The sequence below is a fragment of the Micromonospora sp. DT41 genome (genome assembly GCF_049841715.1).
Taxonomy (GTDB): Bacteria; Actinomycetota; Actinomycetes; order Mycobacteriales; family Micromonosporaceae; genus Micromonospora; species Micromonospora profundi.
In genome coordinates, this window is sequence record NZ_JBNCKU010000001.1 from 315,683 (window position 1) to 372,787 (window position 57,105).

At 71.5% G+C, this 57,105-nt stretch carries 52 protein-coding genes, 1 tRNA gene and 1 pseudogene (1 of these 54 running past the window's edge); 18 read left to right on the forward strand and 36 right to left on the reverse strand.

Features of this window, described 5'->3' with window-relative positions:
* Window positions 1-125: 125 nt before the first annotated feature.
* Window positions 126-1,349 carry a multidrug effflux MFS transporter gene (locus ACLQ23_RS01390; RefSeq protein ID WP_425880334.1) on the reverse strand — a complete coding sequence of 408 codons (1,224 nt, stop codon included), beginning with the start codon at window positions 1,347-1,349 and terminating at the stop codon, window positions 126-128.
* Between the two features lie 275 nt (window positions 1,350-1,624).
* Here ACLQ23_RS01390 and ACLQ23_RS01395 point away from each other — a divergent pair, with 275 nt between their 5' ends.
* The gene (locus tag ACLQ23_RS01395) at window positions 1,625-3,337 is read left to right on the forward strand and encodes an ATP-binding protein (RefSeq protein WP_425880247.1); all 1,713 of its coding nucleotides are present in this window, start codon (window positions 1,625-1,627) and stop codon (window positions 3,335-3,337) included.
* 15 nt (window positions 3,338-3,352) lie between these two features.
* Here the strand turns inward: ACLQ23_RS01395 and ACLQ23_RS01400 are convergent, their stop codons facing one another.
* Window positions 3,353-4,516, reverse strand: coding sequence for an acyl-CoA dehydrogenase family protein (locus ACLQ23_RS01400; RefSeq protein ID WP_355596917.1), 1,164 nt, complete (start codon window positions 4,514-4,516; stop codon window positions 3,353-3,355).
* Window positions 4,517-4,761: 245 nt separating this feature from the next.
* On the opposite strand from ACLQ23_RS01400, the gene ACLQ23_RS01405 reads away from it, so the two are divergent.
* Both ACLQ23_RS01405 and ACLQ23_RS01410 read left to right on the forward strand, forming a co-directional pair.
* Window positions 4,762-6,189 (forward strand): UDP-glucose dehydrogenase family protein, encoded by a 1,428-nt coding sequence (locus ACLQ23_RS01405; RefSeq protein ID WP_425880248.1) that lies wholly within the window; start codon window positions 4,762-4,764, stop codon window positions 6,187-6,189.
* A gap of 150 nt (window positions 6,190-6,339) precedes the next feature.
* A complete protein-coding gene (locus tag ACLQ23_RS01410) occupies window positions 6,340-11,232 on the forward strand; it encodes an SCO7613 C-terminal domain-containing membrane protein (RefSeq protein ID WP_425880249.1) in 4,893 nt (1,630 codons plus the stop codon).
* 133 nt (window positions 11,233-11,365) lie between these two features.
* Here the strand turns inward: ACLQ23_RS01410 and purE are convergent, their stop codons facing one another.
* The 6 genes from purE to mca all read right to left on the reverse strand — a co-directional run bounded on the left by purE (window position 11,366) and on the right by mca (window position 19,201).
* Window positions 11,366-11,857, reverse strand: a complete 492-nt coding sequence (purE, locus tag ACLQ23_RS01415) for a 5-(carboxyamino)imidazole ribonucleotide mutase (protein ID WP_425734770.1) — start codon at window positions 11,855-11,857, stop codon at window positions 11,366-11,368.
* A 17-nt stretch (window positions 11,858-11,874) separates the two neighbouring features.
* Window positions 11,875-13,050 carry a 5-(carboxyamino)imidazole ribonucleotide synthase gene (locus ACLQ23_RS01420; RefSeq protein ID WP_425734721.1) on the reverse strand — a complete coding sequence of 392 codons (1,176 nt, stop codon included), beginning with the start codon at window positions 13,048-13,050 and terminating at the stop codon, window positions 11,875-11,877.
* A 132-nt stretch (window positions 13,051-13,182) separates the two neighbouring features.
* On the reverse strand, window positions 13,183-15,219 hold the full coding sequence (locus tag ACLQ23_RS01425; protein WP_355596909.1) for a thioredoxin domain-containing protein: 2,037 nt from the start codon (window positions 15,217-15,219) through the stop codon (window positions 13,183-13,185).
* 47 nt (window positions 15,220-15,266) lie between these two features.
* Window positions 15,267-17,747, reverse strand: coding sequence for a putative bifunctional diguanylate cyclase/phosphodiesterase (locus ACLQ23_RS01430; protein WP_425880335.1), 2,481 nt, complete (start codon window positions 17,745-17,747; stop codon window positions 15,267-15,269).
* 230 nt (window positions 17,748-17,977) lie between these two features.
* Window positions 17,978-18,271, reverse strand: a complete 294-nt coding sequence (locus ACLQ23_RS01435; protein ID WP_355596907.1) for a hypothetical protein — start codon at window positions 18,269-18,271, stop codon at window positions 17,978-17,980.
* A gap of 48 nt (window positions 18,272-18,319) precedes the next feature.
* The gene (gene mca, locus ACLQ23_RS01440) at window positions 18,320-19,201 is read right to left on the reverse strand and encodes a mycothiol conjugate amidase Mca (protein ID WP_053655281.1); all 882 of its coding nucleotides are present in this window, start codon (window positions 19,199-19,201) and stop codon (window positions 18,320-18,322) included.
* Window positions 19,202-19,401: 200 nt separating this feature from the next.
* Between mca and ACLQ23_RS01445 the strand changes: the two genes are divergently transcribed.
* Window positions 19,402-19,842 carry a DUF4307 domain-containing protein gene (locus tag ACLQ23_RS01445; RefSeq protein WP_355596931.1) on the forward strand — a complete coding sequence of 147 codons (441 nt, stop codon included), beginning with the start codon at window positions 19,402-19,404 and terminating at the stop codon, window positions 19,840-19,842.
* A gap of 157 nt (window positions 19,843-19,999) precedes the next feature.
* The gene (gene greA / locus ACLQ23_RS01450; protein WP_053655285.1) at window positions 20,000-20,497 is read left to right on the forward strand and encodes a transcription elongation factor GreA; all 498 of its coding nucleotides are present in this window, start codon (window positions 20,000-20,002) and stop codon (window positions 20,495-20,497) included.
* Window positions 20,498-20,559: 62 nt separating this feature from the next.
* Here greA and ilvA read toward each other — a convergent pair whose 3' ends face one another.
* From ilvA to ACLQ23_RS01475, 5 genes are all read right to left on the reverse strand, one after another.
* The gene (ilvA, locus tag ACLQ23_RS01455) at window positions 20,560-21,780 is read right to left on the reverse strand and encodes a threonine ammonia-lyase (RefSeq protein WP_355596904.1); all 1,221 of its coding nucleotides are present in this window, start codon (window positions 21,778-21,780) and stop codon (window positions 20,560-20,562) included.
* 69 nt (window positions 21,781-21,849) lie between these two features.
* Entirely contained in the window at window positions 21,850-22,650 is an 801-nt protein-coding gene (locus ACLQ23_RS01460) for a DUF4328 domain-containing protein (RefSeq protein ID WP_425880250.1), read from the reverse strand.
* Window positions 22,651-22,693: 43 nt separating this feature from the next.
* Window positions 22,694-24,103 (reverse strand): amidase, encoded by a 1,410-nt coding sequence (locus ACLQ23_RS01465; RefSeq protein WP_355596901.1) that lies wholly within the window; start codon window positions 24,101-24,103, stop codon window positions 22,694-22,696.
* A 12-nt stretch (window positions 24,104-24,115) separates the two neighbouring features.
* Window positions 24,116-25,258, reverse strand: coding sequence for a cystathionine gamma-synthase (locus ACLQ23_RS01470; protein ID WP_355629362.1), 1,143 nt, complete (start codon window positions 25,256-25,258; stop codon window positions 24,116-24,118).
* A 109-nt stretch (window positions 25,259-25,367) separates the two neighbouring features.
* Window positions 25,368-26,414, reverse strand: coding sequence for a YncE family protein (locus ACLQ23_RS01475; RefSeq protein ID WP_425734719.1), 1,047 nt, complete (start codon window positions 26,412-26,414; stop codon window positions 25,368-25,370).
* 105 nt (window positions 26,415-26,519) lie between these two features.
* On the opposite strand from ACLQ23_RS01475, the gene ACLQ23_RS01480 reads away from it, so the two are divergent.
* From ACLQ23_RS01480 to ACLQ23_RS01510, 7 genes and pseudogenes are all read left to right on the forward strand, one after another.
* Complete coding sequence (locus ACLQ23_RS01480; RefSeq protein WP_425734718.1) at window positions 26,520-26,930, forward strand: HIT family protein; 411 nt, start codon at window positions 26,520-26,522, stop codon at window positions 26,928-26,930.
* A 111-nt stretch (window positions 26,931-27,041) separates the two neighbouring features.
* The gene (gene msrA / locus ACLQ23_RS01485; protein ID WP_355596894.1) at window positions 27,042-27,701 is read left to right on the forward strand and encodes a peptide-methionine (S)-S-oxide reductase MsrA; all 660 of its coding nucleotides are present in this window, start codon (window positions 27,042-27,044) and stop codon (window positions 27,699-27,701) included.
* A gap of 87 nt (window positions 27,702-27,788) precedes the next feature.
* Window positions 27,789-28,073 (forward strand): type II toxin-antitoxin system Phd/YefM family antitoxin, encoded by a 285-nt coding sequence (locus tag ACLQ23_RS01490; protein ID WP_355596892.1) that lies wholly within the window; start codon window positions 27,789-27,791, stop codon window positions 28,071-28,073.
* Window positions 28,070-28,360, forward strand: a complete 291-nt coding sequence (locus ACLQ23_RS01495; protein WP_425880251.1) for a type II toxin-antitoxin system RelE family toxin — start codon at window positions 28,070-28,072, stop codon at window positions 28,358-28,360. The genes ACLQ23_RS01490 and ACLQ23_RS01495 overlap by 4 nt, the downstream gene beginning before the upstream one ends.
* Before the next feature lie 38 nt (window positions 28,361-28,398).
* A pseudogene (locus ACLQ23_RS01500) lies at window positions 28,399-28,479 on the forward strand (peptide-methionine (S)-S-oxide reductase MsrA); the annotation flags it as partial.
* A gap of 370 nt (window positions 28,480-28,849) precedes the next feature.
* On the forward strand, window positions 28,850-29,779 hold the full coding sequence (locus ACLQ23_RS01505) for a ribonuclease Z (RefSeq protein WP_355596888.1): 930 nt from the start codon (window positions 28,850-28,852) through the stop codon (window positions 29,777-29,779).
* Complete coding sequence (locus ACLQ23_RS01510) at window positions 29,776-30,291, forward strand: GNAT family N-acetyltransferase (RefSeq protein ID WP_425880252.1); 516 nt, start codon at window positions 29,776-29,778, stop codon at window positions 30,289-30,291. Before ACLQ23_RS01505 ends, ACLQ23_RS01510 begins: the two co-directional genes overlap by 4 nt.
* 185 nt (window positions 30,292-30,476) lie before the next feature.
* Here ACLQ23_RS01510 and ACLQ23_RS01515 read toward each other — a convergent pair whose 3' ends face one another.
* Window positions 30,477-31,847: a cystathionine beta-synthase gene (locus tag ACLQ23_RS01515; RefSeq protein ID WP_053655303.1), complete on the reverse strand. Its 1,371-nt coding sequence runs from the start codon at window positions 31,845-31,847 to the stop codon at window positions 30,477-30,479.
* Window positions 31,848-31,919: 72 nt separating this feature from the next.
* Window positions 31,920-32,276, reverse strand: a complete 357-nt coding sequence (locus ACLQ23_RS01520; RefSeq protein ID WP_053655305.1) for a YkvA family protein — start codon at window positions 32,274-32,276, stop codon at window positions 31,920-31,922.
* A gap of 151 nt (window positions 32,277-32,427) precedes the next feature.
* On the opposite strand from ACLQ23_RS01520, the gene ACLQ23_RS01525 reads away from it, so the two are divergent.
* The 3 genes from ACLQ23_RS01525 (at window position 32,428) to ACLQ23_RS01535 (ending at window position 35,630) form a co-directional block, all read left to right on the forward strand.
* The gene (locus ACLQ23_RS01525) at window positions 32,428-33,480 is read left to right on the forward strand and encodes an SGNH/GDSL hydrolase family protein (RefSeq protein WP_425880253.1); all 1,053 of its coding nucleotides are present in this window, start codon (window positions 32,428-32,430) and stop codon (window positions 33,478-33,480) included.
* Complete coding sequence (locus ACLQ23_RS01530; RefSeq protein WP_355596882.1) at window positions 33,477-34,289, forward strand: SGNH/GDSL hydrolase family protein; 813 nt, start codon at window positions 33,477-33,479, stop codon at window positions 34,287-34,289. The genes ACLQ23_RS01525 and ACLQ23_RS01530 overlap by 4 nt, the downstream gene beginning before the upstream one ends.
* 78 nt (window positions 34,290-34,367) lie before the next feature.
* Window positions 34,368-35,630: an acetyl-CoA C-acetyltransferase gene (locus ACLQ23_RS01535; RefSeq protein WP_425880254.1), complete on the forward strand. Its 1,263-nt coding sequence runs from the start codon at window positions 34,368-34,370 to the stop codon at window positions 35,628-35,630.
* A 2-nt stretch (window positions 35,631-35,632) separates the two neighbouring features.
* Here the strand turns inward: ACLQ23_RS01535 and ACLQ23_RS01540 are convergent, their stop codons facing one another.
* The 4 genes from ACLQ23_RS01540 to ACLQ23_RS01555 all read right to left on the reverse strand — a co-directional run bounded on the left by ACLQ23_RS01540 (window position 35,633) and on the right by ACLQ23_RS01555 (window position 37,902).
* Window positions 35,633-35,953: a hypothetical protein gene (locus tag ACLQ23_RS01540; RefSeq protein ID WP_355596879.1), complete on the reverse strand. Its 321-nt coding sequence runs from the start codon at window positions 35,951-35,953 to the stop codon at window positions 35,633-35,635.
* Window positions 35,954-36,000: 47 nt separating this feature from the next.
* Complete coding sequence (locus ACLQ23_RS01545) at window positions 36,001-36,759, reverse strand: Bax inhibitor-1/YccA family protein (protein ID WP_355596877.1); 759 nt, start codon at window positions 36,757-36,759, stop codon at window positions 36,001-36,003.
* 137 nt (window positions 36,760-36,896) lie between these two features.
* Window positions 36,897-37,712 (reverse strand): Bax inhibitor-1/YccA family protein, encoded by an 816-nt coding sequence (locus ACLQ23_RS01550; protein ID WP_355596875.1) that lies wholly within the window; start codon window positions 37,710-37,712, stop codon window positions 36,897-36,899.
* A gap of 106 nt (window positions 37,713-37,818) precedes the next feature.
* Window positions 37,819-37,902 (reverse strand) — tRNA-Leu (locus ACLQ23_RS01555).
* Window positions 37,903-38,004: 102 nt separating this feature from the next.
* Here ACLQ23_RS01555 and ACLQ23_RS01560 point away from each other — a divergent pair.
* Window positions 38,005-39,861 (forward strand): hypothetical protein, encoded by a 1,857-nt coding sequence (locus ACLQ23_RS01560; protein ID WP_355629370.1) that lies wholly within the window; start codon window positions 38,005-38,007, stop codon window positions 39,859-39,861.
* Between the two features lie 92 nt (window positions 39,862-39,953).
* Here the strand turns inward: ACLQ23_RS01560 and ACLQ23_RS01565 are convergent, their stop codons facing one another.
* The 16 genes from ACLQ23_RS01565 to eno all read right to left on the reverse strand — a co-directional run bounded on the left by ACLQ23_RS01565 (window position 39,954) and on the right by eno (window position 53,773).
* Window positions 39,954-41,285, reverse strand: coding sequence for an NAD(P)/FAD-dependent oxidoreductase (locus ACLQ23_RS01565; protein WP_355596871.1), 1,332 nt, complete (start codon window positions 41,283-41,285; stop codon window positions 39,954-39,956).
* A 90-nt stretch (window positions 41,286-41,375) separates the two neighbouring features.
* Window positions 41,376-41,936 carry an LPXTG cell wall anchor domain-containing protein gene (locus tag ACLQ23_RS01570; RefSeq protein WP_425734769.1) on the reverse strand — a complete coding sequence of 187 codons (561 nt, stop codon included), beginning with the start codon at window positions 41,934-41,936 and terminating at the stop codon, window positions 41,376-41,378.
* A gap of 214 nt (window positions 41,937-42,150) precedes the next feature.
* Complete coding sequence (locus tag ACLQ23_RS01575) at window positions 42,151-43,587, reverse strand: DUF58 domain-containing protein (RefSeq protein WP_425734716.1); 1,437 nt, start codon at window positions 43,585-43,587, stop codon at window positions 42,151-42,153.
* On the reverse strand, window positions 43,587-44,594 hold the full coding sequence (locus ACLQ23_RS01580) for an AAA family ATPase (protein ID WP_425734715.1): 1,008 nt from the start codon (window positions 44,592-44,594) through the stop codon (window positions 43,587-43,589). The genes ACLQ23_RS01575 and ACLQ23_RS01580 overlap by 1 nt, the downstream gene beginning before the upstream one ends.
* A complete protein-coding gene (locus ACLQ23_RS01585) occupies window positions 44,594-45,178 on the reverse strand; it encodes a hypothetical protein (RefSeq protein WP_355596863.1) in 585 nt (194 codons plus the stop codon). The genes ACLQ23_RS01580 and ACLQ23_RS01585 overlap by 1 nt, the downstream gene beginning before the upstream one ends.
* A complete protein-coding gene (locus ACLQ23_RS01590; protein ID WP_425880255.1) occupies window positions 45,175-45,978 on the reverse strand; it encodes a DUF4129 domain-containing protein in 804 nt (267 codons plus the stop codon). Before ACLQ23_RS01590 ends, ACLQ23_RS01585 begins: the two co-directional genes overlap by 4 nt.
* Window positions 45,979-45,999: 21 nt before the next feature.
* Complete coding sequence (locus ACLQ23_RS01595; protein WP_425880256.1) at window positions 46,000-46,740, reverse strand: uracil-DNA glycosylase; 741 nt, start codon at window positions 46,738-46,740, stop codon at window positions 46,000-46,002.
* A complete protein-coding gene (locus tag ACLQ23_RS01600; protein WP_355596857.1) occupies window positions 46,733-47,419 on the reverse strand; it encodes a dienelactone hydrolase family protein in 687 nt (228 codons plus the stop codon). The genes ACLQ23_RS01595 and ACLQ23_RS01600 overlap by 8 nt, the downstream gene beginning before the upstream one ends.
* 215 nt (window positions 47,420-47,634) lie before the next feature.
* A complete protein-coding gene (locus tag ACLQ23_RS01605; protein WP_355596855.1) occupies window positions 47,635-48,105 on the reverse strand; it encodes an LppU/SCO3897 family protein in 471 nt (156 codons plus the stop codon).
* A gap of 130 nt (window positions 48,106-48,235) precedes the next feature.
* The gene (locus ACLQ23_RS01610; protein WP_425880257.1) at window positions 48,236-49,258 is read right to left on the reverse strand and encodes an HAAS signaling domain-containing protein; all 1,023 of its coding nucleotides are present in this window, start codon (window positions 49,256-49,258) and stop codon (window positions 48,236-48,238) included.
* Window positions 49,255-49,587: a PadR family transcriptional regulator gene (locus tag ACLQ23_RS01615; protein WP_355596851.1), complete on the reverse strand. Its 333-nt coding sequence runs from the start codon at window positions 49,585-49,587 to the stop codon at window positions 49,255-49,257. Before ACLQ23_RS01615 ends, ACLQ23_RS01610 begins: the two co-directional genes overlap by 4 nt.
* Before the next feature lie 107 nt (window positions 49,588-49,694).
* Complete coding sequence (locus ACLQ23_RS01620; protein WP_425880336.1) at window positions 49,695-50,636, reverse strand: exopolyphosphatase; 942 nt, start codon at window positions 50,634-50,636, stop codon at window positions 49,695-49,697.
* Between the two features lie 53 nt (window positions 50,637-50,689).
* Window positions 50,690-51,226: an amino-acid N-acetyltransferase gene (locus ACLQ23_RS01625; protein WP_355596849.1), complete on the reverse strand. Its 537-nt coding sequence runs from the start codon at window positions 51,224-51,226 to the stop codon at window positions 50,690-50,692.
* Window positions 51,223-51,780, reverse strand: a complete 558-nt coding sequence (locus ACLQ23_RS01630; protein WP_355596847.1) for a DUF501 domain-containing protein — start codon at window positions 51,778-51,780, stop codon at window positions 51,223-51,225. Before ACLQ23_RS01630 ends, ACLQ23_RS01625 begins: the two co-directional genes overlap by 4 nt.
* A 34-nt stretch (window positions 51,781-51,814) precedes the next feature.
* Window positions 51,815-52,456 carry an FtsB family cell division protein gene (locus tag ACLQ23_RS01635; RefSeq protein ID WP_355596927.1) on the reverse strand — a complete coding sequence of 214 codons (642 nt, stop codon included), beginning with the start codon at window positions 52,454-52,456 and terminating at the stop codon, window positions 51,815-51,817.
* A gap of 33 nt (window positions 52,457-52,489) precedes the next feature.
* Entirely contained in the window at window positions 52,490-53,773 is a 1,284-nt protein-coding gene (gene eno, locus ACLQ23_RS01640; RefSeq protein ID WP_053655345.1) for a phosphopyruvate hydratase, read from the reverse strand.
* Window positions 53,774-53,986: 213 nt separating this feature from the next.
* Between eno and ACLQ23_RS01645 the strand changes: the two genes are divergently transcribed.
* Window positions 53,987-54,679 (forward strand): hypothetical protein, encoded by a 693-nt coding sequence (locus ACLQ23_RS01645; RefSeq protein ID WP_355596845.1) that lies wholly within the window; start codon window positions 53,987-53,989, stop codon window positions 54,677-54,679.
* Window positions 54,676-55,533, forward strand: coding sequence for an NAD(+) diphosphatase (nudC, locus tag ACLQ23_RS01650; protein ID WP_425880258.1), 858 nt, complete (start codon window positions 54,676-54,678; stop codon window positions 55,531-55,533). The genes ACLQ23_RS01645 and nudC overlap by 4 nt, the downstream gene beginning before the upstream one ends.
* Before the next feature lie 25 nt (window positions 55,534-55,558).
* Here the strand turns inward: nudC and ACLQ23_RS01655 are convergent, their stop codons facing one another.
* Window positions 55,559-57,105, reverse strand: partial view of a DUF885 domain-containing protein gene (locus tag ACLQ23_RS01655; protein ID WP_425880259.1) — the 3' portion only. It continues 73 nt past the right edge of the window; 1,547 of the gene's 1,620 nt are visible here — the last part of the coding sequence; its start codon lies off the right edge, out of view — the gene reads right to left on this strand; it ends in the stop codon at window positions 55,559-55,561.

Sequence of the window (57,105 nt, forward strand, 5' to 3'; positions counted from 1 at the left end):
GGGGGGCTTGTCGCGGTGGTCGCCCCCCCCGCCCCCACACCCCCCCCCCTTTCACACCACCTTTACCCGTTTTTGGCGGGGGGGCCCGTAAACCCCCCCCCCCCGACCAACCCGCTGGGGCGCCGTCAGTGCAGGCCGACGGCCAGGTCCGGGTCGATGGTGTCGCTGAGAACGGCGCGGGGCACGACCAGGAGCATGACCGCCAGCGCCGCAGCCATACCGCCCGCGATGACGATCGCCATCGGTACGGCTCCGGTGCCGAACAGGCCAGCCAGGGGCGCCGAGAACGCGCCGATGCCGAACTGCACGGCACCGAGCAGCGCCGCGGCGGTCCCGGCGGCCTCGCTGTGCCGGTTCATCGCCAGCGCGGGCGCGTTGGGCATGGCCAGGCCCGTGGCGGCCAGCACCAGCCACAGGATCACGAGCAGGGCGCCCAGGCCACCGAAGCCTGTCGCGGCGACCACGATCAGCAGTACGCCGAACGCCGTTCCGGCGATCAGGGCGCTGATGAGGATCTGCTGCGGCGTGAACCGGCGCAGCAGCCGTACGTTGAACTGGGTGGCCGCGATCAGGCCCACCGCGCCCGCGCCGAAGGCCAGCCCGAACTCCTGCTCGTCGAGGCCGTACTGCTGCTGCAACACGAACGACGACCCCGAGACGTACGCGAACAGGGCGGCCATCGCCAGCCCCGCGACCAGCACCAGACCGACGAAGGCCCGGTCGTTGAGCAGCCCTCGGTAGTCGCGGAGGGTCGCTGCCACGCCGCCGTGACGGCGACGGGCCGCGGGAAGGGTCTCCGGCAGCCGCAGCGCGGCGATGACGATCAGCAGCACGCCGAGCACCGCCAGCGCCGCGAAGACGCCCCGCCAGTCGGTCCGGCTCAGCAGGGCGCTGCCAAGCGTCGGCGCGAGGATCGGCGCCATTCCCATCACCAGCATCAGCCGGGAGAAGATCCGGGCGAAGGCGGAGCCGCTGAACAGGTCGCGCACGATGGCCGTGGCGACCACGGCGGAGGCGGCGACGCCGAGCCCCTGCAGGACGCGCAGCACGCCGAGCACGGCGATGTCGGGGGCGAACACGCACAGCACGGAGGCCACGATGTGCACGGCCAACCCGGCCAGCAGGGGCTTGCGCCGGCCGATCGCGTCCGAGAGCGGCCCGAGCAGCAACTGGCCCAGCGCGAGGCCGACAAGCGTGCCGGTAAGCGTCAACTGGACGGCGGTCTCGGTGGTCTCCAGGCCGGACGTGATGGCGGGCAGCGCCGGCAGGTACATGTCGATGGTCAGCGGGCCGATCGCGATCAACGCGCCGAGCACCAGGACGAGCTGCGCGCGCTGGCGGTTGGTCATCAGGTCACCCGGCAGCACCTCGGGCTCGGCGGTTTTCTCCACCAACTGCTTCATGATCTCGATCTTTCTGCGGGGTCCAGGTACGTCGCGGGTCGTGCCCGACGTTGGGCAGCGAGCAGGTGGTGGTGGGGGGCCGGTCCGGTGATTCTCTCTCTCGGTCAACGTCCCAGCCCCGTACGGCATCGCCACTGTGTGAGGACTCACGTACACACAGACTTAACACCTACTTCGCACGCCTACTTGCCAAGTGCGAAGATGGGTGATGTCATCAATCTGTGATTGCTGACGATGTGATCGAGATTCTCGCCACCTTGCGCCGGATAGGCGGTGAGCCGTCAGGTGTCGAAGCAAAGCGGGCCGCCGAAGGACTGCCGAAATCTCTTCGCGAGACGCTCTCCGCCTTCGCGAACACCGACGGCGGGACGGTTTTGCTCGGCGTCGACGAAGAACGTGGATTCAGCGTTATCGAGCTGACGGACCCCACGGCGCTGCGGAACGCTCTGGTACAGATGTCGCGCGACGACCTCACACCTCCGCTACGGATCAGCACCGAGATCATCGAGGTCGAGGGCAACCGACTGGTGGTGGCGGAGGTGCCGCCCGCGCCAGCCGACCAGCGTCCGGTCTACGTCACCGCACAAGGTATTTCCGGGGGATCGTACCTACGCGGGGGCGACGGCGACCGTCACATGACCCAGGCAGAAATCGCGATGGTCACGGCCGCCCGGACCCAACCTGTATACGACCGCGAACCCGTTGACGGGACATCGGCGGACGACCTGGACGACGAGGCCGTACGCCGAACGCTGCGGAGGATACGGACCGGGTACCCCAAACTCGCGCGGTCCGACGACGCCACGGTCCGCTACCGACTCGGCATCACGGCCGGACCCGCAACCGATGCCCCGCTGACGCTCGCCGGGCTCCTTGCCTATGGGCAATTCCCGCAGCAGCACTTCCCTCAGCTGATGGTCTCGGTAGTCGTGCACGGCCCGGACCCGGCCTCCGGCACCAGGTTCCTCGACAACCAGACGGTCCGGGGTTCCATCCCCGAAATGGTCGAGACCACCCTCGGTGTACTCCGTCGCAGCCTCGCAGTCCGCGCAGTCATCACCGATCACGGCGGACGGATGGACGAGGTCGAGTACCCGCTCGAGGCCGTCCGCGAGGCGGTCGTCAACGCTCTGCTGCACCGCGACTACAGCCCTGTGACAAGAGGCACCCAGGTGCAGGTTGAGCTATTCACCGACCGCCTCGTCGTTCGCAGCCCAGGCGGCCTTTACGGAGGCGTGATCGTGGACGAACTCGGCGAGGAAGGCATCTCGTCGTCGCGCAATGCAATACTGGCTAGCCTTCTCGCAGACACCTACCTCCCGTCTTCGAACGAACTCGTCGCCGAAAACAGGTCTTCGGGCATCCCCGCGATGCTCGCCGTAGCGCGGCGCCGGGGCCTGCCACGGCCACAATTCCGGAGTTCCATCTCCAGTTTTGTGGTCACCATGGCCCGTTCCAAACTCCTCAGCCCTGAGGTACGCCACTGGATCGCCGGGCTGCGGGCACACTTGCCCACACCCGCGCATGAGATCGCTTTAGCAATGCTGCGCGAGAACTACCTGACCAACGAAATGCTGCGGCAATGGGGCGTGGACCGCATCACCGCCGGCCAGGTCTTGCGGGATCTCGTCGCCCGAGGGCTGGCCGTCAAGGAGGGCGGGCGGCGCTACGCGCAGTACGTACTCGATCCCGCAGCCTCGGGCCGGAGCAAGGAACCCGACCTCTTCACCAACCTCCTGCCGGACGTCAGCGAGGCGCTCAAAAGCCGGGGAGAAGCGACAGCCGGTGAGCTCGCCGAACTCACCGGACTGTCCCGTACTGCCGTCCTCAACCATCTACGCGCACTGGTCGAGGCCGACACCGTCATTGCCATCGGAGCAGCACGAAGCCCCAAGCGCCGGTACCGGTGGGTTGCCTCCACGCCCAGCTATTGAGCCGAGCCCGGCTTCTCAGCCGTTGAGCAACTGCCTCGCCATGACGATGCGCTGGACCTGGTTGGTGCCCTCGTAGATCTGGGTGATCTTGGCGTCCCGCATCATCCGCTCGACCGGGTAGTCGCGGGTGTAGCCGTAGCCGCCGAGCAACTGCACCGCGTCGGTGGTGATCTCCATGGCGGCGTCGGAGGCGAAGCACTTGGCCGCCGCGCCGAAGTAGGTCAGGTCGGCGTCGCCCCGCTCGGACCGGCCCGCCGCGGCGTACGTCAACTGCCGGGCCGCCTCCAGCTTCATGCCCATGTCGGCGAGCATGAACTGGATGCCCTGGAACTCGGCGATCGCCTTGCCGAACTGCCGGCGCTCGGCCACGTACCCCTTGGCGTAGTCGAGCGCGCCCTGCGCGATTCCGACGGCCTGTGCGGCGATGGTGACCCGGGTGTGGTCCAGGGTCTTCATGGCGGTGGCGAAGCCGGTGCCCTCGGCGCCGATCATCCGGTCGGCGGGGATCCGCACGTTGTCCAGGTAGACCTCGCGGGTGGGCGAGCCCTTGATGCCGAGCTTCTTCTCCGGCGCGCCGAAGGTCACCCCGGCGTCGGACTTTTCGACAACGAAGGCCGAGATGCCCCGGGAACGGGCTGCCGGGTCGGTGACGGCGAAGACTGTGTAGAACTCGGACACGCCGGCGTTGGTGATCCAGCGCTTGACGCCGTTGAGCACCCAGTGATCCCCGTCACGCACCGCGCGGGTCGTCATCGATGCCGCGTCGCTGCCCGCCTCCGGCTCGGAGAGGCAGTACGAGAACATCGCGTCGCCGGACGCGACAGGGGTCAGGTAGCGGCGCTTGAGGTCCTCGGAACCGGACAGCAGCAGCGGCATCGTGCCGAGCTTGTTGACCGCCGGGATGAGCGAGGAGGACGCGCAGGCGCGGGCCACCTCTTCGATCACGATCGCGGTGGCCAGGGCATCCGCGCCCGCTCCGCCGTACTCCTCCGGGATGTGCGGCGCGTGGAAGTCGGCGGCCCGCAGCGCGTCGTAGGACGCCTTCGGGAACTCCCCGGTCTCGTCCGCCTCCGCGGCGTGCGGAGCTACCTTTGCGGCGCAGACCTCACGGACCGCCTCCCGGATCGCCTCGTGCTCATCGGGCAACCGGTATACGTCGAACGACTCCCCTGCGGCCATGTCGGCCCTCCCCTTCACCGCTATCATGCGCAGTCTGTGGCCTTCCCTGACCGCCAACCGCGCAGACTGAAGGATAGCGACTGCAGTTCAGGTGATGTTACCGGCGCGTAGGTACAGGGCATGACGGAGCACCCACGCCGCTGGGCAATGATGGACACAAACAGAGTCATACCTCCGGTGCCCGCCAGGCGCCGCAGCAGAATGCGACGCGACGAGCGCCGCCAGTGCGAGCGGAGAAGACAGGCGTGACGATCCCCTACCCCACCATCCAGCCGAGCCCCGCTATCGCCGCGGTGACCCCGCCGTCGGGCGCACCTCGGCCGCGGGTGACCTTCCTGGGGACCGGCTACCTCGGTGCGACGTACGCCATCTGCTACGCGGAGCTCGGGTACGAGGTGCTCGGTTTCGACGTCGACACCGACAAGATCGCGATGCTGAACGCTGGCCAGGTTCCCATCCACGAGCCCGGCCTGGACGAGCTGCTCAAGCGCAACCTGGCCGCCGGCCGGCTCCGGTTCAGCACCGACATCGCCGAGACCGCCGAGTTCGGCGACGTGCACTTCATCTGCGTCGGCACCCCGCAGCGGGCCGACGGGATGGGCGCCGACCTGTCGTACGTCGAGGCGTCGGTGACAAGCCTGGCGCAGCACCTGACCCGCAAGGCGCTCATCGTCGGCAAGTCCACCGTGCCGGTGGGCACCGCCGAGTGGGTGGAGCAGCTCGTCGGCAAGCACACCCCCGACAACCTGGGTGTCGAGGTGGCGTGGAGCCCCGAGTTCCTCCAGGAGGGCTTCGCCGTCGACGACGTGCTCCGCCCCAACCGGATCGTGGTCGGCGTCAAGAGCGAGTGGGCAAACGGCATGCTCTACGCCGCGCACAAGGGCGTCTTCGACCTGGCCGCCACCGAGGACCGCGAGGTGCCCCTGGTGGTAACCGACTTCGCGACCGCCGAGCTGGTGAAGGTCGCGGCGAACGCCTTCCTCGCCACCAAGATCTCCTTCATCAACGCGATGGCCGAGGTCTGCGAGGCCTCCGGCGGGGACGTGACCCAACTGGCCCGGGCGATCGGGTACGACCCCCGCATCGGCAACCGGTTCCTCCAGTCGGGCCTCGGCTTTGGCGGCGCCTGCCTGCCCAAGGACATCCGCGCCTTCCAGGCCCGCGCGCAGGAGTTGGGTGCCGGTGAGGCCCTGCGCTTCCTGCACGAGGTCGACCTGATCAACCTGCGCCGCCGGGCCCGGGTGCTCCAGCTCGCGGCGGACCTGCTGGGCCGCCGCTCCGGCCCGGCCGGCCCGGACTTCTCCGGCACCCGGATCGCCGTGCTGGGAGCCACATTCAAACCCAACACCGACGACGTCCGCGACGCCCCGGCGCTCGCTGTCGCCGCGCTGCTGCACAAGGCCGGCGCCGACGTGCACGTGTACGACCCGCAGGGCACCGAGAACGCCCGCCGCGCGGTTCCCGAGCTGACCTACGAGGCCGGCATCAACGAGGCGGTCACCGGCGCCGACCTGGTCTGCGTCCTCACCGAGTGGGCGGACTTCCGCAACGCCGACCCGGTCGCCCTGGGCGAACTGGTCGCCGGCCGCAAGGTCGTCGACGGGCGCAACTGCCTCGACTCGGCACTGTGGACGCAGGCCGGCTGGGAGTACCGGGGCATGGGCCGCCCCTGACGTTTCTCCACCCACCGGCCGGCCGCGGAGCACCACTGGCGGCCGGCCGGTGATGTTGTTTGCCCCGGACCCGCCGACAAGAGTCGAAATCCACGCCGGCATTGGGCATGCTGCGACAGTGGGAGTCCACAGTGCGGGTGGAGGGGTGTCGTGGCGACCTTTCAATGCTCCTCGTGCGGCCGGGAGATCAAGCCGGCCGTCCGCTGTCCGCACTGCGGGTCTGACCAGCCGCAGTGGGTCGAGCATCTGGCAAACGTCGAGCGTTCGATAGCGGAGATGAAGGCGCGCGACGCCGCCATCGCCCGCGAGCAGCGGCAGATCGCCGCCAAGATGCAGGCAGCGCTCTTCCAACGGGACATCCTCGCCCACGCCGGGGAGGAACGCCTCAAGCAGGCGACCCGCCCCCGGCGGGTGCTGCGCCGCCGTCCCGGTCGCCGCCCACCGACGGCCACCACCGGCGCCCCGCCCCGGGTGCCCCGCCAGGGCACGCCGACAGCTCCGGAGGACCCACCACCACCGCCGCCACCGCCGTCCTGGCTGGACGCCGACGACCCGGAGCACCCCCCGGAGGCCTCCTCCCGGGAGGTGCAGAACATCCCCCTCGGCCTGGGTGCGCTGCTGCTCGGCGTGGCCGCCGTGGTCTTCGCCGCGGTGGCGACCAGCTCGATGGACGCCCTGGCCCGCCTCGGTGTCCTGCTCATCGCCACAGTGCTGATGCTGCTCGCCCCACCGGTGCTGGCCCGGCGCGGCCTCACCTCGACGGCCGAGACGATCGCCGCTGTGGGTCTGCTGCTCGTGCCGCTCGCCGGGTACGCCCTCTGGGCCGTCGACCGGATCGGCGACGGCGGCACCTCCGGTGCGATCTTCGCTGGCCTGATCTTCGCGGGGACCGTCGCCGTGTCGGTCGGGTACGCCACGTGGACAGGTCTGCGCGCACCCCGCTTCGCTGCCGTACTCGCCGCACAACCGGTGCTGCCGCTGCTCACGTTCGACCGCATCACCGGGCCGGGTGGCTGGGCGCTGGTGCTGACAGTGGTCGCCCTCCTCAACCTCTGGCTGGTCCGCTCCGGGCTGATGGTGGAACGCCCCGTCCGGCAGGACCTGCCGGAGGCGAGCACGCCCGCTGCGCCCCGGCAGCGTGACGCCGAGGGCAGGCCGGAGGGCGCCCCGGAAGAGGCCGGCGAGGTGATCGACGCCGGCGTGGGGACCGCCCAGCCGCCGGCCCGTCCGGTGCCCGGGGTCCGCGAGCTGACCTGGTCGCTGCACGCGGTGGCGGTCGCCGTCGCCCTGGCGTACGCCGTCACCGCCCTGCTGCGGGCACAGACCGTGCCCACGGCGACAAGCGCCGGGCTGGTGCTGCTACTGGCCGCAGCGGTCGGGTTGGCCGGCGCGCTGGTGCTGCGCCGCCCACCGCTGCCCGACGTCGGGGCCGGCATCCTCACCCTTGCCGTGATCGGTGCCTTCGGCCGGATCGCCTCCGTGGCCCTGCCCGGCCAGTCGCTGCTACTGATCGCCGCCGTCATCACGGCGACCGGCCTGGCGGTACGCGCGGTCCCCGAGGCCGCCCGACGCGGACCGCAGATCGCCTCGGCGGTGGCGCTCACCGTCAGCGGGTTGGTGGTCGCCGGTGGCGCGCTGCGTGCCGGCGTCGCAACGGTACGCGCGGCGCTGCCCGCGTGGGGCGCCGACCTCGACGGGTACGCCGCCGAACTGGCCGCCGCTGTCGGCCCGAACACGTGGCAGCTCGCCGCCGCCGCGTTCCTGCTCACCATCGCCGCGGTGCTCGCCCTGCCAGCTGACATCCGCCGCGAGTTCGCCGTGGCGGGAGCCGCGCTCACCGCGCTCGCCGTACCGGCCTCGTTCGGTCTCGGCTGGGTGTCGGCGCCCTGGCCGATGGTGCTCACCGCGATCGGCGTCGGCGTGACCGGCCTCTCGGCGCGGACCACCCGGGCCGCGCTGGCGCATTCCGTCGCCGCTGCCGTGGTGGGCATGTTCGGCGTCGGTGCCGGCCTGTCCCGGCCGGGGCTCACGGCCGCCGTCCTGCTCACCATCTTCGCGGCAGCCGCGCTGGTCGCGCTGGCCCCCCGGGTACGGATCGCGTCCGCAGCCGCCGACACGGTCACGGACTGGGCCTCCGGCGGCGCCGCCTTCGCCCTGCCCGGCGCGGTGGCGGCGTTCGTGGCCGCAACAGCGACCGTCGACCCGACCCCCACCCCGGCCAGCCTCCGCGAGGTGACGGTGCCGGTGCTGGCGGCGAGCTTCCTGGCGGTCTGCGTGACCCTCGGGTACGCGGCCATGGTGCAGGTCTCCCAGCGGCGCATCCCGGCACCCCTGTCGGTCGGCACGGGGCTGGGCGCACTCGTGGTCACCGCCGCCGCCTTCGGCGCCCCAGGGGCGACCGTCGCCGACGCCTGGGTCGGCGCGCTCCTGCTTGTCGCGGCGGTGCTGCTCTACCTGGCACCCTCGATCGACGCCGGCCGCCGCTCCGACCTCACACTTGACGGCTCCGACCTGGCCGCCGCGGCGGTCACCACCGCGCTGATCGCCACGATGGTGCGCATCGGCGCGGTCATCGCCCCCGGCGGGCAACTCGCCGTGGCCGCCGCCCTCGTGCTGGTGGTCGCCGTCGGCGCCCGTGCCATGCCCGAGGAATGGCGGCGCGGGCCGACCCTCGGCATCACCGTCGGCGGCGTACTCATCGGTGTGCTCGCCGGTTGGATGGCCCTGCGCGGCGGGGTGGGGGTGCTGGCCACACCCGGCCCGATCTGGGACGGCGACCTGAGCAACTGGCCGGCCTCGCCGACCGGCGGCTCGACCTGGCAGGCCCCGATCGCGCTGCTGCTGCTTGCCGTCACCGCCGGCATCCTGCTGCCGCCGCCGTGGCGGTGGGACGTGTCCGGTGCCGCAGTGGTGCTCGCCACTATCGGCGCGCCGGCCGCGTTCGAGCTGCCCTGGTGGTCGCCGGTGCTGGTCGGCGGGATGGTGGCCACCGTCTTCGGGATGGCCTCGGTGGCCACCGAGGAGGCCCGCGCCGGGCTGTCCCGGGCCACCGTCGCCGGGGTGGTGGCGCTGCACGCCGCAGGCGCCGGCCTGGTCCGCCCCTGGACCACAGCGTTAGCGCTGGGCAGCATCGCGCTCATCGGCGTGGTCGTGGCCGCGGTGGCCCGCGTGCTGGCCGGCCCTCAGGTGACCGACCTGGAGACCGAGGGGATGCCGCCGCACCTGGCCCAGATCGGTGGAGCGGCCGCCGGTGCCGCGTTGCTGGCCCTGCCCGGTGCGGTCGCGGCGCTGGCCGTCGAGTTCGAGCACTCGCCGCAGGTGGTGCTGACCGCCGCACTGGCGGCGTCCAGCCTCGGCCTCGCGGCCGTGGCCGCGGTGCGCCGGCACGTGCCTCAGTACCTGCCCTGGGTCAGCGTGGCAGTGGTCGGCGGAGCCACCATCAGCGCCCTCGCCGCCATCCCCACCGGCCTGCCCGCCGGGGTCTACGCGGCCGCCGCCGCCCTGCTGGGCGTCCTCGCCGAACTGGTACGTGCGGCGACCGCGCCGCCCACCAGCTCGGCCCAGCCGGTCCGACGGTGGGCGGTGCTCCTCGACGGCGCGCTACGCCGGCTGCCGGACGACCCGGACCGGCGGCGGTGGCGGGTCAGCCCGTCCGCCGGTGCCCTCGCCGCAGCCGCCCTACCCACGGCGTTGGCCCTCGCCTCGATCACACCTGCCCTGGTGACCGCCCTTGTCGAGCCGCACCGCACGCTGAGCCGCATCTGGCAGGGCCCGCCGCCGGAGCTGCTCACCCCACCGGCGGACGTGGTCAACCCGACCCACGTACTGACCGCGCTGCTGCTCACCGCGACCGCCGCGCTGGCCGCCACCGGGTTCAGCGGCGGACGGCGGTCCCGCGCCGTGCCTGTGGTGCTGCCCGGCGCGGCCGTCACACTGCTGATCGCGCCCCTCGCGCTCGGCCGGGGCTGGCCCGCGAGCACCATCGGCGCGCTCTCCGTCTTCACCATCGCGATGCTCGGCCTCGCGCTTACCCCACCGCCGGCGCTCGTCGAGCGGGCCCGGTCGCTGCGGCTGGCCCGGGTGCTTGTGTTCGTCATCGGTCTGGCTGGCGGCAGCGCCGGCCTCGCCGGCAGCCTGGCGGACCGGCAGCTGACCCTGTTCACCCTCGGAAGCGCCGTCGGTGTTGGCGCGGTGGCGGCGCTGTTCGGCGTCACGCAGCGGGCGCGCATCCTCGGCTGGCTCTTCGCATCGCTGATGGCGCAGCTGTTCGTGCTCACCGCCGGTCTGGTCGCCGGGCTGGCCGCGGTCTGGTCTGCGTTCGGTGTGCTTGCCGTCGGCGCGGTCCTCCAGGTGCTCGCCGCGACCCTGCCACGGCTGCGCCGACCCGAGGCGCAGCGCGAAGCGTCAACTGTCGAATGGAGCGGGTACGCGGCGGCGCTCATCGCCCTGGCCCTCGCCTTCGACTCGCCCCGCCACATCGCCGCCCTCCTTGCCGCGTGGGGCGCCGTCCTCGGCGTGGCGGCAACCCGCCCCGGTCGCCGGCCGGTGGAGCGCCGCATCCTCTTCTGGGCTGTGGTGTTCTGCGAGATCACCGCCTGGTGGATCCTGATGCGCGTAGCCGACGTGGCGCTGCCCGAGGCGTACACGCTTCCGTTCGCCCTGCTGGCCCTGCTGGTCGGGGTGCTGGAGCTGCGCCACCGGCCGGACATGAGCAGCTGGGTGGCGTACGGGCCGGCGCTGGTCGCCGCGTTCGTGCCCACACTTGCCATCGTCCTGGCCACCGAATCCAGCACGCTTCGGCAGATGCTGCTGCTGCTCGGTGCGGTCGCGGTGCTGATCTTCGGCTCGTCCAGCCGTCAGCAGGCACCGGTGATCGTCGGCGCGTCGGTCACCGCGATCGCGGCGATCCACGCGCTTGTCAGCCTCGGCCCGTGGCTGGCGCTGATCCCCGTGGGCATCCTGCTGCTCATCCTCGGCGCCAGCAACGAGCGCCGCCGCCGAGCCCAGGAACGCCTACAGACCGCACTACGCGGCATGAGATGAATCTGAGGAACAAGCGGCGTGAGTCCGGCTGCGTCGATCATGGAGTTGTGGTGGTGGACAAAGGACCCCAAGCACCCCTTTTCGGGCACCACAACTGCATGATCGACCCGGGTGAGGTCGAGGCTCGCGTGGACTACCGCAGGGTTGCCTGGAGGGCGGCGTCCTTGGTTTTGATGAGCTTGTCCAGGTTCTGCTGGTAGGTCGTCATTCGGGCGCGCAGGGGCTCGTCGCTGGCACCGAGGATTCGTACGGCTAGCAGGCCGGCGTTGCGGGCGTTGCCGATCGACACTGTGGCGACCGGGATGCCCGCCGGCATCTGCACAATGGACAGCAGCGAATCCATCCCGTCGAGGTGCTTGAGCGGCACCGGCACCCCGATCACCGGCAGCGGCGTCACCGAGGCCACCATGCCCGGCAGCGCGGCGGCGCCACCCGCACCCGCGATGATCACCTTGAGGCCCCGGTCGGCGGCGTCCTGGCCGTACTCGATCATCGCGACCGGGGTCCGGTGCGCCGAGATCACCCGGACCTCGTACGACACGCCGAAGTCGTCCAGCACCTCGGAGGCGGCCCGCATTGTCGGCCAGTCCGAGTCACTGCCCATGATCAAACCGACGGTTGGCACCTCGGCCCCCTTCTCGCTCACTCGCGCCCCTCACGCAGCCAACGGGCGGCCCGAACAGCCCGCGCCCGTACGTCGTCCAGGTCGTCACCGAGCACCGTGACGTGCCCGATCTTGCGGCCGGGTCGCACCTGCTTGCCGTAGAGGTGCACCTTCGCGCCCGGCTCGGCGGCGAAGAGGTGGTGCAGCCGCTCGTCGATCGACATTCCGCCCGGCTCGCCACCGAGGACGTTCGCCATCACCACCACCGGCGCGGTCAGCGCGGTGTCGCCCATCGGGTAGTCCAGCACGGCCCGCAGGTGCTGCTCGAACTGGGAGGTCCGGGCGCCCTCGATGGTCCAGTGCCCCGAGTTGTGGGGCCGCATCGCCAGCTCGTTGACCACGATCGCGGGCCGACCGGCCTCGTCGCGTACCTCGAAGAGTTCGACGGCGAGCAGGCCGACCACGCCGAGCGCGGTGGCCAGGTCGATGGCGAGCTGCTGGGCGGCGACAGCCAGATCCTCGTCCAGGCCGGGCGCCGGGGCCAGCACCTCCACGTTGATACCGTCCCGCTGAACCGTCTCGACCACCGGGTACGCGGCCACCTGGCCGAACGGCGACCGTGCCACCTGCACTGCCAGCTCCCGGCGCAGCGGCACCCGCTCCTCGACGATCAGCGGGGTGCCGCCAGCGAGCAGCGTGGTCGCCAGCTCGGTGGCCTGGGCGGCGTCGTCGACCATCCAGACGCCCCGGCCGTCGTAGCCACCCCGGGCCGCCTTGAGCACCACCGGCCAGCCGACCTGCTCGCCGAAGTCGACGAGGTCAGCGGGCTCACCGACCGGCCGCCACCGGGGGTTGGGCGCGCCCAACTCGGTGAGGCGTTCCCGCATCACCTGCTTGTCCTGGGCGTGCAGCAGCGCGTCGGCAGGCGGGTACACCGCCACGCCCTCCGCAGCCAGCGCGCGGATGTGCGCGGAGGGCACGTGCTCGTGGTCGAAGGTGACCACGTCGCAACCCTTGGCGAAGGTACGCAGGGCGGCGAGGTCGGTGTGCTCGCCGTACTGGACGTCGGCGGCGACAAGTGCCGCGCCGTCCTCGGGACTGGCAGCGAGCACACGCAGTGACTGACCGAGGGCGATCGCGGCCTGGTGGGTCATCCGGGCCAACTGGCCGCCACCCACCATGCCGACAACGGGGAGACCGGTACGGGAATCCATAGCGCGGCCAGCCTATCCGGGTGGTCGGTGCGGTCGCCCGGAGGGCCGGCGCCGGCCGATTCCGCAAGACGCCGGCCACCACCGTGCCCCGGTCGCGGGCGACTACCGGGTGCTACGTCGGATGCGGTGTGTTCAGCCGAGCTGGGCGACCAGCTCCTCGACGGAGGTCACCGGCCGTTGGCAGACGAAACCCCGGCAGACGTACGCCGCGGACCGCCCGTCGACGAACGGCCGGTCGGCGAGCAGTGGGACCCCCGGCTGGTCCGGAGCTCCGGCGACCACCACCGCTCCGGGCGGGGCGTGCCGGTGGGCCGCCGCCACCAGCGGATCGCCGGCCGGGTCGCCGGTCACCACGGCGATCTCGTACGGCCCGGACAGCAGCGCCTCACCGACAGTTGCCGCGTACCCGGTGAACCGGGCGTGCCGCCCGACGATCGGCGCCACGGTGGCGAGCGCCGCCTCGGCGGCCTCCCGGTAGCGCGTCTGGCCGGTCAGCGCGGCGTACGCCACGAGCCCGGCCACCAGCGCGGACCGGCCCGACGGGGTGGCGTTGTCGGTCGGGTCGGCCGGCCGGGCGACGAGCTGCTCGGCGTCGTCGGCCGTGTCGTAGTAGGCGCCGCCGGACGCGGCGAAGTGCTCCAGCGCGGTGTCCAGCAGCCCGCCGGCCAGGGTGAGCCAGCGTCCCTCGCCGGTGAGCTGGTGCATCGCGCAGAACGCCTCGGCCACGCAGCCGTAGTCCTCCAGGACGCCGGCCGGCTCACCGACCTTGCCGTCGCGGGAGACCCGGCGCAGACGGCCGTCCACCAGGTGCACGTTCGCCAGGTGCTCGGCGGCGTTACGCATCGCGCCGTCGGCGACGATCGTCACGCCGTCCATCAGGTTGGCGTCCTCGTCCTGCGGCGACGCGTACAGGGCAGCGACCTGCTGGAACTCGGCCATGGCGGTGATCGCCAGACCGTTCCACGCGGCCACCACCTTGTCGTCACGAGCAGGCTGGGGACGCGTGTCCCGGGCCGCGAGCAGCCGGCCCACCACCTGCTGCCAGCGGGCGCGGACCTCGGGTGCGGCGTCGTCGACGTCCCGGGCGAGCCGCAGCACGCTCATGCCGTGCTCGAAGGTGCCCTCGTCGGTGACGGCGAACAGGTCGGCGGCCCACCGGCCGTCCTCCTCGCCGAGTACCTCGACGAGCTGCGCGGGCGTCCAGGCGTACGTGAGCCCTTCGACGCCATCGGTGTCGGCGTCCAGCGCGGACGCGAACCCCTCCCCCGGCCGGTGCAGCTCGTCGGCGAGGAACCGGGCGGTGTCCCGGGCGATCCGACGGGCCAGCGGGTCACCGGTCAGCCGCCAGACCTGCGTGTAGACCCGCAGCAGCAGCGCGTTGTCGTAGAGCATCTTCTCGAAGTGCGGCACCGTCCAGTGCGCGTCCACCGAGTAGCGGGCGAAGCCACCGGCCAACTGGTCGTAGATGCCACCCCGGGCCATCGCCTCGGCAGTGTGCCGGACGATCTCCAGGCTGCGCGGGTCGCCGGTGCGCTGGTGGTGGCGCAGCAGGAACAGCAGGTTCATGTGCGGCGGAAACTTCGGGGCGCCCCCGAAACCGCCGTTCGTCACGTCGTACTCACCGGCCAGGTTCGCGGCTGCGGCGTCGAGCAGCGGGACGTCCAGCGGGGCGGTGGGGCCACCCACTGCCTGTGCGCCGCCGATCGCCTCGACGACGGCGGCGCCCTGGCGCAGCACGTCGGCGCGCTGGTCGCGCCACGCGGTGGCGACCGACTGGAGCAGCCGGACGAAGTTGGCCCGCGGGAAGTAGGTGCCGCAGAAGAACGGGGTGCCGTCTGGGGTGGCGAAGACTGTCATCGGCCAGCCGCCCTGACCTGTCATCGCCTGGGTGGCGGTCATGTAGACGGCGTCGACGTCGGGGCGCTCCTCGCGGTCCACCTTGATCGACACGAAGTCGTCGTTCAGCAGGGCGCCGACGTGCTCGTTCTCGAACGACTCGTGCGCCATCACGTGACACCAGTGGCAGGCCGCGTACCCCACCGAGATGAGCACCGGTACGTCGCGCCGCTTGGCCTCGGCGAACGCCTCGTCGCACCACGGCCACCAGTCGACCGGGTTGTCGGCGTGCTGGAGCAGGTACGGGCTGGTGGCGTTGGCGAGTCGGTTCACCCGACGACCATAACCAGGTACGCCGGACCGCGCCGGGCGGTCACCTGTCAGGAGGCGCCGTCGGCGCGGAGCCGGAAGACGTTCGACTCGGCCGAGTCGCGCAGCGACCCGAGCACCGCGCCGATCTTGTCGGCCGGCATGGGCTTGAAGAAGTGGTAGCCCTGCGCGGACGTGCAGCCCAGCTCAGCCAGGGCCAGCCGCTGCTCGGCGGTCTCCACGCCCTCGGCGACCACCCGCAGCCCCAGCTCGTGGGCGAGCCCCACAGTGGTCCGTACGATCGCTGCCGCTTCCGGTGAGTCGGCCATCCGGATCACGAACGAGCGGTCGACCTTCAGCTCGTCGACGGCGATCCGGGTGAGGAAGGTCAACGACGAGAAGCCGGTGCCGAAGTCGTCCACAGCGAGCTGCACGCCCATCGACCGGAGCGTGGACAGCACCTCGTCGATGACCTCCAGCTCGCTCATCACCACCGTCTCGGTGATCTCCAGGACCAGCCGGTGCGGCGGCACCTGATGCCGGCGCAGCGCCTCGGCGATCTCCGCGGGCAGGCGCGGGTCGAGCAGGCTACGCGCCGACAGGTTCACCGAGATCGGCACGTCGAGCCCTTCGCGGGCCCAGCCGGCGGCGACGCCGAGCGCCTTGTTCAGCACGTACCGGGTGAACGTGCCCAACTGCTCGCTGTTCTCCACCGGGCGGATGAAGTCGATCGGGTTGAGCCAGCCCCGCCGGGGATGCTGCCAGCGGATCAACGCCTCCACCCCGGTGGGCGCGCCGGTGGCCAGGTCGACGGCCGGCTGCAACGCCAGCACCAGTTGGTCGTCGACCTCCAGCGCCTCCCGCAACTCGGCGAGCAGCGCCAACTGGTCGGTGCTTGCCGCGTCCCGGGTGCTGTCGTACGCGGCGACGCTGCCGCCGCCCTCCTTGGCCTGGTACATGGCGATGTCGGCCCGGCGCAGCAGCTCGGTCAGGTCGGCGGTGCCCGCGTCGGCGACGACCACCCCGACGGAGACCTCGATCGACATCCGCACCCCGGCCACCTCGGTCGGCGCGGCCAGCCGCTCGGCGATCTCCCGTGCCTGCCGCAGCGCGTACGCCATCGGGGCGGCGCGGTCGCCGAGCACCGGCACCGAGGTGAGCAGCAGCGCGAACTCGTCGCCGCCGAGCCGGCCGAGCAGGTCGCCGGGGCGGGCGAGCGCGCTGAGCCGGTTGGCGGTGAGCCGCAGCAACTGGTCGCCGGCCGCGTGTCCGAGGGTGTCGTTGACCTCCTTGAACTGGTTGATGTCCAGCAGCAACAGAGCCACCGGGTGCTCGTGCGCGAGCTGCCGCAGCGACTGGTCGCCCTTGCTGAGCATCGCCGTCCGGTTGGCCAGCCCGGTGAGCGGATCGTGCACCGCCTCGTACGACGATCGGGCGGTGACCAGTCGCAACTCACGGTGGGTTGCGGCGTCGTGCAGGGCGGCGGCGAGCGCGTCGCCGAACGCGGCGATGGCGTCGCGCTCCCGGGCTGCGGGCGGGGCGGAACGGGGGAACCGGACCCGCAACCGGCCGACCGGCGCAGCGCCCACCGACAGCGGGCGGATCAGCTCGTGCTCGTCGGGCTCCGACTGGTCCGGTGGGCCCACCTCCCGGTCGACCAACTGGCCGCCGGCGTCCCCCCGGTAGCGCCGCCACCTGCCGTCGGCCCGTGCCACGTCGACGTCGACCAGTTCGGCGTTGAACAGCGTCAACGCACCGCTCACCGCAGCGCTGGCCACGCCCCGCTCCTCGAGCTGGTTGAGGGCCGCGGTGGCCTCGGCGAAGGCCCGCCACGTACGGCGTTCCTGGTCGGCGCGCAGCCGGTAGCGGTAGGTCTGGTGCAGCAGCCACAGCAGTGGCGGCAGGAGCAGCAGCCAGCGTGGGTCCAGCTCCAGCAACGTGACGACCACCAGGCCGACAGCCACGTTGCCGACGAACATGAGCAGCTTGCCGCGCAGCGCGGCGAGCAGCGGCGGCCCGATCGGCAGCCCGTGCCGCAGCCCCAGTGTCACCCCACCCAACCAGGCGGTCACCAGCAGGTACGTCACCGACCCGGCGATCACGGCCAGCGCCAGCATCGGTGTCGGCGGGGCGAGCAACGGCTCCCCCAGGGCCGTCGTGACGGACACCGCCAGCGCCGACGCGGCGGCGAGCGACGCGGCGATACGGACGATCTCCAGCAGGGGACGACGGTCGCCGTACAGCGAATGCGCCGTCCAGGCCAGTCCGGCACCGAGCAGGGTCGCCGACGGCAGCCAGCCGGCCGGCGTGAGGTAGAGGCAGACGATCAGCGCCGCCTCACCCCAGGTGATGCTGACCATGCCCGCGCCCGTGCGGAACCGCAGTCGGGCGAGCTGGGCGACGGCGAGGATGGCCACGGCGATGCCGAAGCGGGCCGGACCACCGAGAGGATCGTCAGCCGGCAGCCGGAACGGGAGGGTCCAGCCGACCATTGCGGATACCAGGGCGGTAAGCGTCACCGCGCCGGTCAGCACGAGCACCCGGGCCGGCATGCCGCGCGCGCCGAGCCGGTCGGACCGGTCGGCAGCCGGGCCGGAGGTCATCGACCATCCCCGTCAGCCGGCCGACCGACGCTGTGACGGGTCACCGGTGCTGTGTCAGTCATCGGCGCCCCCTTCCGCGCACGGCTCGGAGACTTTTGGTCCCCCCGGCGGAAGGCTAAGCCAAACCGGGTGGTCGCAACAGGGGTCGACCACCCGGTTCGGCGTGAATCATGCGCTGACTACCCGTTCCGGTGCTGCTGGTGCCCGTTGGAAGCGTGCGTGGATGATTCACTCGCTCCCGTCCCGTCTGTCGGATCGACGACTGTCGCGTCCGCCCTGGTCGGGTCAGTCGACCGCGACTGCTGCGGGAACCGGTCGGGCAGGCGGCGCAGGCGGGCGTTCATGTTGCGGATCAGCAGGATGGTCGCGGTGGCCAGCAGCAGGATGAGGAAGAGGCCCATCGGTCCGGCCAGGCCACCCGTGCGGGTGTCCCCGAAGTTGTTCTCCGCGAGCACCTGGGCAGCGGTCAGCATGGCGTTCCTCCGATGTGCGGTTGGGTACCAGGGTAGACCCGGCCGGAATCAGCGCGCGTGCGCCGTCTCCCGCACCCCTGCGAAGAGGTCGGACTCGGGCAACGGGCTGTCCACGACGGTGCGGGCCAGCTCGAAATCCTCCGTCGGCCAGGCGCGCTGTTGCAGTTCCATCGGCACGTGGAACCAGAAGCCGTCCGGGTCGACCTGGGTGGCGTGGGCGCGCAGCGCGTCGTCGCGGACGTGGAAGTAGTCGCCGCACTCCACCCGGGTGGTGATCCGGGGGCCCTTGTCGGGTCGGTCGTCCCAACGCTTGAGCCACTCCTCGTACGGGGATTCGCGGCCGATAGCGAGCATCGCCTCGTGCAGGGCCATGATCTTGGCCTTGGAGAACCCGATGTCGTAGTAGAGCTTCAGTGGCTGCCACGGGGCGCCCAGCTCCGGGTAGCGCTCCGGGTCGCCGGCGGCCTCGAAGGCGGCCACGCTCACCTTGTGGCACATGATGTGGTCGGGGTGGGGGTAGCCACCCTCCTCGTCGTAGGTCGTCACGACGTGCGGGCGGAACTCGCGCATCAGCCGCACCAGCGGCCCGGCGGCCACCTCGACGTCCTGGAGGGCGAAGCAGCCCTCCGGCAGCGGGGGCAGCGGGTCGCCCTCGGGCAGGCCGGAGTCGACGAAACCGAGCCAGGCCTGCTCGACGCCGAGGATCGCCCGCGCGGCGTCCATCTCGGCGCGGCGGATCTCCGCGATGTTGGCCCACACGTCGGGCCGGTCAAGCTTGGGGTTGAGCACGCTGCCGCGCTCACCGCCGGTGCACGTCACCACAAGCACGTCCACGCCCTGGGCGACGTACTTCGCCATGGTCGCCGCACCCTTGCTCGACTCGTCGTCCGGGTGCGCGTGAACGGCCATGAGACGCAGTTGCTCTGCCAACGTCGGCGCTCCTCGTCTGTGCCGGCCGGTGGACCCGACCGGTATCAACCGGCTGACCTGCCGGGATCCTCCGCACCCCACCGCTGGTCGGCGTTGCGGGCCCGACCCGACCTGCCGTTGCTGCCGTCGAGCCGGGTGGGAGAATGGACTCTGTCATTCTTGCCGATGCCGCCGACAACAACGCCAGGAGATACCCGCCGGTGACCGAGACGCACGCCACAATTTCACCGGGCGCGCCGGTCTTCCCGACCGGGCGCTACGGCCGCCGTCGGGCATCCGGCGGAGGCCGCCGTCGTACGCTGCTGGCCGGGCTGGCGCTGTTGGCGCTGGTGGCGGCGCTGAGCCTGATCTCGGTGCGGCTCTACCAGCAGTACGGTGACCCGAACTACCGCGCCGAGGTGATCACCTACACCGACATCACCGACACCCAGATGCTGCTCGACTTCCGGGTGACGGTGCCGGAGGGCGAATCGGCGGTCTGCGTGCTGCGCGCCCGGGACCGCGCCGGCGCCCAGGTGGCCCGCGAGGAGATCACTGTGAGCGCCGCCCCGGGCGAGCGACACCTCACCGTCCGGCACCGCCTGAGCACCACCGCCCGGCCGTTCATCGGCGAGGTGCTGCGCTGCCGTCCTCCCGCCTGAGCTGCGCGGACCACAGTTCCGAGCAGTGCGCTGGCGCTCCTACCACGCAACGCCCGATCCGGACAGCGGTGATGATCGCCGACACGCTGTGTCGTACCGCACTGGTAACTTGGTAGTTCACCTGTCAGCCAGCCACGCACATCTGAGGAGACCGCCTGTGTCCACTGGCAACGAGGCGCCCGCCACCTGGCTGTCCCAGGACGCGTACGACCGCCTCCAGGCCGAGCTCGACGAGCACATCGCCAACCGGCCGGCGATCGCCGCCGAGATCAACGCTCGGCGCGAGGAGGGCGACCTGCGGGAGAACGGGGGCTACCACGCCGCCCGCGAGGAGCAGGGCAAGGCCGAGGGGCGCATCCGCTACCTCCAGGAGCTGCTGCGCACCGCGAAGGTCGGCGAGGCGCCGACCACGGACGCGGTGTCGCCCGGCATGGTCGTGACGATCTACTTCGACGACGACACCGACGACACCGAGACGTTCCTGCTCGGCTCACGGGAGATCGCCGCCACCACCGACCTGACCGTCTACAGCCCCGAGTCCGCGCTCGGCAAGGCGATCCTGGGCGGCCGTCCCGGGCAGACCTGCACCTACACGGCACCCAGCGGCGCCGACATCAAGGTGACAGTGGTCAGCTTCGAGCCGTTCTCCGGCTGAGCGCCGCCGGCTTCCGGGCCGTCTGAGGGCGTACCCCCGCCGAGGTGTGGCACCCGCCGGTGTCACGCCTCGGCGGCGAAGACCACCTGGTAACCGCTGGCCCGCAACGCGCTGATCAGCGTGTCCGAGTGCTCCACTCCGCGGGTCTCCACCGACAGCGCCACCTCCACCTCGCCGAGGCCCAGGTGTGGGTTGGCCCGCTGGTGTTCCACGTCCACCACGTTGGCCCGGTGCTCGGCGATCTGGCTCAGCAGCGAGGCGAGCTGCCCCGGCCGGTCGGAGCACCGCACCGTCACGCGCAGATAGCGTCCCGCGGCGGCCAGGCCGTGCTCGATCACCCGCAGCATCAGCAGCGGGTCGATGTTGCCACCGGAGAGCACCGCGACCACAGGCGTCTCCACCTCCACGACACCGGCCAGGAGCGCGGCCACGCCGACCGCCCCAGCCGGCTCGACGACCTGCTTGCCCCGCTCCAGCAGCATCAGCAGCGCCCGGGAGATGTCCTCCTCCGACACCGTGACGATCTCGTCGACAAGCTTGCGGACATGGTTGAAGGTGATCTCACCGGGCCGCCCGACAGCGATGCCGTCCGCGATTGTGGCGAACACCGGCAGCCGGACCGGCTCCCCGGCCACCAGCGAGGGCGGGAAGGCCGCCGCGCCCGCCGCCTGCACGCCGATGATCCGGACGTCCGGCCGCAGCGCCTTCGCGGCCACCGCCATGCCCGAGATCAGACCGCCGCCGCCCACGCCCGTGATGATGGTCCGCACCTCCGGGCACTGTTCGAGGATCTCCAGCGCGACAGTGCCCTGGCCGGCGATCACGTCCGGGTGGTCGAACGGGTGGATGAGCACCGCGCCGGTCCGCTCGGCGTACGTCTGCGCGGCCACCAACGACTCGTCGACGGTGTTGCCTGCCAGTTCGACCTGCGCGCCGTACCCCTTGGTGGCGGCGACCTTCGGCAGCGGGGCGTTTACCGGCATGAAGACCGTGGCGTGCGTACCGACCAGGCCGGCGGCCAGCGCCACGCCCTGGGCGTGGTTGCCGGCGCTCGCCGCGACGACGCCGCGTTCGCGCTCCGCCGCCGACAGCCGGGAGATCCGCACGTACGCGCCGCGCACCTTGTACGAGCCGGCGCGCTGGACGTTCTCGCACTTGAGCCAGGTCGGCCCGCCCAGTGCGGCGCTCAGTGGCCGGGAGGGCTCCAGCGGGGTGATCCGGACGACGTCGGCGAGCAGTTCCCGCGCGGCCCGTACGTCGTCGAGGCCGACCAGTTCCGTCATGCCCCGATCGTGCCATCCGGGCCAGGCGGCAACCGCGTCGACACCGGGCAGTCGGTCAGACCGGGGCCGTCAGACCGGGGTGGCCGGGGCGGTCGGGGCGGTCGCCGAGGGCGGCGCGCTGGCGATGCGTGCCTCCTGGGCGGCGGAGATCTGTCGGATCAACAGGATCAGCGTCACCCCGGCGACCACGCAGGCCACTGCGGGCACGGCGTTACGGAGCAGGGAATCGCCGTAGTGGTCGATGTACGCCTGGTAGTCGGCGTCGGTGGACGGGCTCCGCGGCAGCCTGATGTACGCCTGGGCGTTCTGGTTGCTGACGACCCCCTCGCCGATGCTGAACACGAGCCAGGTGATCCACCAGACGAACACCGTGGCCGGGGTGCGGCGCCGCCAGAGGCTGTCCCGGGCGACGCTGGCCATCACCCGGGCCGGTACCACGAGGTTGACGAACGGGATCAGCCAGCCGGCGATCGCCCAGCCGGCACCGAGTGTCGGCAGCGCACCCGGAAACGCGTCGGTGTTCTTCCGCGCCCGCCACATCCAGACGATCACCAGTACGGCGGCGGCGGGGTACACGACCACCGAGGGCTGCGACAACAGCGCCTGCACTGACAAAGCGTCGACCAGCAGGTCCGCGTCGTCGGCGTTCTGGGCCCGCCGGGTCATCAGCAACCCGACAATCGGATCGAGTGCCGTCACGAGAGAGAGCACCACGGCCACGCCGACGGCGATGCAGGCGGCCAGGCCAATGCCACGTACCCGGTAGGTCGCCACAGCGGGCCAGACGGCAGGCTGGCCGAGCGGCGTCTTGCAACGCTGGCATTCGTTGTGCTCGGGCGACGTGGCGTCCCCACAGGTCTGACAACGCATCGATGTCTCCCGGGTCCGCGCGATTGGCGTACACAGTAGACGATCAAGCGGCGGCCGGCGACCCCTTGCCGACCCGGGGGTAGCCGGGGGCGTGCCGCGACCAGGGGGCTGCCATCTCGAACTGGCCGGCGACGCCGAGCAGCAGCAGCTCCGAGCCGGGCGGGCCGACCAGTTGCACCGCGACCGGCAGGCCGTCCGGGCGGCGGCCGACCGGCACCACGACCGCCGGCAGGCCGGCGATGTTCCACGGCGCGGCGTACGGGGCGTACCGGATGCTTGCCGACATGTTCGACCGCCAGGACCGCTCGGACCAGCGCCCGGCCTCCGGCGGGGCGCTGGCCAACGCCGGGGTGAGCAGCAGGTCGACCGAGTGGTCGGTGAAGAAGTCGATCGACCGCTGCCGCCAGGCGGTCCGGTCGGCTTCCCGGACGTACCCCCGGCGCTGCGCCCACTCGCCAAGCGCTACGTGCCGCCGGGTACGCCGTTGCAGGCCACGCCGGTCCAACCCGGAGGCCCGGACGTCGGTGGCGGCGGCGGCGAACCAGGTGGCGATGCCCTGCAGGCCCAGCGCTGTGGGATAGACCGGATCGGCCGGAACCGTGTCGTGCCCGGCGGCGGCGAGGAGTCGGCCCGCAGCGGCGACAGCGTCCCGGTTGGGCGCGTCCGGTGAGACGCCTCGCACCGGTGAGCGCAGCGAGACGCCCACCCGCAGCCGCTGCGGTGGGACCAGCTTCTCCGGACGCCGACCGGCCAGCACCGAGAAACCGACCGCCGCGTCCGCGACTGTGCTGGTGAGCATGCCGTGCTCGGTGAGGCCGAACCAGTCGTCAGCGCCGAGCTGGCAGGGCACCACGCCCCGACCGGGCTTGAGCCCGACCAGGCCGCAGCAGGCCGCCGGAATCCGGATCGACCCGAGGCCGTCGTTGCCGTGCGCGATCGGCACCAGCCCGGCCGCCACCGCCGCAGCGGCACCACCGGAGGAGCCCCCGGGGGTACGCGTGCTGTCCCACGGGTTGCGTGTCACAGCGCTGTCGTCGTCGGTGAGCGCCCACAGGCCCAACTCCGGCATCCGGGTCACGCCAAGGATCACCGCACCGGCGCCGCGGAGCCGGCGGACCACCTCGTGGTCGGCCTCCGCGACCTCGGTACGCGCCGCGGGCGACCCGTTCCAGGTGGGCAGGCCGGCGACCGGCGTGTTCTCCTTCACCGCCACCGGCACCCCGGCCAGCGGCAGGTTCGCCAGGTCCTCCTGCTCGTCGACCTTCTCCGCCTCGGTGATCGCCTCGCCGCCGCGAACGGCGCGGAACGCCGCCAGATCGCGGTCGGCCGAGGCGATGTACTCAAGGTGGTCGGCGACGACCTGGGTGGCCGAGACGTCACCTCGGCGTACGCCCCGGGCGATCTGCTTGGCGGTCGCCCCGACCCAGGTCGCCATGATGTCCTGCACGGCCATCCTCCCCAGCGGTCAGCCCAGTGCCTGCTCCAGATCGGCGAGCAGGTCGTCGACCGTCTCGATGCCGACAGACAGTCGCACGAGATCCCCGGGAACTTCAAGCGGCGAGCCGGCAGCACTTGCGTGTGTCATCCGACCCGGGTGCTCGATCAGGGATTCCACGCCGCCGAGCGACTCCGCGAGCACGAAGAGCTTGGTCCGGTTGCAGATCTCCACAGCGTGGTCCTCGCCGCCGGCCGCGCGGAACGAGATCATGCCGCCGAACCGGCGCATCTGCTTGGCTGCCACCTCGTGACCGGGGTGCGACGGCAGCCCAGGGTAGATCACCTGGGCCACCTTGGCGTGCCCGTCGAGGTACGCGGCGAGCCGCTCCGCGTTGTCGCAGTGCCGGTCCATGCGTACCCCGAGGGTCTTGATGCCGCGCAGGGTGAGCCAGGCGTCGAACGGGCCGTTGATCGCGCCCATGGCGTTCTGGTGGTAGCGCAGTTCCTCGCCGAGCGCGGCGTCGGCGACGACGAGCGCGCCGCCCACCACGTCGGAGTGGCCGCCGATGTACTTGGTGGTGGAGTGCACCACCACGTCCGCGCCGTGGGCGATGGGCTGTTGCAGGTACGGCGAGGCGAACGTGTTGTCGACGACAAGCAGCGCGTCGACGTCGTGCGCGACGCCGGCCATGGCGGCGATGTCGGCGATGCCGAGCAGCGGATTGGTGGGCGTCTCCACCCAGACCATCTTCGTCCGGCCCTGCCGCACAGCGGCGCGGACGGCTGCCGGGTCCGAGACCTTGGCCGGGGTGAACTCGATCCCCCACCGCTGGGCGACACGGGCGAAGAGCCGGTAGGTCCCGCCGTACGCGTCGTCGGGGATGACCACGTGGTCACCCGGCTGGCAGACGGCCCGCAGCAGGGTGTCCTCGGCGGCCAGGCCGCTGGCGAAGGCCAGCCCGACCGGGCCGCCTTCCAGCGCGGCCAGGCACTCCTGGAGGGCGTCGCGGGTCGGGTTGCCGGACCGGCTGTACTCGTAGCCGAGCCGGGGCGCGCCGACGGCGTCCTGGGCGTAGGTGCTGGTCTGGTAGATCGGAGGTATCACCGCGCCGGTGCGGGCCTCGGGGTCCTGACCGGCATGTATGGCGAGCGTCTCGAAGCCGTGGTTCATCCTGTGAGGCTAGTTCTTCGTCTCGATGGCTGGAACGGAACCCACGCTCCCGGTGGGGGCCGGACCTTCCGGCCCGGCCCCCACGTGCCAGCCAGGGGCCGACGGTCGGTCAGCCGGCCGGTACGGGCAGGACGTGCAAGGTGGCCTGGTTTCTGCCGGTCCAGTCGTAGGAGAGCGCGTAGAGCCGTGCACCGTTCGGTGACCAGGCCAGCCCACCCGGGCTCAGCTCACCGCCTCCCAGCACGAAACGGTTCAGTTCGGTTCCGTCTGGCCGATAGACGAACAGGTACGACGTGTCCGCCGCGGCGGCGATCCTGGTGCCGTCGCGGGACGGCTCGACAGCGGCCGGGTAGGCGCCGGTGGGGAAGGTCACCGAGGGGGTGGTGATGTCGGCGAACGGGAACGCCTGCACCTCGTACGGGGCACCGGCCGCGGTGTAGAGGGTGGTGGCGGTCGGATCGAGGGCGATGTCCTGCAGGTTGCTGCCGATCGCCGTCCAGTCGCTCGTCCGCGTCAGGGTCAGCGTTCCCCCAGTTCCGATCGCGTACGCGTATACCGACGCCGGACTCAACGACATCTGCCCGGCCAGCAACACCGAGCGGTTCTGGAGGGCACCGGTCAGCAGCGGGGCGCCGTAGAAGTCCTGAGTAGTGGCCATCCCCGTGGTGACACGGGCGGGTTGGCGGCCCAGGTCGATCCGGCCGATGTTGCCGCCCCACTGGTCGCAGCCGTAGCCGAACCACAGGTACCGCCCGGTCAGCGCAAGCGACGACGGGCACTCGCCCGCCCCGGTGTCGTACCGGGCCGACTCGACGAGCGAGCCGGTGTCGAAGGCGGCGATGGCGTTGGCGGTGGGCAGCGCCACGTAGAGGGTCTGCCGGTCGGGGCTGAGCAGCAGGTCGGAGGGGCCGGGCAGGCCGGACAGGGTGCCGACCACCGCGCCCGTGGCGCTGGCCACCACGACGTCGGTCGACGACCTGCCGCCGCTGACGAAGACCCGGTCACCGGCGGACACCACGTCGGCCACCGTGGTCAGTGGCAGCGGGGTGGCGGTCTGCGCGGGTGCCGCCTGGGCGGGGGTCGGGAGCGCCGCGGTGAGCAGCCCGGCGGTCAACGCGGCAAGCGCCGCCCGGGTCGTACCTTTTCTGATGTGCAAGGTGTTGCCCTTCCCCGTGTGAATTGAATCGAGTGAATGAATAGCACAGTCGATGCCTGCACGGGGTCGTCGGGTCCGCCAGCGCCGCCGGCATAGCCTGGACCCATGAGCGGGTGCGTGTTCTGCGGGATCGTGGCGGGCGAGGTTCCGGCGTTCCGGGTCGCCGACGAGCCGGACGGGGTGGCGTTCCTGGACACCCGTCCGGTCTTCGCCGGGCATGTGCTCGTGGTGCCCCGGGTCCACCTCGTGACAGTGGCCGAGCTACCGGCGGACCTGCTGCCCGGCTACTTCGCGCTGGTACAGCGGCTGGCGGTGGCGGTGGAGACCGGTCTGGGGGCCGGTGGGACGTTCGTGGCGATGAACAACAAGGTGTCCCAGTCCGTCCCGCACCTGCACACCCACGTCGTACCCCGGACCAAGGGTGACGGCCTGCGGGGCTTCTTCTGGCCGCGCACCCGCTACCAGGACGACACCGAGGCCCAGACGTACGCCGACCGGATCGCCGCAGCCCTCTGAGCGCCCCGACCCGCCGTCCGGCCCGGTGGGGGCCTGAGTCACAGTGGCGCGGGTAAGGAAGGAAGACCCACCGGTGTTACACGCTGGGAGAGGTACGAGAGGAGTCCCACCGTGTTCCTGCGCCGTATGAACGCCGAGATGATTTCGCCCGAGCAGGCCCTGCCGGGCCGCCCGATCGCCATGCCGGTCGCCGACCGGCACGAGGTGCTGGGCACGCCGCTCAAGGGCCCGTTCCCCGAGGGCCTCCAGGTCGCCGTCTTCGGCATGGGCTGTTTCTGGGGCGCCGAGCGGCTGTTCTGGACGCTGCCCGGCGTGTTCACCACCTCCGCCGGCTATGCGGGCGGCTACACCAAGAACCCGACGTACGAGGAGACGTGTTCCGGGCGGACCGGGCACGCCGAGGTCGTCCAGGTGGTGTACGACCCCAGCAAGATCACGTACGAGGACCTGCTGAAGGTCTTCTGGGAGAACCACGACCCGACCCAGGGCATGCGCCAGGGCAACGACGTGGGCAGCCAGTACCGGTCGGCGATCTACACCACCACCGACGAGCAGCGCGCCATCGCGGAGTCGTCCCGTGACGCCTTCCAGCCGATCGTGACCCGCGCCGGCAAGGGTGAGATCACCACCGAGATCGCCCCGCTGGGCAGCTACTTCTTCGCCGAGGACTACCACCAGCAGTACCTCGCCCCGACGAAGAACCCGAACGGGTACTGCAACCACGGCCCCAACGGCATGACATGCCCCGTAGGTGTCGCGAAGACCATCTAGCCACCACAGGCCACCGGGCTCACGGCCCGGTGGCCTCGGCCGGAATTCTGTACAGACTTCGCGCCAGAATCTGGCTATACTTCGAGCATGACTGCCGTGCCGTTCACTGAGGCCCGCAACCGCCTTTCGGAACTCATCGACGAGGTGGCCTCGACCCATGAGCGGATAGAGATCACCCGGCACGGCCACGCCGCCGCTGTGCTCATTTCCGCCGACGACCTCGCCGCGCTGGAAGAGACCCTGGAGGTTCTCTCCAGCGCCGAGGCCATGCGGCAACTCGGCGAATCCAGGGCCGCCGTCGAAGCAGGCGACGTCCTCGACGCCGACGAACTCGCAGCGCTGATGGCAAAGCGCTCGAAGCAGGCAAGGTGACCGGTCCGGACCCCGGCCGCTACCGACTTCAGGTCACCGGCCCGGCCGCACGCGCCTTGGCCGGACGGCTACCAGAGAAGATCTCTGCGGCCGTCTACGAGTTCATCACCACCGCCCTCCTCGACAACCCGCATCGCGTCGGCAAACGACTTCTTCTGCCGCCGTTCGAGGGCACCTGGTCGGCCAGGCGCGGCACGTACCGCGTCCTCTACGAGATCGACGAGGACGACCACGTCGTGACCGTGACGGCCATCGAACACCGCGCCGACGCTTACCGGTCGCGTTGATTCAAAGGCGGGAATCAGTGGTGCACCGTTCGCCAGGATCGAAGAACCCGAACGGGTACTGCAACCACGGCCCGAACGGCCTGAGCTGCCCGGTCGGCGTGGCCCGTACCGCCGGCTGACCCCGCCACCACCCGCACGAGCGCGATGCCCGGCTGCCGACAAGGTGGCCGGGCATTCCCGTCTGGCCGTGTGATCGAAATCCGTTGCCGAGCCCGGCGGGGCTCGATAGCGTGCAGGTACACGTGAAGGGAGGTGGTCCAGACTTGTATAGCAATCGGACTCGTGAGGTGGCTGTCCGCTAGCCGCTGTCCTCGACAGTGATCGGTTCGCCGACAGGCGGGCACCAGCACCATCGTCGAGACCGTGTGGCAGCGGTGCGGCGAATCCACGACAGCCACCCGACCCCCGGGGTGCCGGCATAGTCCAGCCGGCCCGTGCGCGAGCGCGGAGCACCCCGGGGGTCGCTTCATATCCGAAGGGGCCCCGGCGATGTCGATGCGCGAGCTGGTGGTCCTCGGCACCGCCAGCCAGACCCCGACCCGTCAGCGCAACCACAACGGGTACGTGCTGCGCTGGGACGACGAGGTGATCCTCTTCGACCCGGGCGAGGGCAGTCAGCGCCAACTGCTGCACACCACTGTCACCGCCACCGACCTGACCCGGATCTGCGTCACGCACTTCCACGGCGACCACTGCCTGGGCCTGCCCGGCACCATCCAGCGGCTCTCCCTGGACCGGGTGGCGCAGCCGGTCGCCGTGCACTTCCCGGCGGGCGGCGCCGAATACTTCGCCCGGCTACGGCACGCCACCTCGTTCTACGAGACCGCCGAGCTGGCCGTCACCCCGATCGAGGCCGACGGGCAGCGGATCGCCCTGCGCTGCGGCACGCTGGAGGCCCGCCGGCTACGGCACTCCATCGAGACGTACGGCTATCGGCTCGTCGAGCCCGACGGGCACCGGATGCTGCCGGAGAAGCTGGCCGCGTACGGCATCGCCGGCCCGGCTGTCGGTGAACTGATCCGCGTCGGGCACCTGGACCTCGACGGACGCCGCGTCACCCGCGACGAGGTGAGCGTGCCCCGACCGGGGCAGCGGTTCGCCTTCGTGATGGACACCGGCCTCTGCGACGGGGTCTACGCCCTCGCCGAGCACGCCGACCTGCTGGTCATCGAGTCGACGTTCCTGGAGTCGGAGGCCGCGCTCGCCGCCGAGGTCGGCCACCTCACCGCGGCGCAGGCCGCGCGGGTGGCGGCCGAGTCCGGGGTACGCAGGCTGGTGCTCACGCACTTCTCCCAGCGCTACTCCGACGCACGGCGGTTCCACGACGAGGCCCGCGCGCACTTCGACGGTGATCTGATCATCGCCGAGGATCTGACCACCGTGCAGGTGCCACCGCGCCGGGTAGCCTCGGCGGAGTGACCGTCACGCTCCGTCTCGCGACCGGTGACGACCTGATGGGGGTGGGCGTCCTGCACCAACGCTCCCGGGTCGCCGCGTACTCCTCGTTCGTCCCGGCCGAGGCTCTTGCCGAACCGACAGGTGAGGCGATGGGCGCGTACTGGACCGAGCGGTGGCGATGGGAGCGGGACACCCACCGACTGACTGTCGCGGAGCGGGCCGGGACGCTCGTGGGGTTCAGCTACCTGGGCCCGGACGACGAGGACGACCCGGCGACAGGGCTGCTCAATGCCATCCACCTCGACCCGGCCGAGCAGGGCCGGGGCGTCGGCCGGACGCTGATGGTGGACGCTCTGGACGCCATGCGGGCGCAGGGCTGGCAGCGGGCGGTGCTCTGGGTGCTCCGCGAGAACGCCCATGCCCGCGCGTTCTACGAGCGTGGCGGCTGGACGCCGACGGGCGCGCAGCGCGAGGAGTTCATCGGCTCCGCCCGCACGCCTCAACTGCGCTACGCCCGCCGCCTCGACGTGTAAGGAAGGGCACCTTCTTAACGCCTCCGGTTGTACAGGGGCCCCTTCTTAACGCGCGCGTCGCCGCCGCTTCCTGCTTGGCACGGCTGCCGACTCCCGGCCGCCGAAGGCCAGCGGCCGGGAGCACGCTCGTTAATAAGGGGCCCTTGCTCTACACGAGGCGTTAAAAAGGGGCCCTTCCTTGCGAACTAGTGGGCGCCGAGGTGGGCCAGGAGATCCTGACGGGTGAGGACACCCTTGGGCTTGCCGTCGACGAGGACCAGCGCCGCGTCGGACTTCTCCAGCAGGCCGACGGCCTCGCTCACCGGCTGACCGCCACCGATCATCGGCAGCGGGTCGCCCATGTGCCGCTCGATGGTGTCGTGCAGGTGGGCCTGCCCGGTGAACAGCGCGTCGAGCAGGTCCCGCTCGGCGATCGAGCCGGCCACCTCACCGGTCACCACAGGCGGCTCGGCCTTGAGCACCGGCAGCTGCGAGACGCCGTACTCGCGCATGTAGTCGATCGCGTCGCGAACCGTCTCGGTCGGGTGGACGTGCACCAGCTCGGGCAGCCCGCCGGGCTTGCTGGCCAGCGCGTCGGCCACGGTGGGCTCGGCGCCGGAGTTGTCGAGGAAGCCGTACCGGGCCATCCACGAGTCGTTGAAGATCTTCGAGAGGTAGCCACGGCCGCCGTCGGGCAGCAGCACCACCACCACGTCGTCCGGGCCGGCCTTGCGGGCCACCTCCAGCGCGGCGACAACCGCCATCCCGCAGGAACCGCCGACAAGCAGCCCTTCCTCGCGGGCCAGCCGCCGGGTCATCTCGAAGGACGCCTTGTCGGAGACCTCGACGATCTCGTCGGCCACACCCCGGTCGTACGTCTCCGGCCAGAAGTCCTCGCCGACGCCCTCCACGAGGTACGGCCGGCCGGTGCCGCCGGAGTAGACCGAACCCTCCGGGTCGGCCCCGATGACCTTCACCCGGCCGTCGGACGCCTCCTTGAGGTACCTGCCGATGCCGGAGATCGTGCCGCCGGTGCCCACCCCGGTCACGAAGTGGGTCAGCCCGCCCTCGGTCTGCTTCCACAGCTCCGGACCGGTGGTCTCGTAGTGCGAGCGCGGGTTCGCCGGGTTGCTGTACTGGTCGGGCTTCCAGGCGCCGGGGATCTCCCGGGTCAGCCGGTCGGAGACGTTGTAGTAGGAGCGCGGGTCTTCCGGGGCGACAGCGGTCGGGCAGACCACCACCTCGGCGCCGTACGCCCGCAGCACGTCCTGCTTGTCCTGGCTGACCTTGTCGGGGCAGACGAAGACACACTTGTAGCCCTTGAGCTGGGCCACCAGGGCCAGCCCGACGCCGGTGTTGCCGCTGGTCGGCTCGACGATGGTGCCGCCGGGCTTGAGCAGGCCCGCCGCTTCGGCGTCCTCCACCATCCGCAGGGCGATCCGGTCCTTCACCGAGCCACCCGGGTTGACGTACTCGACCTTGGCGAGCACGGTGGCCTGGATGCCCTCGGTGACGTTACGCAGGCGTACCAGCGGGGTGTTGCCGATCATGTCGACGACATTGTCGTAGTACTGCACGGTGTGCCCTTCGTTGCGGCGCCGGCGACGGCTGCCCGGCAGACGGATCCTCGACGCCCAGGGTACGTGCTGTCAGGGCACCAACCCGCCGGGGATGACGGAGCTGCGCCGGGCCTCCCACTCAAGGAAACGCTCGGTCTCGGCGAGCACGCTGCCGGCCAGCCAGGTGACCATCACCGCGTCGTCGGCCAGCCCGAAGATCGCCAGCGGGATCTCCGGCAGCAGGTCGAAGGGCGAGACGATGTACGCCGTCGCCGCTGTCATCAGGGCCAGCCGGAGGCCGCCGTCGTACTCACCACGGGTGGTGGCCCGGATCATCCGGGGCAGCGCCGCCAACCTGGTCCCCAGCGACGGCCCGCCGCGCGCCCCCGCCGTCAGTGCCCGGGCCAGGGCCGCGAACGCCGCGCTGCGCTTCAGTGTCTTACCCATCGTTGCGCTCCTCTCCGCCGGATCAGCGTGGCGGGTCGACGCAAGTGTGGCCGGCCTGCACCGGACAGATACCCCGTCGGGTCGGGTTCCAGGCATCGATGAGGCATGACGACGACAGCTGCGTGTCGGTCCGGCGCGATAATCTCGCTGTATGGGGGTGGCTGGTTCTGTCGTACCCGTTGGTCCGCGCTGGCGACACGCCTGGCGGATCGCCCGCCTGGCAGCCATCGGGACGGGCGCGACCGCGGCGGCCGTGATGGCGACCGGCGGGGTGCTGCTCGGCCAGGCCCGGCAGGCCCGACGCACCATCCCGATGGCCGAGGCCCCACCGCCGCGCTGCGACGGGGTGTACGGCGCGAAGTTCCCCGGCCCGACGCTCACGATGGTCGTGCTCGGTGACTCGTCGGCTGCCGGTTACGGGGTGCACCGCCGCCGCGAGACGCCCGGCGCGTTGCTGGCCACCGGCCTGTCTCGCCGCCTGCACCGGCCGGTCCTGCTGCGCCGCTTCGCGGTGGTCGGAGCCATCTCCTCGGCGCTGCGGCACCAGGTGGAGGCCGCCCTGGAATGCGAGCCCGACATCGCGGTCATCCTGATCGGCGGCAACGACATCACCAACCGCACCCCGCGCGGGCTGGCCGTGCGCTACCTGGTCGAGGCCGTCCGGACGCTTCGCGACGCGGGTTGCGAGGTGGTCGTCGGCACCTGCCCCGACCTGGGCGCGATCCGGCCGATCCAACCGCCGCTGCGCTGGCTGGCCCACCGGTGGAGCCGCCAGCTCGCCGCCGCCCAGACGGTCGCCGTCGTCGAGGCGGGCGGCTGGACGGTGTCCCTGGGCGACCTGTTGGGTCCACGGTTCAATGCCGAACCGCACCGGATGTTCGCCTGGGACCGGTTCCACCCGTCCGCTGAGGGGTACGCGGTCGCCGCGGCCGCCCTGCTGCCGACGATGCTCTCCGCGCTCGGCGCCGGGCAGGAAAGACGGGTCACTGCGGCACGGGGTGAGGGCGTACGGTCGCTGCCAAAGGCCGCGCAGGAGGCGGCCCGGCACGCCGGCACCGAGGTCAGTGGCATCCAGGTCCACGGCCACGACCGGGGGCCGGCCGGTCGGTGGGCGCAACTGCGTCGGCGGGCGTTCTTCGGTGTCAACGCGGTGCCGCAGGGCGGTGCCACGTCGGACACTTCGACGGTGGAGGGACTGGCATGAACCAGCGCAGCGAGCGGCACGTGACCGACGGCCTCACCGGCCGGCTGGGTCGGGCGGCGGCGCTGTCGCTGCTCGCCGGCACCGTGGGCGGTGCGGCGGTCCTCGCCGGTGAGGCGTTCGTCGCGCGACACCGCCGGTACGCCGAGCCGGAGCTGGGGCTGGCGCTGCGCGCCACGATCGGCCGGGCCGGCGGGACACCGCTGCGGCTGGTGCTGCTCGGCGACTCGTCAGCGCTGGGCGTGGGCGTCGACAGGCTCGACGACACCATCGGCGGGCAGTTGGCGAACCTGCTCGCCGAGGGTCCGACCGGCCGTCGGGTGCACCTGTCAAGTGTCGGTGTCTCCGGGTCCCGTTCGACCGATCTGGCGACGCAGGTGGCCCGGGCCCTGCTGGGCGAGCGGCCCGACGTGGCGCTGATCCTGATCGGCGCCAACGACGCCACAGGCATGCGCCGGCCCGCTGACGCGTCGGCATATCTGGGTGCGGCGGTGCACCGGCTGCGGGAGGCGCGCGTCGAGGTGGTGGTGGGCACCTGCCCCGATCTGGGCGCCGTACGCGCCATCGCGCCCCCGTTGCGGCAGCTGGTGGGCTGGGCCGGCCGGCGGATGGCGCGCGCGCAGACCACTGCCGTGCTGGAGGCCGGTGGCACTGTCGTCGACCTGGCCACCGAGACCGGGCCGGTGTTCCGGGCTGACGCGGGCACGCTCTGCCACGACGGCTTCCACCCGTCCGCCGACGGTTACCGGGTGTGGGCGCACGCCCTGTTGCCGGCGGTCGCGGCTGCGGCGGCCGTCGCCTCCCGACGCTAGATCAGCCCCGCTCAGGGTGACATTTCCCGCCGTGTCTGCTTCTTCCGCGTGATGTTACCGGCGGGTTAACGTTGGTCCATGCCGATTGAGTCGTCCCGCGACGCCGTCATCGTCGCTACCGCCCGCTCCCCCATTGGCCGGGCGCACAAGGGGTCCCTGCGCGGCGTCCGCTCCGACGACCTCGCCGCGACAATCGTCCAGGCCGCCCTGGACAAGATTCCCCAGCTCGACCCGACCACCATCGACGACATCTACCTCGGGTGTGGCCTGCCCGGCGGTGAGCAGGGCTTCAACATGGCCCGTGTGGTGGCCACGCTGCTCGGGCTCGACACCGTTCCCGGTGCCACGCTGACCCGCTACTGCGCGTCCTCGCTGCAGACCACCCGGATGGCCCTGCACGCGATCCGTGCCGGCGAGGGCGACGTGTTCGTCTCCGCAGGCGTCGAGATGGTCTCCCGGTACGCCCGGGGCAGCTCCGACGGTCTGCCGCCGGAGGCTCAGGCGCTTGTCGGCGGTGGCTGGGAGAACCCGCGCTTCGCCGAGGCCGCCGAGCGCTCGAAGCGCCGCGCGCAGGGCAGCGCCGAGGTGTGGACCGACCCGCGTGAGTCCGGCGACCTGCCGGACGTCTATCTGACGATGGGTCAGACCGCCGAAAACCTGGCCCAGGTGTACGACGTGAGCCGCGCCGACATGGACGAGTTCGGCGTACGCAGCCAGAACCTCGCCGAGAAGGCAATCGCCGACGGCTTCTGGGCCCGGGAGATCACCCCGGTAACCACTCCGGACGGCACTGTGGTGAGCACCGACGACGGTCCACGAGCGGGCGTCACCCTGGAGGCGGTGTCCGGGCTGAAGCCGGTGTTCCGTCCCGACGGCCGGATCACCGCCGGCAACTGCTGCCCGCTGAACGACGGCGCGGCAGCCGTTGTGGTGATGAGCGCCCAGCGGGCCGAGGAACTCGGGCTGACCCCGCTGGCCCGGATCGTCTCGACAGGCGTCACCGCCCTGTCGCCGGAGATCATGGGCCTCGGCCCGGTCGAGGCGTCCCGGCAGGCGCTCAAGCGGGCCGGCATGACGATCGACGACGTCGACCTCGTGGAGATCAACGAGGCGTTCGCCGCCCAGGTCATCCCCTCCTACCGGCAGCTTGGCATTCCGGAGGAGAAGCTGAACGTGATGGGCGGCGCGATCGCCGTGGGCCACCCGTTCGGCATGACCGGCGCCCGGATCACCGGCACCCTGCTCAACGCGCTGGAGTGGCACGACAAGACCATCGGCCTGGAGACGATGTGCGTCGGCGGCGGCCAGGGCATGGCCATGGTCCTCGAACGGCTGAACTGACCTCAGAGCGCGCTGCGGGTCGCCGTCACCTCGGCGGCGGCCCGCGCCAGCGTTCCGGCGTCGGCACCCGAGGCCAACAGGTCCGCTGTCACCACCCGCAACTGGTCGGGCAGCGCCAGGTCGTTGTCCAGCCGGGGAACAGTGCGGCGAGGTCCGCCCTCGGCGTCGGCGGCCAGGTTGGCGATCTCCTGCACCAGGCGATGGACCAGGTCGGCGCGGGACATGTTGCCGGTCGTCGCGGCTGCCGCCCAGCGGGGCTGCTGCCAGTGCCCGATCTGACCGACAAGCAGTCGTACGGCCTGATCCAACTCCACTGCGCTCATCGCCGCCGAGTCTACGGCCGGCGTCGGCCCCGACACCCCGGCCCCGGTCAACGACGCAGATAGCTGAGCAACCGCAGCAACTGCCAGTAGAGGAAGACCAGACCGGTGACCAGGCCGAACGCGCTCAGCCACGCGTACCGGCGGGGTCGACCGTCGCGCACCGAGCGCTCGACGAGGTCGAAGTCGAGGATGAAGCTGAACGCGCCCGCGATGATCGCCACCACCGAGAAGGCGTACGGCAGCCAGCCGACCTCGCCGCTGACGCTGTAGACCGCCAACCCCTGCCGGCCAGAGATCAGGTACGACACCAGGTTGACCACGCTGAGCACTGCGATGCCGAGCAGCGTGCCGATCACCAGGCGGGCAAGTCGGGGCGTCGCCCGGATCACCCGGGCCCGGTACAACGCCGCCATGCCGAAGAAGACGCCGAACGTGCCGGCCACCGCCTGCACCACGATGCCCGGATAGACCTGCTCGAACGTCCGGCTGGCCACCCCCAGCAACAGCCCCTGCAACAGCGCGTAGCCGGCGATCGGCACCGGGTTGGTGATCCCCCGCAACGAGATGACCAGGACCAGGGCGATCGAGGCCAACGCGCTGCCGGCCAGCGCCGCGCCCAACCAGGCCGCCTCCGGCACCACCACCCAGGACACGGCCGCGGCCACGCCGGTGAGCACCAGCAACCCGACGGTACGGACCACCACGTCGTCGACGGTCATCGGCTCGACATCCTGGGAGCCGAGCACCCGGCTCTCCAACCGGCCGGTCTCGTCCAGCCGGTTGAGCACCGGATTGTTGCTGCGCACCGTCGCCTCCCTCACCCGCGTACCCCTCGCAGTCACTCTGCCCCGGGCGGCCCGGCGGCGACTGCGAAACGGCGCGGACGACGGCGCCCGCCCCCCACGGAAGCGGAGGCGGGCGCCGATCGGCAGAGCGGACGAGGTCAGTCGTCGCCCTGGAAGTAGCTCAGCAGACGCAGGATCTCGATGTAGAGCCAGACCAGGCTGACCAGGATGCCGAACGCGGCCACCCAGGAGTAGCGCTGCGGCAGGCCCATGCGGACGCCGTCCTCGATCTCCTTGAAGCTGAGCACGAAGCTCAGCGAGGCGACGACGATGCAGACCAGGCTGAAGCCGATGGCAAGCGGGCTGCCGTCCCGCAGGCCGGTGTTGACGCCGAACAGCGCCAGCACCAGGTTGATCATCATGACGGCGAAGAGGCCGACCATGACCGCGATCATGCCCTTGACGAAGGCCGGGGTGGCCCGGATGACCTTCGCCCGGTAGAGCATCGCCATCAGGAAGAAGATGCCGAAGCTGGCCACCGCCGCCTGGAGCACGATGCCGTCGTAGCGCGTCTCGAACGCCTTGCTGACCATGCCGACGAAGACGCCCTCGACGACCGCGTACGCGATCACAAGCGCCGGGTTGGCCATCCGGGAGAACGAGATGATCAAACCAAGGGCCAGGCCGACAACTGCCGCGCCGATCCAGGCGACCCCGACCAGCGAGTCGGGCACGAGCACCCAGGCGGCCGCGGCGGTGATGCCGAGGATGCCGAGCAGAGCGACAGTCTTGACGACGACGTCGTCGACGGTCATGGGGGCCACGGTGGGCGGTGCGACCGGGTAACCGGCCTGGGACGGGTACTGCTGGGGAATGCCGGGCTGTCCGTACGGCCCGGCCGGGGCGTACCCGGCGGAGCGCTCCCGCTCGGCCGCTTGGCCGAGCCGGGCGAGCACCGGGTTCGAGGTCTTCACTGTCTGGCCTCCCTCAGGGGGTCGTTTGCACGTGAACGTGCCCTCCAAGAGTAAACTGCCCGACCCACTCCCGGTGATCACGGATGGAATGCGGGCCGGTCGCGATTGGTGCCCGGGGCGGGGGTCGAACCCGCACGCCTTGCGGCAGCCGCTTTTAAGGCGGCCGTGTCTGCCTTTCCACCACCCGGGCGGGTGGCACCGGCGCGTCGACACGCGCGAGTGCAATGTCACCGTAGCCGGTCGTCGACAACCCGGCGTACCCCGACGGGCTAGCCACATTAGGGTCGATTCCGTGAGCAGCGCAGCCCCCACGGCCCCCGACGCCGCCCCTGACCAGGCCGTCCGCCTAGCCGATCAGGTCAACCGCCGAACCCGGGCCGTCCGGCTGCCGGCTGCCGTCCGCCGCCACCGGGCCGATCTGCTCGTCGCACTGCTCTGGGTGGTGCTGGCCGGCTGGTTGACCCAGGGGCTGTGGCCCGACCCCGGTGGCCGGACGTTGGCGCTCAACCCGGAGGACCAGGCCCTCTACGAGTGGTTCCTGGCTGTTGACGCCAGAGCGCTGCTCGGCGACTTCAGCCTGCTCACCGACCTGCTCAACGCCCCCGACGGCGTCAACCTGATGGCCAACACGACTGTCATCGCGCTCGGCATCCTCTGCGCGCCGATCACCCTCCTGCTCGGCGCGCCGGTCACCTTCGCACTGCTCGCCGCCGCCAACCTGGCCGGCACGGCGCTCGCCTGGTACCTGCTGTTCCACCGGATGCTGCGTACCCGTCGGCTGGCCGCCGCGCTCGGCGGCGGACTTTGCGGCTTCGGGCCGGGCATCGTGTCGCAGACAAACAGCCACCTGCACATGACCGCCCAGTGGCTGGTGCCGGTGATCGTCTGGCTGGTGGTCCGCCTGCTGCGGGCCTCCGACCCGGGTCGCACCCCGGCCGGGTCCGCGCGTGCCCTGCCCAGCAGGCCGGACCGGCGCCGGATGATCAGCTCAGCCGCCGGGCTGGCCGCTGCGGTCACCGCGCAGGTCTTCATCGGCGAGGAGGTGCTCTTCCTCGCCGCCGTCACACTGCTGGTGATGGCGATCAGTTACGCGGTGGCGGACCGGGACCTGGCCCGTCGAGCCCTGCCCGGCTTCGCCGGCGGTATGGCGATCGCCGCCGGCCTGGCGCTGATGGTGCTCGGATACCCGCTGTGGTTCCAGTTCGCCGGACCGCAGGGCGTCGCCGACGGCATGTTCAGCCCTTCCTACTTCTCGGCCGACCTGAGCAGTTGGTGGACGATCTCCCCGCTGTCGATCGCCGGCAGCGACCAGGCGTCCCGGTTGACCACCGGTCCCGCCGAGTACAACACCTTCCTCGGCTGGCCCCTGCTGCTGGTCACCGCGGCCTGCGCGATCTGGACCGGCCGGCGCCGGCTCGTCTTCGCCTGCGTCGTGGCAGGGCTGGTGATGAGCGCGCTCTCGCTCGGCCCGGAGGTGGTGCTCGGCGGCACCCGCACCGCGCTGCCCGGCCCGTACGCCCTGCTGGCCGGGCTGCCAGTGGTGGACGGCGCGCTGCCGATGCGGTTCGGTCTGGCGCTGCTCCCGATCGTGGCGACGCTCCTGGTGCTGGCGGTCGACCGTGCCCTGCGCAGCACCGGCCGCGCACGACGACTCGTGCCACTGGCGGTCGCTGCCGCACTGCTGCCGATCTTTCCGGCACCGCTGCCGACCGCAGCACGGCCCGAGGTGCCCGAGTTCATCACCGCCGGGCACTGGAAGCAGTGCGTACGGCCCGGCGGCGTGCTCGTCCCGGTGCCGCTGCCCACACCCAAGGAACCCTGGCCGATGCGTTGGGCGGTCGCCGCGAACGCCGGATTCGGAATGCCCGAAGGCTTCTTCATCGGTCCGTACGGGCGGGGCGGCACCGCGGCAATGGGCACCTTCAAGCAGCCCACCTCAGCCCTGCTTGCCGACGTCGCCCGGCGCGGCGACCTACCGGCCATCGGCGACGAACAGCGCCGGCAGGCAGCCCGGGACGCGGACTTCTGGGGCGCCTCCTGCGTGGCGCTGGCCGACGACGCTCCCCACGCCGACGCCCTCCGCGCAACCCTGGAACAGCTCTACGGCCCGGCGACCCGAATAGCCGACGCGTGGACCTGGCGGGTCTGACGCCGCCGCGCTCAGCCGATGTCAGGCGGGCGTTAAGAAGGGGCCCCTCCTATACCGAAAACGATAAGAAGGGGCCCTTCCTTTCGGCTGGGTCAGACGCGGGGCGCGCCGACCGGCTGGGACGCCTCGACGAACTCCTCGCGGGGGTCGTGGAGCTGGCCCAGGGCCACAACCTCACGCTTGAGGAAGAACGCCAGCGACCAGTCCACCACGACCCGGACCTTACGGTTGAACGACGGGATACGGCTCATGTGGTACGTCCGGTGCATGAACCACGCCGGCCAGCCGGTCATCTTGATGCCGTACACCTGGGCGACGCCCTTGTGCAGGCCGAGGCTGGCCACGCTGCCCGCGTGCTTGTGCTTGTAGTTGACCGGCTCGCGACCCCGCACCACCGCAACGATGTTGTCGGCCATCCGGGCCGCCTGACGCACAGCGTGCTGGGCGCTCGGCGAGCAGAAGTTGCCAGGCTCCTTCGTCAGGTCCGGAACGGCGGCGCAGTCGCCGGCGCTCCACGCACCCTCGACCACCCGATCGCCGTCGACGACCTGGAGAGTGGGCAGGCAGGTCACCCGCCGCCGCTCGTCGCGCGGGAAGTCGGTCGCGTCGAGCATCGGCGACGGCTTCACACCCGCCGTCCAGACGATCGTGTCGGAGCGGAAGCTGTCACCGTCGGAGAGCTTCACCACCCCGTCGACGCAGGACTCCAGGCGGGTGTCCAGCCGGATGTCCATGTTCCGCTTGAGCAACTGCTGCACCGTGTACGCGCCCATGTCCCGGTCAACCTCGGGCAGCACCCGCTGGGTGGCCTCGACGAGCACCCAGCGCATGTCCTCCGGCTTCAGCTCCGGGTAGTAGCGCAGCGCGTCCCGGGCCATGTCCTCCATCTCGGCGAGTGCCTCGATGCCGGCGTACCCACCACCGACGAACGTGAAGGTCAACGCCGACTGGCGAACCTCCGGGTCCGGGGTGACGGCCGCCACGTCCAGCCGGTCCAGCACGTGGTTACGGAGGTAGATCGCCTCACCGATGGTCTTGAACCCGATGCCCTGTTCGTGCAGGCCGGGAATCGGCAGCGTCCGCGACACCGAACCCGGCGCCACGACCACGTGGTCGTACGCGATCTCCCGGGCCGGGCCCACGATCGGCTGGACGATCGCCACCTTGCGGTCGTGCTCGACACGGGTGACGGTGCCGGCCACCACCGTGCACCGGCGCAACTCGCGTCGCAGCGGCACCACTGCATGCCGCGGGGAGATGTTGCCCGCCGCCGCCTCGGGCAGGAACGGCTGATAGGTCATGTGGGGCTGAGGGTCCACCACGATGACCTCAGCCTCACGGGAGCTGAGCTTCTTCGACAGTCGCAGGGCCGCATAGAGACCGACGTGCCCAGCGCCCACCACAAGGATCCGCTTCGGATTCACGTCATCTATCTTTCCCCGGCCAGCTCAGCTAATCCCGCTCGCGGCCCCCATCTGTGACGGAGCACAAGCCATGTGACCTGCCTAACCCATCTATTTACGCCGCAGCAGCCAACCCAGCAGCCCGACCAGCCCCACCGCCACCAGCAGCCCCAACACCGTCACCCACTGATGGCCGGTCTCACCGCCCAGCCCCGCCACCCGCAACAGCAGCACCGCCAGCACCGCAGTGCCCAACAGCACCGCCCCGGCCCGCAGCAACCACCTACTGATCAGGTCCGGGTCCACCACCCCGTCGTACGGCAGCAGCGCCGCCAACGCACACAGCGAATGCGACAGGTACAGCAACGCGGCGACGGCGAGCAGCCGCCACAGCTGGACCGGCCGGCCGTACCCGTCGGTGGCGAGCAACCAGCCACCGACCATGACAAGCGCCACGAAGGTCGGCCACGGTCGACGCGGCCCCACCGCCGGCAGCAACGCGGCCACCGCCAGGAACAGCAACGGCCGCCCGCTCAACACCTCGGCGGGAAACGCCAACGCCAACCCGGCCAGCACAGTGCCGAAGATCCCCGCCCGGACCAGGAGCGGAACGGCGCTGACCCGGCCCACTGCCTGCTGCACCGCCCGAACCCGCCCGGTGACCGCCTCGATCATCCGCACCCACCCCCGACCGCACGGCCCGCGCTCACTGGACCGCTTTTCGTTCGCGACTGCGGGGCTCGCAAACCCGGCTCACTCCTCACGCTCACCGGACCGCTATTCGTTCGCGACTGCGGGGCTCGCAAACCCGGCTCACTCCTCACGCTCACCGGACCGCTATTCGCTCGCGACTGCGGGGCTCGCAAACCCGGCTCACTCCTCACGCTCACCGGGAACCGACCCGAGGGGCCGTCGCGAGCCGCGCCACGTCCCGCAGCACCTGGTCCAGGCTGCCGGCGCCGGCCCAGCGCACGACGGGCACGCCGTGCTCCCGAAGCTGCCCGATCATGGTGTCGCGATCCAGCCGCCACAGCCGGTACGCCACCTCGGCCCACCCCCGGTCCTTCGGAGGTGTCAGATCCGCCGGCAGCGTGTCGACGGCCACCACGAAGCGCCCGGAGCGGGCCAGCCGCGCCAGCATCTGCGCCGACCGCTCGTCCAGCAGCGGGGTGAGGACCACCACCAACGCGTCCGAGGAGAGCATCTGTGGACCGAAAACCTGGTCGTACGGCTCATGCTGGGCGGCTTCGGCGCGGACGTCGAGCAGCCACTCCAGGACTGTCAGGTACTGCCGGCGGCCAGCGGCCGGACGCAGCCGGCGGGCTCCCGGCCCGTACTCCAACAGCGAAACCCGGTCACCCCGGTGCAGGTAGTGCTCGGCGATCGCCGCCGTGGCCCGCACCGTGGTGTCGAGCACCGAGGCGGCACCGCCCACCCCGCCGGAACGACCGGCCTCGGCGAGCACGTCGAGCAGCACCACCACCTCGGCGTCCCGGTCGGACAGGGTCGCCGCCACATGCAACTGCCGGGCGCGCAGCGAGACCCGCCAGTCGATACGGCGCAGCCGGTCACCCGGGGCGAAGATCCGCACGCCTGCCAGCTCACCGCCCTCACCGGGCCGGCGGGAGTGGTGCGCGCCTACCAGACCGGCGGCCCGGGGCATCGCCTCCACCGCATCGAACGGCTCGGTACGCGGATAGACACGTACCTCGGCCGGCTCGGTGAGGACCGCCCGCGAGACCAGCAGCCCACCGGCTGCGGCGACCCGCGCACCTGCCGGACCGACCGGGTGCCGGCCCCAGCGCAGGGCCCGACCGGCCAGCTCCAGATCCACCACCGCGGCGACCGGCACCGATGTCACGAACGGGCGGTCGACGGCGGAACGACCCGCGCCACCGGCCGGCTCACCACCGGCCGGTTCACCGCCCGACTTGGCAGCATCGGCGGGTACGGGACCGGCGAAGCCCGCCCGGGTGATCCGCAGCCACGGCGAGACCCGGGACCGCACCACCATCAGGTCGTAGTCGACAGTGTCCGGGTTGCCGACGCTCACCGTGGCCGTCACCTCGCCACCCTCGACCAGCGGCACGTCGTCGCCGGGGGTGATCCAGACCTGCGGCAACGCGGTGGGCCGGCGACGCAGCGCGTACGCGGTACCCAGCGCGAACGGCGCGGCCAGCACGATCAGGTCGATCCGCCCCAGCAGCACGCCCGCCACCAGCAGCAGCCCGGCGAGCAGCACCGCGCGGGCGAGCGCAGGGGTGGGTGCCCAGCCGGCCGTCGAGTCCGGCTCGGTGGATCGCGGCGCGGTCGGTCCGGTCATCAGTGCCGGAGCCCACCGGCGGCGTAGCTGGGCAGGGCGCCACTGGCCGGGGCGGGCGTCGCCTCCAACACCTCACCGACCACAAAGGCCGGATCGACACGACGCAACCACATCTCCGGCCGCAGGGTGATCCGGTGGGCGAGCGCGGGCGCCGCCACCTCCTTGACGTCCTCCGGCACCACATAGTCGCGGCCACCGAACACCGCACGCACCCGGGCCAGCAGCAGCAGCGCCAGCGAGCCACGCGGCGAGGCGCCGACAAGCACCGACGGATGCTCCCGGGTGGCCGCCGTCAGGGCCACGATGTAGCGGCCGATCGAATCCTCCACCACCACGTCCTCCAGGGCTGCCTGCATCGCCCGCAGGGTGCCCGCGTCGACCACCGGCTTGATCTCCGCCTCCTCACGGCGACGGCCCATCCGGCGACGCAGCACCTCCCACTCCTCCTCGTGCTCCGGATAGCCGAACGAGACCCGCAGCAGGAACCGGTCCAGTTGTGCCTCGGGCAGCGGGTACGTGCCCTCGTACTCGATGGGGTTTGCGGTTGCCAGCACGTGGAACGGCTCGTCCAGCTTGTACGTGACACCCTCCACCGAGACCTGCTTCTCCTGCATGGCCTCCAGCAGAGCGGACTGGGTCTTCGGCGGCGTCCGGTTGATCTCGTCGGCGAGCAGCAGGTTCGTGAACACCGGCCCCGCCCGGAAGCTGAAGTCGCCGCTGCGCTGGTCGTAGAGGAAGGAGCCGGTGACGTCGGCGGGAAGCAGGTCCGGGGTGAACTGGAGCCGGCGGAAATCCAACCCGAGCGCCTGGGCGAAGGACCGCGCGGTGAGCGTCTTGCCCAGACCGGGCAGATCCTCCAGGAGGACGTGCCCACCGGCCAGGATGCCGGCGAGGACCAGCTCCAACGCGTCCCGCTTGCCGACCACGACGGTGCCGACCGCGTCCAGGACCGCCCGGGCCAGGCGACCGACCTCGGCGGCGGGCATGCTGCGGTCCACGTCGTTCATCAGATCTTCTCCAGTTCGGCGACGATCACCGCGAGATCGCGCGGCGACGGGGGGCGGCGGGGCGGGTTTTCCAGGAACGTCCACAGCCGGTCACCCAGCAGGGCACGGGCGCGGACCGGATCCGACTCGCGGGTCACAGCGTGCTTCAGGCGCAGCCGCTCGTCGGCCAACTCCCCGAGGCGGGGCAGGATCACCCCGCTGAAGCGTTCAGGCCGTGTCGTGGACCAGTCCAGCGGCAGTTCCCAGCCGTTGATAGCGGCCCGCAACGCGTCCCGGGCACCCCAGTTCCAGGTGCCGTCGTCATAGCGGACGGCGGGCGTCCGGGACTTCCCGCCGGCTGGCGGCGCGAGAGCGGCCGCGAACCGGCGCACCGCGAACACCGCGAACACCCCGGCGACCAGGATCACGAGCGAAACCTTCAGACCTACCGCGCGCAGACCGACGATCAGCACGACGACCACCGCCGCGTTGGCGGCCAGGGCACGCAGGACACGCCCGGCCCGACCGCCCCGGTCCCGGTCGTCGCTGCGCGCCCGCTCCTCCTCGAAGGTGAGCAGGTCGTCGATGCTGGCGCTGCCACTCATGACGGCACCTTTGGAGCGCCCATCGTCACTGTCGTCAGCTCCCCGCGCAGCCGACGCAGTGCGGCGCGCGCCTGGTCACGGGTGCCCTCGTCGACGTCCCGCGTGGCGTACCGGGCCTCGCGGTAGACGTGTGCGAACTCGGCCAGCACGTCGGCGCTGACGATTGCCGGAACCCCTGCCGACGGGTCGCCCCGCAACAGCCGGGTCACCAGGTCGGTAGGGGTGTCGCCGGGCTGGCGGGGAACACCGGCTGCTGCGGCGGCGTCCTCCAGGCGTACCCAACAGGCGATCACCGCGACGCGCGGATCGGTGTCCTGGTCGTCCAACTCCACAAGGCCCGCGTCGAGGGCGGCGACCACCTCGCGGGCGGTGCCCTCAGCCGTACGCCGGGGTCGTTGCGCCGGCAGCGCCCGGGTGGTGCGGCGCACCACCCCCCGGATCAGGATCCAGGTGAGATAGCCCAGCACAACGAGGATGGCCAGGCCGAGCAGGGCGAGCGCCACCGTCGCGATCCACTGCGGGATGTGCGCCTGGGTGGCCTCACCGGCGTCCCTCGGTTCCACCGGGTACGACGGGGCCGGCTGCTCCGACGGGTACTCGGGCACCCAGGGAATGTTCTCGGCGGCCGGCGGGATCCGGTTGGCCCCGATCGACGAGTTCGCGGAGGCCAGGGCCGCCGCGGCGAGGAGGGCGGCGACCGCGCCCACCGGCCACCACCGCCGGAACAGGCCGACCACCGGGCGCAGCACCCCCGGCTCGGCGGTCGGGGACGGCGTGGGCGGTCGCGTTCCGTCAGTCATCGCCACCACCCCACGCGTATCTCAGTCCACTTCGGCCAACTGTTTGGCCCGGCCGAAGACGTCGTCCAGCATCCCGGGCGTCAGCCGCCCGGTGAAGGTGTTCTGCTGGCTCACGTGGTAACAGCCGAGCAATTCTGGTACGGCCACGCCGGACCAGTGTGCCCCATGCCCGAACGCCGGTCGCGGGCTGGGCGGGCGCTGGCCGTACACCTGGCGTAGCACCGGCCACCACGCGGCCCAGGCGAACGCGCCGAGCGCGACCACGACGCGCAGGGTGGGACGGATGAGGGCGACCTCACGGTGGACCCAGGGCGCGCAGGTGTCCCGCTCGACCGGGGTGGGCTTGTTGTCCGGCGGCGCGCAACGGACTGCCGCGAAGATGCGGGTGGTCCGCAGGGCCAGCCCGTCGTCGGCGGCGACGCTCGTCGGTTGGTTGGCCAGGCCGGCGCGGTGCAGGGCGGCGAAGAGCACGTCGCCCGACCGGTCACCGGTGAAGATCCGACCGGTGCGGTTGCCGCCGTGCGCGGCCGGGGCCAGGCCGAGGATGCCGATCCGCGCGTCGGCGGGGCCGAAGCCCGGAACCGGGCGGCCCCAGTATTCCTGGTTCCGGAAGGCGGCCCGGCGGGTGCGGGCCACCTCCTCCCGCCACCGGACGAGCCGGGGGCACGCGAAACAGTCGCTGACGGCAGCGTCCAGGTCGGCCAGGTCCTCCGCCCGCGCGGCGCGGGCGACGACCTGATCGGGGGTACGCGGCTCAGCCAAGCTTGCCCCGGAAGTGTTCCAGGGTGCGCGCCCAGGCGCTGGCGGCGGAGCGCTGGTCGAACGCCTCCGGCCGGTCGTCGTTGAAGAAGGCGTGCGCGGTGCCCGGGTAGTCGTACAGCTGGCAGCTGCCGCCGGCTTCCTCGATGGCCCGGCGGGCGGTCTGTACGCCCTCGCCGGACGAGGTGCCGTCCTCCTCGGAGCAGTGGATGAGCGCCGCCTTGCCGGCGTAGTCGGTCCAGTCGGGGCGCATCGATTCCCAGGGCAGCACGGGGTAGAACCCGACGGTGGCGACGATCCGCTCGGAGAGGGTGGCCGACCACAGCGCCAGGCTGGCACCGGCGCAGAATCCCACGGCGCCGACCTTACCGGTGACCTCCGGCCGACCGGCGAGATAGTCGGCGGCGCCGGCGATGTCAGTTGCCGCCTCGTCCATCCGCAGCGCCAGCAGCAGGCGCTGCGCCTCGTCGGGCTCGCTTGTCGTCTCGCCGTGATAGAAGTCCGGTGCGAGGGCGACGAAGCCGGCCTCGGCGAACCGGTCGGCCACCGACCGGATGTGCGGGACCAGCCCCCACCACTCCTGGATGACGATGACAGCCGGGCTGGTCATGCCGCTGGCGGGTATCGCGAGATACCCCTCGCTCGTGCCACCGTTGCTGGGGTAGCTCACCATTTCGCCCATCGGCCCGTCCTCCTAGCGGTCAGTCATCGTTGGCTGGTCGCCCAGTGGTCCTACGTGCCGGTAGCCTGCCATGCCGTGACCGCGCCGGGGAAGACGCGGGAAGAGTGGCATTCACCTCCTGTTTCCCTGCGACGGTGACCCCACGTACGCCGATGGCGGCGGGGAAGCGTCCCCCGCCGCCATCGATGCTGGTGTTTGCTTTGCCGGTGCTCCGGTCAGGCCTTCTTGGTCAGGCAGAGCACGTAGCCGGTCTTGCCCGGCGCGATGCTGGAGAAGATGTAACCCTCGTCGTCTTCCTTGAAGAACTGGTTACAGGCGGTGTCGGCCTTGGCCTGGGCCTCGGTCTGGTCCTCCACCCGACCGACCACGTTGTATGCCGCGTCGGTGGAGGTGCACTCGACGACCTTGGCGCCGTCGACCTTCTCCTGCTCGGTGCCGGTGATCTCGGGCAGCTCGGCGATGCAGTCGCCGGCCTTGGCGTCGGCGGTCTCGTCCTTGTTCAGGTAGCTGCCGATACCGAACTTCAGCCCGGCGATGACGACGACCACGAGGATCGTGCCGATGATGCCGAGGGCTTTCTTTGCACCGGATTTCTTCGCCTCCGACTGGCCCGGAGGCGGCGTCGCGACGGCCGGCTGGGATGTTGCGGCGTCGGGCGCGGGGGGCGGTGCGACCTGCTCTGACAACGGGATTCCTTCCGAGGGCTGGATGAGCAGACGACACCGTAACGATCATTGATTTACGGCGCTGCCCCGCTCGCCTCGTCCGTTCAGCTATTTCCCAGCTTCCTGTGCATGGTCTATGTCACCTGGCATTTCAGCTCGTCGGAGTCGGCGTCGGATCGCTACTGTGCGTCGCGGTCGGAGTCGTGGTCGGACTCGCCGCGGGCTCACCGGTGGTCGTCGCGGTCGGGTCCGGCGGTGTCGGCGCTTCCGGTGTCGGTGTGGGTGTCACGTTCGGCGTTTCGGGTCGCACCGGCACGCCCGGCGCGCGATGGCCGAAGGGCGCCTGCTCCACGCAGTACGGGTAGGGCCTCAGCAGCGGGTTGCCGTACTCGTCGATGCGGCCCTCGCAGTCCGGGGAGCCCAGGCGGATCGGGTCGCCGTTCTGGTCGAAGAGCCGGGCGTTCTCCACCAGCCGGCCCTCACTGTCGTAGACGAAGACGTCCCGGACCCGGTCGTAAGGGCTGTTGATCGACGCCGGGTCGACGCCGTAGTCGCCGTAGCGCATCCGGTCCTCGGCCTGGACCAGGGCGGAGAGCGCGAAGACCACGAGCACTGCGCTGCCGACCTGAAGCGCCGAGCGCGGCCAGCGACTCAACTGGGCGGAGCGACGGCCGAGCCAGATCGAGGCGAGCACGAAGGCGACCAACATGATCAGACCGGCGAGCAGTTCGCCGCCGAACCGGGGCAGCACACCGAAGGCGCCCCCGGTGGTGATCACGGTGAGCAGCATGGCCGCCAGGTAACCGCGCAGCACCCACCAGGCGGGCCGCAGCAACCGGAGGAAGTCGCTTGCCGTCTCGTACCCCAGGGCGGGGCCGAGCCCCGTGTCGAGCACCCGGAGCCGGCCCTGGAGCCTGGCCAGTACGGTGGCGACCCGCTGGTCGAGGTTGCGCCCGCGGACCGCACCGACGCCGGCCGCGGCACGCAGCTCGGCGGCGTACGTCTCCGGCTCGCCCAGCCGCTCGACGAGAGTGCCCTCGGACTCGGCGGCGACCTCGTTCAGATGGTCGGCCAGGTCCTCGGTCAGCTCGTCGCGTTGACCCGGCGGCAGGTCGGCCAGAGCGGCCCGGACCCGCGTCACATAGTCGGTGATCTCCTGCTCCGTGACGGTCATGCCGCCAGCCCCCGATCGTCGAGCAGACTGTCCATTGTGGTGGCGAACGAGCGCCAGAGTTTGCCGGAGCGGGTCAACTGGTCACGCCCGGCGGCGTTGAGTGAGTAGTACTTGCGGTGCGGGCCCGATTCGCTCGGCACGACGTAGGTGGTGAGCAGTCCCGCGGCGAAGAGTCGGCGCAGCGTGCCGTAGACGGAGGCGTCGCCGACCTCGTCCAGGCCGGCCTCGCGGAGCCGGCGCAGGATGTCGTAGCCGTAGCCGTCCTCCTCGCGGAGCACGGCGAGGACGGCCAGATCGAGCACGCCCTTCAACAACTGTGTGGTGTCCACGCATTGCACACTAGTGCGCAATGCGCAGTAGCGTCAACGGAACTGACACGGCGTGCCGCACCGGTCCCTGGAATGTCCCGTCCCCGACCCTCTGACGGCCAATCGATCTAGCGCGCGGCTGGCTGGAGACTCCAGGCGATGCCGTCGAGGATGTCGTGCTCCGAGGCGACCACCGACGGCATCCCCGCGCGCTCCATGATCACGCGGAGCACCAGCGCGCCCGCGCCGATCACGTCGGCCCGACCCGGATGCATCACCGGGTTCGCCAACCGCTGCTCACGGGTCTGCCCCAGCAGGTCCGCGGTCACCTGGGCGACCGCCTCGTACGACACCCGGGCGTGGTGGATGCGCTCCGGGTCGTACTCCCGCAGGCCCTGCGCGAGCGCGACAACAGTGGTGACCGACCCTGCGAGACCGACGAGGGTGGCCGCCTCGCGGCCCGGCACCGCCGCGAGCGCCCTGTCCACCACTGCCGCGATGTCGGCCTGCGCTGCCGCCACCTGCTCGGGCGTCGGCGGATCGCCGGGCAGGTGCCGCTCGGTCATCCGGACGCAACCGATGTCGACCGAGATCGCCGCCCGCACCCCACCGGCCCGGTCACCGACCACGAACTCGGTCGAACCGCCGCCGATGTCGACGACCAGGAACGGCTCCTTCGCGTCGGCGGGCAGCCCACGCACCGCGCCCGTGAACGACAGCCGGGCCTCCTCGTCGCCGGTAACCACCTCGGGCGCCACGCCAAGGGTGCGCTGCACCATCTCGGTGAAGTCGGCGGCGTTCGCGGCGTCGCGGGAGGCCGACGTGGCACACATCCGCACCCGCTGGGCACCCAACTTCTCGATGTCAGCGGCGTACGACGCCAGCGCCACCCTGGTCCGCTCGATCGCCTCCGGCGCGAGTCGCCCGGTGCGGTCCACGCCCTGACCCAGCCGGACGATCTCCATCCGCCGTGTCACGTCGACAAGTGGCGCCTCGGGGCCGGCGGACCCGTCCGGCAGGTCGGCGATCAACAGTCGGATCGAGTTGGTCCCGCAGTCGATGGCCGCCACACGCGTCGTCACCCCGCAACCCTACGACAGCTGCCGGACGGGATCCCGCGCGCTCAGAGCCGCAGCAGCATCCGGGTGTTGCCGAGGGTGTTCGGCTTGACCCGCTCCAGGTCCAGGAACTCCGCGACACCCTCGTCGTACGAGCGCAGCAGCTGCTCGTACACCGGCTGCGGCACCGGCGCGCCGTCGATCTCACGGAAACCGAACGCGCCGAAGAACTGCGTCTCGAAGGTGAGCACGAAGATCCGTGCCACGCCCAACTCCCGGGCGGCATCGATCAGCTCGCCCACCAGCCGGTGCCCGATCCGCCGGCCCCGGCACGACGGGTCCACCGCCACAGTGCGGATCTCGGCCAGGTCCTCCCACATCACGTGCAGCGCCCCGCAGCCCACCACGGCGTCGTCGGAGTGGCGGACCGCCACCCGGAACTCCTGCACCTGCTCGTAGAGGGTGACCGTGGCCTTGCTCAGCAGCCGCCGGTCATCGGTGTACGTGTCGACCAGCCGCCGGATGCCCCGTACGTCCCCGGTGCGTGCCCGCCGTACCAGAATCTGACTCTCGGGCGCCGAGGGCCCGGCCTGCGCGCTCATTCGGCCGCCGGCACGTCCACGCACGGGCCTGTCGTCCACCAGGGCTCGACAAGCGCCAACGTCTCGTCGCCGAACGGGTTCACACCCGGGCCGGCGCCCAGCGCGTGCCCGACGTGCACGTGCAGGCACTTCACCCGCCCGGGCATCCCACCGGCGGAGATCCCGGCGATCTCCGGCACCTCGTCGATCGCCTCCCGCCGGGCGAGGTAGTCCTCGTGCGCCGCGCGATAGTGGGCCGCCAACTCCGGATCGGCTGCCAGCCGCTCGGCCATCTCCTTCATGAGCCCGGCCGACTCCAGCCGGCTGCACGCCGCCGTCGCACGGGGGCAGGTCAGGTAGAACAGCGTCGGGAACGGGGTACCGTCGGCCAGGCGGGGCGTCGTCTCCACCACATCCGGCAGGCCGCACGGGCAGCGGTGCGCCACCGCACGGCTGCCCCGGGGAGTACGGCCGAGCTGCGCCGCCACCGCGGCCAGGTCGGCCTCGGTGGCCGGCTCCCGCTGCGGCAGAGGTACGGAATCCGCCGCCGACTCCGACGGTGGTACGACAGTCACGGTGCCCATCTCTCCTGGTGTGCTGGTCGGTGGATCACTTTCCCGGTTGCTGGCTGTCCGCAGCCCGCACGCTCGACCAGAGCGTGTCGTACCAGGTCGTTGGGCCGGCCGGGGTGGCCGGGCCGTCGGACTTCCCGGCGTCGCGGGCGGCGCCCTCCGGGTCGTGCAGCACCACCATCATCTTCTCGCCCGGTTCGCCCATGAAGAACCGTTCCCGGGCCTGCGTCTTGATGTACTCGTCGTCCTTCCACTTCGCCGCCTCGGCGGCGAGCTTCGCGATCTCCTCCTCCTGCGCCGCCTGCGCGGCCTCCATCCGTTCGATGTCGGCCTGCTGGTCCAGGTAGACCTGAACCGGATAGGTGTACGCGAGAGCGAGCGCGATGAGCACCGCGAACAGCACTGTGGCCCGGCCGGTGAAGCGACGGGGGTGGGGTGCGGAGAGGCGCTTGACGGAACCACCGGAGGCGGTACGTCGGGCTGCGGCCGGACGGTTGGCGGAACGCCCGCCCTCAGCACCCCGGGCGGCGCTCGGTGCCCGGCCGGCAGCGCCACGCGGCTCGGCGCGTACGCCCGCGTCCCGGACCGACCCACGGGTGGCCCGGCCACCGCCCGGCCGGCCGGACTGACCCGGCCGGCGGGCGGGACGCTGACCACCCGGTGTGCGGCGCTGCTGCATCGTCACACCCCTCCCCCGAGGCTTCTACGCGTCTCAGGCCGAACGGTAGCGCGGGAAGGCGCCGGCACCGGCGTAGCGCGCCGCGTCGCCCAGCTCCTCCTCGATCCGGAGCAGCTGGTTGTACTTGGCGACCCGGTCCGAGCGGGCCGGCGCACCCGTCTTGATCTGGCCGCAGCCGGTGGCCACCGCCAGGTCGGCGATTGTGGTGTCCTCGGTCTCGCCGGAACGGTGGCTCATCATGCACTTGAAGCCGGCGCGGTGCGCCAGGTCCACAGCGTCCAGGGTCTCGGTCAGCGAGCCGATCTGGTTGACCTTCACCAGCACGGCGTTCGCCGCCTTCTCCGCGATACCGCGGGCGATGCGCAGCGGGTTGGTCACGAACAGGTCGTCGCCGACGATCTGCACCCGGTCACCGATCGACGCGGTGAGCGTCTGCCAGCCGGTCCAGTCGTCCTCGGCCAGCGGGTCCTCGATCGACACGATCGGGTACTCGTCGGCCAGCTTGGTGTAGTAGGTGCTCATGTCCTCGGCGGACTTGCCGGCACCCTCGAAGGTGTAGGTGCCGTTGTCGAAGAACTCGGTCGCCGCCACGTCGAGGGCGAACACGATGTCGGTGCCGAGCCGGTAGCCGGCCTTCTCGACAGCCTCGGCGATCAGATCCAGGGCCGCCGCGTTGGTCGGCAGGTTCGGCGCGAAGCCGCCCTCGTCGCCGAGCCCGGTCGACAGGCCCTTCTTCTTCAGCACCGACTTCAGCGCGTGGTAGACCTCCGCGCCGGAGCGCAGCGCCTCACGGAAGGTGGGCGCGCCGATCGGCGCGATCATGAACTCCTGGATGTCGACGTTGGAGTCGGCGTGCGCGCCACCGTTGAGGATGTTCATCATCGGCACCGGCAGCAGGTGCGCGTTCGGGCCACCCAGGTAGCGGAAGAGGCTCAGCTCGGCGCTGCCGGCGGCGGCCTTCGCGACCGCGAGGGAGACGCCGAGGATGGCGTTCGCGCCCAGCTCCGACTTGCTGTCGGTGCCGTCGATGTCGAGCATCTTCTGGTCGATCAGCCGCTGCTCGCTGGCCTCGTACCCGATGATCTGGTCGACGATCTTGTCCTCGACGTTGGAGACCGCCTTCTCCACGCCCTTGCCCTGGTAGCGGCCGGCGTCACCGTCGCGCAGCTCGATCGCCTCGAAGGCGCCGGTGGAGGCGCCGGAGGGCACGGCGGCGCGGGCCACGGTGCCGTCGTCCAGGCCGACCTCGACCTCGACCGTGGGGTTGCCCCGCGAGTCGAGAATCTCCCGGGCGACGATTCCCTCGATGGTTGCCACTGAGTCGCTCCTCGTTGTTGATATCCGGTCCGTGGGTGGGCCGCGACGGTGCGGCTGAGGCAGGTGTTGAACGCAGCGTATCGGGCGGCGGGAACGGGCACGGCGTCGCCCGCGCACCCGACTCGGCCCGCACTGACGGACATTCCCGTATTTCCGGGCCTCAACCGGCAACGAGTTTGCGCTGCGCCGACCCGATCGACCAGGCTGGTCGCCATGCCCGCCGCCTCGACCACCCTCCGCATGCTCGCCGTGTCGGTCATCGCGTCGCTCACGGTCACCGGCTGTCAGACATTCGAGGACGCCGGACGCGCCATGGGCCGCTCCGATCTCGTCAACGACCTCGCCGCCCGACTCGACCGGGCGCTGGAGTTGACCTACTCGGCCGACTACCAGCTTCCCGGCGGCCAGGCCGCCGGGATCGTGCAGGCGCAGGACCCGGCGCGCTCCGCGTACATCTATCCGGGTGGGCGGCTCACCGTCACACCGGAAGCGGTCACCCGCTGCACCGAGACCGGTGGCCGCATGGCGTGCACGCTCGTCACACCTCCCACCCCCGGCACCAAGCCCACAGTGGCGCTCTTCGCCGAGGCCAACCAGCAGGGCCTGGTCACCCCTCCCGTGGTGATCGGCATGTTGACCGCCGCCGCGCTCGACCCGGAAGCGGTGATCAAGCAGAGCGACACCACCATCGCCGGCCGTCACGCCGCCTGCGTCGAGGTGCAGCGCGCCGACGGCAACTTCACCGCCTGCGTGACCACCGAGGGCGTGCTGGGCAGCTTCAACGGCCCGGTCGACGGCAAGCCCACGGAGTTGGCGCTGAGCCGCTACAGCGAGACGGTGCAGAAGGACGCGTTCGACCCGCCGCCCGGCGCCGGCGTGGTGGACCGCCGACCGGGCGGCTCGTGACCGTCCAGCCCTCCGCCTCTGGGCAGCGCGCCGGTTTCCTGCCGGGAGTCGACCCCGACCGCCTGCCGGCACCCACCGACCTCGCCCTGCCGGTGCTCGGGGCGAAGTTGCTGACCACCGCCCACGGGGCGGTGGCAAGGGTCGGCGACCTGCCCGCCGACACCTCGTGGACGCCCGTGGGCACCCTCGACGGGGTGCCTGCGTGGACAACCGATCTCACAAACGCCGACGCCTTCCCCGGTCGGGCGCGACGCTGGGCGTCACTCGCCGCCGAGGTGCCCGAACCCCTCGCCACGCTTGCCGGCCGGGCGCTGGCGGTGACCACCTGGCGGCGTACCCACCGATGGTGCGGCGCCTGCCGGGCCGAGTTGACCGACCAGCCCGGCGAGACCTCCCGGCGCTGCCCCGACTGCGGCCTGTACGTGCCGATGCAACTCTCGGTCGCAGTGCTGACCGCCATCACCCGCCCCGGTCGGGCGGGCCATCCCGACGAGCTGCTGCTGGTACGGCACGCCACCGGGCCGACCAAGCTGTGGGCTCTGGTCGCCGGCTTCGTCGAGGCCGGCGAGACACTGGAGGCGGCGGTGCGCCGGGAGGTCGGCGAGGAGGTCGGCCTGACCGTCGAGGACTTGGCCTACCACGGCAGCCAGCCGTGGGCGATCTCCGGCCCCGGGGTGCTGCTCGCCGGTTTCACAGCCCGTGCCGCCGACCCGCACGCCGAGCCGGTGGTCGACGGTCGGGAGCTGACCGAGGCCCGCTGGTTCGGCCTGGATGCGCTGCCGGCGGAGCTGCCTCCGGCGTACTCGATCTCGCGCTGGCTCATCGACGCGACGGTGACCGCCGGGCGGCGGTGACCGCCGCCGGCAGGCGGCGGTCAGGTCAGACGCCGAGCAGGGTACGCAGGTGGCGCGGCGGCGGACAGCCGTGGCCGAGCATCGCGTCGTGCCATTCGCGCGCTGAGACCCCTTCGGGGCGGGCGGCGGCGATCTCGGCCACCTCGCTGTAGCCCACGAAGTAGGTGGACAGCTGCGTCGAGGTGAGCAGCACCCGACGCCACTTGCCGGCCGCCTCGCCCTCCTCCTGGAAGCCGCGCCCGGTCATCAACGCCATCGCCTCGGCCTCGGGCAGGTCCTCGGCGTGCACCAACTGGTCGAGCAACGCGTTGATGGTCATCCGCAGCTGCATCTTGAGCTGCTGCAACCGCACCGGCACGCCGCCGTAGCCGAGGCCCGCCATCAGCTCCTCCGCGTACACCGCCCAGCCCTCGATGAACGGGCCGGACTGGGCCAGCGCCCGGACCCGGGTGGCACCGACGTAACGGCGGGCGTGGGCGAGCTGGAGGAAGTGCCCCGGCATCGCCTCGTGCACCGTCAGGTTGCGGATCATGTGGTCGTTGTATTCGCGATAGAACGATTCGACCCGCTGCGCCGGCCATGCCGACGGGGTTGGCGCGATGCAGTAGAACGTGGGCACGGCAGCGGTTTCCAGCTGGCCTGGCGAGTCGCAGTACGCCACGGCGACGCCCCGCGCGAACTCCGGCATCTCCTGGATCACGCACCTGTCGTCGACAAGTGTGACCAGGTCGTGCATGCGGACGAAGTCGGAGGCCTCGTCCAGGGTCACCCCGGCCAGTTCGACGATCGTCGCGTCGTCGGGGTGCTCGGCGGCGAGCACGTCGAGTGCCCGGCGTACCGCCGCGTCGTCGGCCGGACCACCGACCAGCTCGACGGCCGCCTCGCGGATCTCCTCGGTGACCCGGTCCAGATTGGCCCAGGCGCGGCGCTGGATCTCGGCGGCGCCCAACTCGGTGTCGAGGGTGTGCCAGAGTCGCGCCTCCCAGCGGCGGCGGCCCAGCCGGGGATCGCGCCCCGGGCCAGCGTCGGCGGCCAGGCCGGTGCGCAGCCACGCCACGAACTCTTCCAGGGCCGCGATCGCCGCAGTGGCCGCCGGCTCGACCCGGTCGAGGGCGCCCGGCGCCTGGGCGAGCAGCGGCGGCAGCTCGTCGCGGATCAGCGCGGCCGTGCCGGCGAACTGCCCGACCGCCGTCTCGGCGTGGACCCGCGGCATGTCCCGCAGCGTCGCGCGGGCGGTCGCGAGCGCATCGGGTACGGCGGCGAGCCGGCCGGCCATCTGCGTCAACCGCACCTCGACCGGCGCGTACGGGCGGGCCAGCAGCGCGTGCAGCAGCGGGCCGGGGTTGTGGCGCAGTGGATCCCACTCGTGCGACCGGATCTCGGTCAGCTCGAAGAGCTCCCGGTCCACGAATGAGGTGAGCAGCGCGTGATCCACCTGCTCGTCGATGTCGAGCGCGTCGGGGTCCAACTCGGACAGCGCGTTGGCCGCGTCGGAGAGCATCGCCCGATCGGCTGCCAACGCGTCGGCGGACAGATCGGGTAGCCGGTCGTCGAACCGGTGATCCCCCGCAG

Bases quoted from the DNA above. Each gene is read 5' to 3' on its own strand.
- ACLQ23_RS01390 (WP_425880334.1), bottom strand. From the start codon at position 1,349: ATGACCAACCGCCAGCGCGCGCAGCTCGTCCTGGTGCTCGGCGCGTTG.
- ACLQ23_RS01400 (WP_355596917.1), bottom strand. From the start codon at position 4,516: ATGGCCGCAGGGGAGTCGTTCGACGTATACCGGTTGCCCGATGAGCAC.
- ACLQ23_RS01420 (WP_425734721.1), bottom strand. From the start codon at position 13,050: ATGGATTCCCGTACCGGTCTCCCCGTTGTCGGCATGGTGGGTGGCGGC.
- ACLQ23_RS01430 (WP_425880335.1), bottom strand. From the start codon at position 17,747: ATGCCGGCCCGGGTGCTCGTGCTGACCGGCGCGGTGACGCTTACCGCC.
- ACLQ23_RS01435 (WP_355596907.1), bottom strand. From the start codon at position 18,271: ATGCTGACCGCTGCCCAGGTGCTCGCGGAGAACAACTTCGGGGACACC.
- ilvA (WP_355596904.1), bottom strand. From the start codon at position 21,780: ATGACGGAACTGGTCGGCCTCGACGACGTACGGGCCGCGCGGGAACTG.
- ACLQ23_RS01460 (WP_425880250.1), bottom strand. From the start codon at position 22,650: ATGCGTTGTCAGACCTGTGGGGACGCCACGTCGCCCGAGCACAACGAA.
- ACLQ23_RS01465 (WP_355596901.1), bottom strand. From the start codon at position 24,103: ATGGCCGTGCAGGACATCATGGCGACCTGGGTCGGGGCGACCGCCAAG.
- ACLQ23_RS01470 (WP_355629362.1), bottom strand. From the start codon at position 25,258: ATGAACCACGGCTTCGAGACGCTCGCCATACATGCCGGTCAGGACCCC.
- ACLQ23_RS01480 (WP_425734718.1), top strand. From the start codon at position 26,520: ATGAGCGGGTGCGTGTTCTGCGGGATCGTGGCGGGCGAGGTTCCGGCG.
- ACLQ23_RS01490 (WP_355596892.1), top strand. From the start codon at position 27,789: ATGACTGCCGTGCCGTTCACTGAGGCCCGCAACCGCCTTTCGGAACTC.
- ACLQ23_RS01505 (WP_355596888.1), top strand. From the start codon at position 28,850: ATGTCGATGCGCGAGCTGGTGGTCCTCGGCACCGCCAGCCAGACCCCG.
- ACLQ23_RS01520 (WP_053655305.1), bottom strand. From the start codon at position 32,276: ATGGGTAAGACACTGAAGCGCAGCGCGGCGTTCGCGGCCCTGGCCCGG.
- ACLQ23_RS01525 (WP_425880253.1), top strand. From the start codon at position 32,428: ATGGGGGTGGCTGGTTCTGTCGTACCCGTTGGTCCGCGCTGGCGACAC.
- ACLQ23_RS01530 (WP_355596882.1), top strand. From the start codon at position 33,477: ATGAACCAGCGCAGCGAGCGGCACGTGACCGACGGCCTCACCGGCCGG.
- ACLQ23_RS01535 (WP_425880254.1), top strand. From the start codon at position 34,368: ATGCCGATTGAGTCGTCCCGCGACGCCGTCATCGTCGCTACCGCCCGC.
- ACLQ23_RS01540 (WP_355596879.1), bottom strand. From the start codon at position 35,953: ATGAGCGCAGTGGAGTTGGATCAGGCCGTACGACTGCTTGTCGGTCAG.
- ACLQ23_RS01575 (WP_425734716.1), bottom strand. From the start codon at position 43,587: ATGACCGGACCGACCGCGCCGCGATCCACCGAGCCGGACTCGACGGCC.
- ACLQ23_RS01580 (WP_425734715.1), bottom strand. From the start codon at position 44,594: ATGAACGACGTGGACCGCAGCATGCCCGCCGCCGAGGTCGGTCGCCTG.
- ACLQ23_RS01585 (WP_355596863.1), bottom strand. From the start codon at position 45,178: ATGAGTGGCAGCGCCAGCATCGACGACCTGCTCACCTTCGAGGAGGAG.
- ACLQ23_RS01590 (WP_425880255.1), bottom strand. From the start codon at position 45,978: ATGACTGACGGAACGCGACCGCCCACGCCGTCCCCGACCGCCGAGCCG.
- ACLQ23_RS01600 (WP_355596857.1), bottom strand. From the start codon at position 47,419: ATGGGCGAAATGGTGAGCTACCCCAGCAACGGTGGCACGAGCGAGGGG.
- ACLQ23_RS01610 (WP_425880257.1), bottom strand. From the start codon at position 49,258: ATGACCGTCACGGAGCAGGAGATCACCGACTATGTGACGCGGGTCCGG.
- ACLQ23_RS01625 (WP_355596849.1), bottom strand. From the start codon at position 51,226: ATGAGCGCGCAGGCCGGGCCCTCGGCGCCCGAGAGTCAGATTCTGGTA.
- ACLQ23_RS01635 (WP_355596927.1), bottom strand. From the start codon at position 52,456: ATGCAGCAGCGCCGCACACCGGGTGGTCAGCGTCCCGCCCGCCGGCCG.
- ACLQ23_RS01645 (WP_355596845.1), top strand. From the start codon at position 53,987: ATGCCCGCCGCCTCGACCACCCTCCGCATGCTCGCCGTGTCGGTCATC.